The sequence below is a fragment of the Brachybacterium sp. YJGR34 genome, assembly GCF_003347015.1.
Lineage (GTDB): Bacteria > Actinomycetota > Actinomycetes > Actinomycetales > Dermabacteraceae > Brachybacterium.
Window position 1 is genome coordinate 1 of record NZ_PNFB01000026.1, and the last position, 46,792, is coordinate 46,792.

The 46,792-nt window shown below is 72.3% G+C and carries 41 protein-coding genes; 23 read left to right on the plus strand and 18 right to left on the minus strand.

The window, feature by feature from the left end; translation table 11 throughout:
* Nucleotides 1–44: 44 nt before the first annotated feature.
* Nucleotides 45–638: a DUF3043 domain-containing protein gene (locus CXH06_RS16625; RefSeq protein WP_114856318.1), complete on the minus strand. Its 594-nt coding sequence runs from the start codon at nt 636–638 to the stop codon at nt 45–47.
* A gap of 101 nt (nt 639–739) precedes the next feature.
* Between CXH06_RS16625 and CXH06_RS16630 the strand changes: the two genes are divergently transcribed.
* From CXH06_RS16630 to CXH06_RS16655, 6 genes are all read left to right on the plus strand, one after another.
* Complete coding sequence (locus CXH06_RS16630; RefSeq protein ID WP_114856319.1) at nt 740–2,155, plus strand: dipeptidase; 1,416 nt, start codon at nt 740–742, stop codon at nt 2,153–2,155.
* Nucleotides 2,152–2,418, plus strand: coding sequence for a hypothetical protein (locus tag CXH06_RS16635; protein ID WP_114856320.1), 267 nt, complete (start codon nt 2,152–2,154; stop codon nt 2,416–2,418). Before CXH06_RS16630 ends, CXH06_RS16635 begins: the two co-directional genes overlap by 4 nt.
* 100 nt (nt 2,419–2,518) lie before the next feature.
* Nucleotides 2,519–2,875: an iron-sulfur cluster insertion protein ErpA gene (gene erpA / locus CXH06_RS16640; RefSeq protein ID WP_114856321.1), complete on the plus strand. Its 357-nt coding sequence runs from the start codon at nt 2,519–2,521 to the stop codon at nt 2,873–2,875.
* A gap of 378 nt (nt 2,876–3,253) precedes the next feature.
* A complete protein-coding gene (coxB, locus tag CXH06_RS16645; RefSeq protein WP_114856322.1) occupies nt 3,254–4,168 on the plus strand; it encodes a cytochrome c oxidase subunit II in 915 nt (304 codons plus the stop codon).
* A complete protein-coding gene (gene ctaD, locus CXH06_RS16650; protein ID WP_114856323.1) occupies nt 4,165–5,877 on the plus strand; it encodes a cytochrome c oxidase subunit I in 1,713 nt (570 codons plus the stop codon). The genes coxB and ctaD overlap by 4 nt, the downstream gene beginning before the upstream one ends.
* Nucleotide 5,878: 1 nt before the next feature.
* Nucleotides 5,879–6,295 (plus strand): cytochrome c oxidase subunit 4, encoded by a 417-nt coding sequence (locus tag CXH06_RS16655; protein ID WP_114856324.1) that lies wholly within the window; start codon nt 5,879–5,881, stop codon nt 6,293–6,295.
* Nucleotides 6,296–7,245: 950 nt separating this feature from the next.
* On the opposite strand, the gene CXH06_RS16665 is transcribed toward CXH06_RS16655, so the two are convergent.
* The 4 genes from CXH06_RS16665 to CXH06_RS16680 form a co-directional block, all read right to left on the minus strand.
* Entirely contained in the window at nt 7,246–8,925 is a 1,680-nt protein-coding gene (locus CXH06_RS16665) for a cytochrome bc complex cytochrome b subunit (RefSeq protein WP_114856326.1), read from the minus strand.
* A 4-nt stretch (nt 8,926–8,929) separates the two neighbouring features.
* The gene (locus CXH06_RS16670) at nt 8,930–9,994 is read right to left on the minus strand and encodes a ubiquinol-cytochrome c reductase iron-sulfur subunit (RefSeq protein ID WP_114856327.1); all 1,065 of its coding nucleotides are present in this window, start codon (nt 9,992–9,994) and stop codon (nt 8,930–8,932) included.
* A gap of 8 nt (nt 9,995–10,002) precedes the next feature.
* Entirely contained in the window at nt 10,003–10,803 is an 801-nt protein-coding gene (locus tag CXH06_RS16675) for a c-type cytochrome (RefSeq protein ID WP_114856328.1), read from the minus strand.
* 91 nt (nt 10,804–10,894) lie between these two features.
* Entirely contained in the window at nt 10,895–11,629 is a 735-nt protein-coding gene (locus CXH06_RS16680) for a heme-copper oxidase subunit III (RefSeq protein ID WP_114856329.1), read from the minus strand.
* Nucleotides 11,630–11,865: 236 nt separating this feature from the next.
* Between CXH06_RS16680 and trpD the strand changes: the two genes are divergently transcribed.
* Nucleotides 11,866–12,948, plus strand: coding sequence for an anthranilate phosphoribosyltransferase (gene trpD / locus CXH06_RS16685; protein ID WP_114856330.1), 1,083 nt, complete (start codon nt 11,866–11,868; stop codon nt 12,946–12,948).
* 54 nt (nt 12,949–13,002) lie between these two features.
* Here trpD and CXH06_RS16690 read toward each other — a convergent pair whose 3' ends face one another.
* From CXH06_RS16690 to CXH06_RS16700, 3 genes are all read right to left on the minus strand, one after another.
* A complete protein-coding gene (locus CXH06_RS16690) occupies nt 13,003–13,284 on the minus strand; it encodes an Lrp/AsnC family transcriptional regulator (RefSeq protein WP_114856331.1) in 282 nt (93 codons plus the stop codon).
* A 48-nt stretch (nt 13,285–13,332) separates the two neighbouring features.
* Nucleotides 13,333–14,988 (minus strand): DEDD exonuclease domain-containing protein, encoded by a 1,656-nt coding sequence (locus CXH06_RS16695; protein WP_114856332.1) that lies wholly within the window; start codon nt 14,986–14,988, stop codon nt 13,333–13,335.
* Nucleotides 14,989–15,064: 76 nt separating this feature from the next.
* Nucleotides 15,065–16,873 carry a long-chain fatty acid--CoA ligase gene (locus tag CXH06_RS16700; RefSeq protein ID WP_114856333.1) on the minus strand — a complete coding sequence of 603 codons (1,809 nt, stop codon included), beginning with the start codon at nt 16,871–16,873 and terminating at the stop codon, nt 15,065–15,067.
* Nucleotides 16,874–17,081: 208 nt separating this feature from the next.
* Here CXH06_RS16700 and CXH06_RS16705 point away from each other — a divergent pair, with 208 nt between their 5' ends.
* Nucleotides 17,082–18,017, plus strand: a complete 936-nt coding sequence (locus CXH06_RS16705; RefSeq protein ID WP_114856334.1) for an ROK family glucokinase — start codon at nt 17,082–17,084, stop codon at nt 18,015–18,017.
* A gap of 52 nt (nt 18,018–18,069) precedes the next feature.
* On the opposite strand, the gene CXH06_RS16710 is transcribed toward CXH06_RS16705, so the two are convergent.
* Together CXH06_RS16710 and CXH06_RS16715 are read right to left on the minus strand one after the other, a co-directional pair.
* Nucleotides 18,070–18,618 (minus strand): hypothetical protein, encoded by a 549-nt coding sequence (locus CXH06_RS16710; RefSeq protein WP_114856335.1) that lies wholly within the window; start codon nt 18,616–18,618, stop codon nt 18,070–18,072.
* A complete protein-coding gene (locus CXH06_RS16715) occupies nt 18,615–19,397 on the minus strand; it encodes a carboxylesterase (protein ID WP_114856336.1) in 783 nt (260 codons plus the stop codon). Before CXH06_RS16715 ends, CXH06_RS16710 begins: the two co-directional genes overlap by 4 nt.
* A 78-nt stretch (nt 19,398–19,475) precedes the next feature.
* Here CXH06_RS16715 and CXH06_RS16720 point away from each other — a divergent pair, with 78 nt between their 5' ends.
* Entirely contained in the window at nt 19,476–20,195 is a 720-nt protein-coding gene (locus CXH06_RS16720; protein WP_114856337.1) for a 1-acyl-sn-glycerol-3-phosphate acyltransferase, read from the plus strand.
* An 88-nt stretch (nt 20,196–20,283) separates the two neighbouring features.
* Nucleotides 20,284–21,678: a class II 3-deoxy-7-phosphoheptulonate synthase gene (locus CXH06_RS16725; RefSeq protein WP_198684096.1), complete on the plus strand. Its 1,395-nt coding sequence runs from the start codon at nt 20,284–20,286 to the stop codon at nt 21,676–21,678.
* Nucleotides 21,679–21,730: 52 nt separating this feature from the next.
* On the opposite strand, the gene pknB is transcribed toward CXH06_RS16725, so the two are convergent.
* Complete coding sequence (gene pknB / locus CXH06_RS16730) at nt 21,731–23,827, minus strand: Stk1 family PASTA domain-containing Ser/Thr kinase (protein ID WP_114856339.1); 2,097 nt, start codon at nt 23,825–23,827, stop codon at nt 21,731–21,733.
* A 134-nt stretch (nt 23,828–23,961) separates the two neighbouring features.
* Here pknB and CXH06_RS16735 point away from each other — a divergent pair, with 134 nt between their 5' ends.
* The gene (locus CXH06_RS16735; protein WP_114856340.1) at nt 23,962–24,315 is read left to right on the plus strand and encodes an Rv2175c family DNA-binding protein; all 354 of its coding nucleotides are present in this window, start codon (nt 23,962–23,964) and stop codon (nt 24,313–24,315) included.
* A 42-nt stretch (nt 24,316–24,357) separates the two neighbouring features.
* On the opposite strand, the gene CXH06_RS16740 is transcribed toward CXH06_RS16735, so the two are convergent.
* Nucleotides 24,358–25,491 carry a polyprenyl synthetase family protein gene (locus CXH06_RS16740; RefSeq protein WP_114856341.1) on the minus strand — a complete coding sequence of 378 codons (1,134 nt, stop codon included), beginning with the start codon at nt 25,489–25,491 and terminating at the stop codon, nt 24,358–24,360.
* Between the two features lie 150 nt (nt 25,492–25,641).
* Here CXH06_RS16740 and CXH06_RS16745 point away from each other — a divergent pair, with 150 nt between their 5' ends.
* The 5 genes from CXH06_RS16745 to CXH06_RS16765 all read left to right on the plus strand — a co-directional run bounded on the left by CXH06_RS16745 (nt 25,642) and on the right by CXH06_RS16765 (nt 30,608).
* Complete coding sequence (locus tag CXH06_RS16745) at nt 25,642–26,793, plus strand: hypothetical protein (RefSeq protein WP_114856342.1); 1,152 nt, start codon at nt 25,642–25,644, stop codon at nt 26,791–26,793.
* 50 nt (nt 26,794–26,843) lie between these two features.
* Nucleotides 26,844–28,016 carry a homoserine O-acetyltransferase gene (locus tag CXH06_RS16750; RefSeq protein WP_114856343.1) on the plus strand — a complete coding sequence of 391 codons (1,173 nt, stop codon included), beginning with the start codon at nt 26,844–26,846 and terminating at the stop codon, nt 28,014–28,016.
* A gap of 69 nt (nt 28,017–28,085) precedes the next feature.
* Nucleotides 28,086–28,490, plus strand: a complete 405-nt coding sequence (locus CXH06_RS16755) for a universal stress protein (protein ID WP_114856344.1) — start codon at nt 28,086–28,088, stop codon at nt 28,488–28,490.
* A 157-nt stretch (nt 28,491–28,647) separates the two neighbouring features.
* Nucleotides 28,648–30,003 carry an RNA polymerase sigma factor gene (locus tag CXH06_RS16760; RefSeq protein ID WP_114856345.1) on the plus strand — a complete coding sequence of 452 codons (1,356 nt, stop codon included), beginning with the start codon at nt 28,648–28,650 and terminating at the stop codon, nt 30,001–30,003.
* A gap of 20 nt (nt 30,004–30,023) precedes the next feature.
* Complete coding sequence (locus CXH06_RS16765) at nt 30,024–30,608, plus strand: GNAT family N-acetyltransferase (RefSeq protein ID WP_232820405.1); 585 nt, start codon at nt 30,024–30,026, stop codon at nt 30,606–30,608.
* A 201-nt stretch (nt 30,609–30,809) separates the two neighbouring features.
* On the opposite strand, the gene CXH06_RS16770 is transcribed toward CXH06_RS16765, so the two are convergent.
* Nucleotides 30,810–31,028 (minus strand): hypothetical protein, encoded by a 219-nt coding sequence (locus CXH06_RS16770; RefSeq protein ID WP_114856346.1) that lies wholly within the window; start codon nt 31,026–31,028, stop codon nt 30,810–30,812.
* A 129-nt stretch (nt 31,029–31,157) separates the two neighbouring features.
* On the opposite strand from CXH06_RS16770, the gene CXH06_RS16775 reads away from it, so the two are divergent.
* Genes CXH06_RS16775 through CXH06_RS16785 form a run of 3 tightly spaced genes read left to right on the plus strand, consistent with a single transcriptional unit; the run spans nt 31,158 to nt 34,947 of the window.
* Nucleotides 31,158–33,275: a type IIA DNA topoisomerase subunit B gene (locus tag CXH06_RS16775; RefSeq protein WP_114856347.1), complete on the plus strand. Its 2,118-nt coding sequence runs from the start codon at nt 31,158–31,160 to the stop codon at nt 33,273–33,275.
* Nucleotides 33,272–34,057 carry an imidazole glycerol phosphate synthase subunit HisF gene (hisF, locus tag CXH06_RS16780; RefSeq protein ID WP_114856348.1) on the plus strand — a complete coding sequence of 262 codons (786 nt, stop codon included), beginning with the start codon at nt 33,272–33,274 and terminating at the stop codon, nt 34,055–34,057. The genes CXH06_RS16775 and hisF overlap by 4 nt, the downstream gene beginning before the upstream one ends.
* Nucleotides 34,054–34,947, plus strand: a complete 894-nt coding sequence (locus CXH06_RS16785) for a metallophosphoesterase (RefSeq protein ID WP_114856349.1) — start codon at nt 34,054–34,056, stop codon at nt 34,945–34,947. Before hisF ends, CXH06_RS16785 begins: the two co-directional genes overlap by 4 nt.
* 12 nt (nt 34,948–34,959) lie before the next feature.
* On the opposite strand, the gene CXH06_RS18380 is transcribed toward CXH06_RS16785, so the two are convergent.
* The 4 genes from CXH06_RS18380 to CXH06_RS16800 all read right to left on the minus strand — a co-directional run bounded on the left by CXH06_RS18380 (nt 34,960) and on the right by CXH06_RS16800 (nt 40,260).
* Entirely contained in the window at nt 34,960–35,196 is a 237-nt protein-coding gene (locus CXH06_RS18380) for a hypothetical protein (RefSeq protein WP_157975795.1), read from the minus strand.
* Nucleotides 35,197–35,747: 551 nt separating this feature from the next.
* Entirely contained in the window at nt 35,748–36,626 is an 879-nt protein-coding gene (locus tag CXH06_RS16790) for a D-hexose-6-phosphate mutarotase (RefSeq protein ID WP_114856357.1), read from the minus strand.
* 77 nt (nt 36,627–36,703) lie between these two features.
* Entirely contained in the window at nt 36,704–37,807 is a 1,104-nt protein-coding gene (locus CXH06_RS16795) for a DUF998 domain-containing protein (RefSeq protein ID WP_114856350.1), read from the minus strand.
* The gene (locus CXH06_RS16800; protein WP_157975796.1) at nt 37,804–40,260 is read right to left on the minus strand and encodes a DNA topoisomerase (ATP-hydrolyzing) subunit A; all 2,457 of its coding nucleotides are present in this window, start codon (nt 40,258–40,260) and stop codon (nt 37,804–37,806) included. The genes CXH06_RS16795 and CXH06_RS16800 overlap by 4 nt, the downstream gene beginning before the upstream one ends.
* Nucleotides 40,261–40,362: 102 nt before the next feature.
* On the opposite strand from CXH06_RS16800, the gene CXH06_RS16805 reads away from it, so the two are divergent.
* Genes CXH06_RS16805 through CXH06_RS16815 form a run of 3 tightly spaced genes read left to right on the plus strand, consistent with a single transcriptional unit; the run spans nt 40,363 to nt 44,851 of the window.
* A complete protein-coding gene (locus CXH06_RS16805; RefSeq protein ID WP_114856352.1) occupies nt 40,363–43,119 on the plus strand; it encodes a GNAT family N-acetyltransferase in 2,757 nt (918 codons plus the stop codon).
* Nucleotides 43,116–43,691 carry a DUF5998 family protein gene (locus tag CXH06_RS16810; RefSeq protein WP_114856353.1) on the plus strand — a complete coding sequence of 192 codons (576 nt, stop codon included), beginning with the start codon at nt 43,116–43,118 and terminating at the stop codon, nt 43,689–43,691. The genes CXH06_RS16805 and CXH06_RS16810 overlap by 4 nt, the downstream gene beginning before the upstream one ends.
* Nucleotides 43,692–43,696: 5 nt before the next feature.
* Nucleotides 43,697–44,851, plus strand: a complete 1,155-nt coding sequence (locus CXH06_RS16815; RefSeq protein ID WP_232820406.1) for an alkaline phosphatase family protein — start codon at nt 43,697–43,699, stop codon at nt 44,849–44,851.
* A 23-nt stretch (nt 44,852–44,874) separates the two neighbouring features.
* Here the strand turns inward: CXH06_RS16815 and sepH are convergent, their stop codons facing one another.
* Nucleotides 44,875–46,134: a septation protein SepH gene (gene sepH / locus CXH06_RS16820; RefSeq protein ID WP_114856354.1), complete on the minus strand. Its 1,260-nt coding sequence runs from the start codon at nt 46,132–46,134 to the stop codon at nt 44,875–44,877.
* A 285-nt stretch (nt 46,135–46,419) separates the two neighbouring features.
* Between sepH and CXH06_RS16825 the strand changes: the two genes are divergently transcribed.
* Complete coding sequence (locus CXH06_RS16825; RefSeq protein ID WP_114856355.1) at nt 46,420–46,722, plus strand: DUF4193 domain-containing protein; 303 nt, start codon at nt 46,420–46,422, stop codon at nt 46,720–46,722.
* Nucleotides 46,723–46,792: the final 70 nt, after the last annotated feature.

Genomic DNA, 46,792 nt, shown 5'->3' on the forward strand with positions numbered 1-46,792 from the left:
CGCGAGCGATCGCGTCGGCCGTTCCCGTGTGCGGGGTGCGCCCCTCAGCGCGGCTCCTGGCCGTGCTTGATCTGGGCGCGCGGCAGGCGGAAGCGGCGGATCTGGATCGCGCGCATGATGCCGTAGCCCACGAGCCCTCCGCCGACGCTGCCGAACCGCTCCGTGAGCACGCGGCGCAGCCGCCGGCGCAGCAGCAGCGCATCGACGACGCACAGCAGGATGCCGCCCCACAGCACGATGATCATGCCGGTGCTCATGAGCGTGTACAGGTCTGGGCGCACCAGCGGCATCACGAGGGCGACCAGCATGAAGACGAGGGCGACGGGGAAGAAGTACTCGGCGATGTTGTGCCGGGAGTCGACCACGTCGCGCACGAAGCGCCGCTCGGGACCGCGGTGCTGCAGGGGCATCTTCTTCTCGTCGCCGGTCATCAGCGCCTGCTGGGCCTCCGCGCGCTCCACCCGGGAGCGCTCGCGGTCGCGTCGACGCGCCTCCTTGCGGTCGTCGACCACGAGCGGACGTCGCCGGGCCGCCTCGGCCTCCTTGCGGGAGCGGGTGGGCCGCCCCTTGCTGCCGGGGCGCGCGGGCTCGGGCGCCGGTTCGGGGGTCTGGGGGGTCTCTGACTTGCGGAAGATCACCGGGGCATTCTAGGTGCACCGCCCTGTGATTCCCCGGTGCGCCGGGGTGAGATCCCTCCGCAGCAGGCGCGAAGGGGCGTCGCGGCGGTACCGTGACGCGCATGAGCTCTTCCCCCGTTCCCGAGCAGAACCCAGACCTGACCGGCGACGCCGCGGAGATCGAGGCGCTGCGTGCGCGGCTCGAGCCGCTGCTCCCGGAGGCCGTCGAGGACCTCAAGGATCTCGTCCGCATCCCCTCGATCGCCTTCCCCGGCCACGACCGCGATCCCGTGCACCGCAGCGCCGAGGCCGTGGCCGAGCTGCTGCGCGGCGCGGGCATGGACTCCGTCAGCATCGAGTCCGTCGGCGAGGGCGCCCCCGCGGTGATCGGGCGCAGCCCGGCCGCGGACGGTCGGCCCACGGTGCTGCTGTACGCGCATCACGACGTGCAGCCCACGGGCGACCCCGCGGACTGGACCACGCCGCCCTTCGAGCCCGTCGAGCGCGAGGGACGTCTGTACGGTCGCGGTGCCGCCGACGACAAGGCCGGCGTCATGGCGCACGTCACGGCGCTGCGGCTGGTGGGGGAGGAGCTCGCGCGCGACGGCGTCGGGGTCACGGTCTTCGTCGAGGGCGAGGAGGAGGCCGGCTCGCCGACGTTCCGCCCCTTCATCGAGGCGCATCGGGAGGCGCTGGCGGCCGATCTCATCGTCGTCGCCGACTCCGCGAACTGGGCCGTCGGGACCCCGGCCCTGACCACGAGCCTGCGGGGCGTCGTCGACGTCGTCGTCGAGGTGCGGGCGCTGGAGCACGCCGTGCACTCCGGGCTGTTCGGAGGGCCGGTGCTGGATGCGCTGACCCAGCTCTCCCGGCTGCTGGCCACCCTGCACGACGAGCACGGCGAGGTCGCCGTCGAGGGCCTCGTGCGCGCCCCCGATCCCGCCGTCGACATGGACGAGGCCGATTTCCGCCGGGACGCCGGCGTCCCCGACGGCCACGCGCTGTCCGGGAGCGGCCCGCTGACCGCGCGGCTGTGGGCCCGCCCGGCGCTGTCCGTGATCGGGATCGACGCGCCGAGCGTCCGTGACGCCTCGAACACGCTCGTGCCCGTCGCGCGGGCCAAGGTGTCCCTGAGGATCCCGCCGGGGGAGAGCCCCGATGCGGCGATGGAGGCCCTGGTCGGCCACCTCGAGCGGCACGCCCCGGCGACGGCCGCGGTCAGCGTCCGCCGCGGGGAGCGCGGCAAGCCCTACAGCGCCAGCCAGGGCTCGCCGGCCATGGACCTGGCCCGATCCGCCTTCGCCGCCTCGTGGCGCACCCCGGCGGTGGACACCGGTCTGGGCGGCTCGATCCCCTTCATCGCGGACCTGCTCGAGGTCTTCCCCGCGGCCGAGGTCCTGGTCACCGGTGTGGAGGATCCCGAGTCCCGAGCCCATGGCATCGACGAGTCCCTCCACCTGGGCGAGTTCGGCCGGGTCTGCCTCGCCGAGGCCCTGCTCCTGCGGGGCGCCGGCTCGCTGGGAGGGCGGCCGGCGTGAGCGCGCCGGAGCGCAGCGGCGGAGGCAGCCCGAGGGTCTCCGCGCTCATGATCCCGCTGCTGTTCCTCGGCGTCCTCATCGGATTCCTCGCCGGGTACTTCTTCCTGTGGTGGGGTCTGCTCGCGGTCCTCGCCGTCGTCATCGGGGCCGTCTCGGCGGTGCTGCGCGGAGCGAGCCGCGATGCCGCCACGGGCGCGATCCTCGGGGTGGTCCTCGGCTACGGCGGGGTGCTGCTGCTGGCCGTCTTCCGCGGCGTGCTGTGACCTCCGGCCGGGACGGCGAGCGGGATCGCGCGCCGGGCCCGTCCCCGTTCGCGGGGCACGGGGCGTATCCTGGGCGGAATCGAGCTTCGAGGAGGACCTCATGACCACGACCACCGAGCGCCCCACCGCGGCGCATGGCGTCACCCTCACGTCCGGCGCCGCGCAGAAGGTGACCACGCTGCTGGACCAGGAGGGCCGCGACGATCTGCGCCTGCGGATCGCGGTGCAGCCCGGCGGCTGCTCCGGCCTCATCTACCAGCTGTACTTCGACGAGCGCCTGATGGAGGACGATCTGGTCGCCGACTTCGACGGCGTCGAGGTGATCGTCGACAAGATGTCCAGCCCGTACCTCACCGGTGCGGTCATCGACTTCTCGGACACCATCGAGAAGCAGGGCTTCACCATCGACAACCCCAATGCGGGCAGCTCCTGCGCCTGCGGCGACTCCTTCTCCTGACACCGTCGGCCGCGGCGCGAGGCGCCCGGCCCACGAAGCTCTCGGGCCCGACCCGGTGACGATCACGTCACCCGGTCGGGCCCGATCTGCTGTGAGACCGGCAACGCCGGCATCACGGAGAGGTCACGGCGTGCGGGGCGGGCCGGGGTGCGGCGCGCCGAGGTGGTCGCAGGACGCCGCGAACCCCGTATGATGACAGGGTGCCGTCACGTGGCGGGCCCGCGGCCTGCCACGGCCTTCTCCTCAGTGAGGCGGCACGGCACGGTGGGCAGGTCCCGCCCACATCAGTACCAGCTCCGCACCGAGGAGTCGGCCCGAGGCGACGCGCCCTCGGGGAGACGACGAGGGCCGGAGACGACGAGCGGAAGGTCATTCCCTGTGATCCCCCAGGTCCCCCAGCGTGCGCGGCGCGGACGCCGCGCCGCCGCAGCAGGCCTCGCCTTGGCCACCCTGGTCCTCGCCGGCTGTACCCAGGCGCAGCAGCGTGGATTCTTGCCCGGCCCGGACGACGGCCAGGAGGTCACCAACCAGACCGAGCGGATCACGAACCTCTGGGTCGGGTCCTGGGCCGTGCTGGTCCTGGTCGGGCTCATCATCTGGGGCCTGACCATCTGGTGCGCGGTCGCCTACCGCCGCCGTCGCAACGATGCGGGATACCCCATCCAGCTGCGCTACCACGTGCCGCTCGAGCTGATGTTCACGCTCGTCCCCGTCGTCATGGTGCTGACCTTCTTCTACTTCACCCAGCGCGACGCGAACGAGATCGAGATGCACGTGGCGGAGCCGGACTACACGGTCAACGTGGTCGGCAAGCAGTGGAGCTGGGACTTCAACTACGTCGACGACGACGTGCACGAGCCGGCCGGTGTCCAGTCCTTCGCGACCGGAGAGCCGGGCGCGGCGGAGTCCCTGCCCACGCTCTGGCTCCCCGTCGACCAGACCGTCGAGTTCCAGCTCGACTCCCGCGACGTCATCCACTCGTTCTGGGTCGTGGACTTCCTGTACAAGAAGGACATGATGCCCGGGCACACCACGACCTTCCAGGTGACCCCGACGCGTGAGGGCACCTATCAGGGCAAGTGCGCGGAGCTGTGCGGGGAGTACCACTCCGACATGCTCTTCAACGTCCGCGTCGTCTCCCAGGAGGAGTTCGACGCCCACATGCAGGACCTGCGGGATCAGGGCTACGAGGGACAGCTCGGCGTGGACCTGAACCGGAACGAGGAGGAGTGGAGCATGCGAGAGCTGCATGACGAGGCCGGTCCTCGCTACACCGAGGGAGACGACGAGTGAGCACCGAGACCACCGCGGGACCGGGCACGGCGGTGCCGGCCCGCTTCGAGGAGTCCGCGCCCACGAGCAAGGGCAGGCAGTTCTTCAACCTGCTGACCACCACCGATCACAAGCTGATCGGCATGATGTACATGGGCATGGCCTTCGCGTTCTTCGCGTTCGGCGGCCTGCTCGCGCTCGGCATCCGCACCGAGCTCTGGGAGCCCGGCCTGCAGGTCGTGGTCTCCAAGGACCAGTACAACCAGCTGTTCACGATGCACGGCACGATCATGCTGCTGATGTTCGGCACGCCGCTGTTCAACGGCTTCGCGAACTACCTGGTGCCGCTGCAGATCGGCGCCGTGGACATGGCCTTCCCGCGCCTGAACATGTTCGCCTTCTGGCTGACCCTGTTCGGCTCGCTGATCGTGGTGGCCGGCTTCCTCACCCCGCAGGGTGCGGCGTCCTTCGGCTGGTTCGCCTACGCGCCGCTGTCGGACACCACCTTCTCCCCGGGGCTCGGTGGTGACCTGTGGGTCTTCGGCCTGGCCCTGCAGGGCTTCGGGACGATCCTCGGCTCGGTCAACTTCATCACCACCATCCTGTGCCTGCGCATGCCCGGCATGACCATGTTCCGGATGCCGATCTTCACCTGGAACACGCTGATCACGGCCGTGCTGGTGCTGATGGCGTTCCCGCCGCTGGCCTCCGCGCTGCTGGCGCTGGGCGCTGACCGCCGCTTCGAGGCGAACATCTTCGATCCCGCCAACGGCGGCCCGATCCTGTGGCAGCACCTCTTCTGGTTCTTCGGCCATCCCGAGGTGTACGTGCTGGCCCTGCCGTTCTTCGGCATCGCCTCCGAGATCTTCCCGGCCTTCTCGCGCAAGCCGATCTTCGGGTACAAGACCCTGGTCGGCGCGACGATCGCCATCGCCGCCCTCTCGGTGACCGTGTGGGCCCATCACATGTACACCACCGGCGCCGTCATGCTGGACTTCTTCGCCTTCATGACGATGCTGATCGCGGTCCCGACGGGCGTGAAGTTCTTCAACTGGATCGGCACGATGTGGCGGGGGTCGCTGACCTTCGAGACGCCGATGCTCTTCACCCTCGGCTTCCTGACCACCTTCGCCTTCGGCGGCCTGACCGGCGTCATCCTGTCCTCGCCGGTGCTCGACTTCCACCTCTCGGACACGTACTTCGTGGTCGCCCACTTCCACTACGTGATGGCCGGCACCGTGGTCTTCGAGATGTTCGCGGGCTTCTACTTCTGGTGGCCCAAGATGTTCGGCTACAAGCTCAGCGAGAAGATCGGCAAGATCCACTTCTGGCTGCTCATGATCGGCTTCCACATGACCTTCCTCATCCAGCACTGGCTGGGCGTGGCCGGCGCCCCGCGTCGGTACGTGAACTACCTCTACGAGGACGGGTTCGACTGGATGAACCAGATCTCCACCATCGGCGCGATCATCATGGGCGTCTCTACGCTGCCGTTCCTCCTCAACGTGGTGCTCACGCACATGAAGGGGAAGAAGGTCGAGGTCGACGATCCGTGGGGCTACGGAGCGTCGCTCGAGTGGGCCACCTCGTGCCCGCCGCCGCGCCACAACTTCCACTCCCTGCCCCGCGTCCGGTCCGAGCGTCCCGCGTTCGACCTCCACCACCCGGAGGTCGCGCTGCAGGACCACATGCTCGTCGAAGAACCCGCGAAGAACCCGAGGACCAACTGACATGAGAGCTGCTGCAAAGATCTTCTGGATCCTGGCGGTCTTCTTCCTGATCGTCACCGTCGCGTACGCCGTCATCACCGGCATGTACGAACCCCTCGGCATCGAGACCGTCGGCTTCCCGGCGTTCATCGCCGTGACGGGCCTGGCCCTGATGATCGCCATGGTGCTCAGCCTGGTGATCCGCAAGAACGAACTGGGTGCCTCGGAGGATCTGCACGCCGAGGTGGAGGACGACGCCGGCGTGCAGGGCAGCTTCGCTCCCTACAGCTGGGCGCCGCTCTGGGCGGCCATCGGCGCCGCCCTGTGCTTCCTGGGCGTGGCGGCCGGCTGGTGGATCCTCGCCTTCGGCGTCATCTTCGCCGTGTACGGCGTGCTCAGCTGGGTGCTGGAGTTCTCGACCGGCCAGCACGAGCACTGAGACCGCGCCGCCCCTCCGGGAGCGGCCTCGGACAGGGCCCCGCAGCGTGACAGCGCTGCGGGGCCCTTTCTGCATCCCCGGGGCGCGTGTCGCGGTGGAGCCGTCGCGTGCTCCCGGGCATGTCGGGGCGCCGCCGAGCACCCTGGGTGCGCGGGCAGGCCCTGGAGGCGGGGGTATCCGCGAGAACAGCGGAGTTCGGGTGTGCGGTGAGGCATCCCCGCACGGATGTCGCTCACCGGTCCCCGGAGGACGAGGACGCTCGCCGACGAGCCTCCTCGTCCTCCGGGGACCGGTGTCGGCGTCCCTGCGCCGGCGTGGGTGCCGAGCGGCAGAGCTCCCCGGTGCCGGCCCGGCGGGAGCCCGTCGGGTACCCGTGGGCGGGCATCGGCCGGAATCCCTGGTGCTACCGTGAGCGCAGCGGTGCGTCGGCACGCGGCGCGCCCGAGGCGGTGCTCCGGGCCCCGCGCAGCACCGTCCGCAGTCGAGGGGGGATCTGATGATCGGCGGCAGGTCACCGGCAACACGCGCCGAGGCGCGGATCCGCGCCGTGTTCGGAGACCGCGACGGGCTGGAGCGGGGACGGCTCTGGGCCGTGGAGACGCTGTCCCGGGAGGGCCTGGACCCCCGGAAGCGTCCGCTGCGCTCTGTGCGCGCCCTGTGCCGCGCGCAGAGCGGTCTCGGGCCGACGGCTGCCCGCTACCTCGTCGAGGCGGCCGCGGGACGCTTGTCCGCTCGCCCCTCCGGGCCCCCGAGTCCGCACCTCGACTGACCGCGGTCGCCCGCGTGCCGGCCCGATGGTCGCACGGCGATGACAGTGGGCCTGCGATGTGGCCCGAGCGCCGTGGCCCCCACCCGTCGTCCCCGGAAGCCGCAGCCGACAGCGACGGGCCCCGAGGAGATGCTCCTCGGGGCCCGTCGACGGGGTGCGGCGGCTCAGCGCCGTGCCGTCATCAGTGCACGGCCTTCTCCGCGGGGGTGCGGTAGTCGCCACCGGTGAGTTCGTCGAGCTCGTGCTTCTCGTGCTCGGCGTGGGCGATCGCCTCGCGCAGCTCGGCCGGGGTGATCGGCTCGATCCGATCCTTGAAGAAGAAGCTCGTCGCCTTCGCCCGAAGCGAGGAGACGCCCTTGCCCGCGGAGAGCGGACGGTAGTCGTCGTGCTGCACGAGCACCCAGCGCTCGTAATCGCTGAGCGGCGCGTGGACCTCGAGCATGTCACCGGTCTCGGTGCGGACCACGCGGGAGGTCTCCTTGCCGTGCAGGGCGAGGTTGCGCTTCTGCCGCTGGATCGACAGGCACAGCCGCTTCGTGATGTAGAACGACAGGACCGGGACCACGAAGATGCCGATGCGGAAGGCCCAGGTGAGGTCGTTGATCGACAGGTGCAGGGCGATCGCGATGAGGTCGTTCGTCGCGGCCAGGGCGAGGATCAGGTAGGTCATGATCCAGGAGACGCCGAAGGCGGTGCGGACCGGGGCGTTGTACGGCAGGTCCAGCACGTGGTGCTCGCGGTCGTCGCCGGTGACCCAGGCCTCGATGAACGGGTAGAGGGCGAGCACCGCCAGCAACGCGCCGTAGATCGCCATCGGGATCAGCATGTTCAGCGAGATCACGTACCCGAAGATCGTGAACTCCCAGCCGGGGATCAGACGGAGTCCGCCGTCGGTCCACAGCATGTACCAGTCGGGCTGGGATCCTGCGGACACGGGGGAGGGGTCGTAGGGGCCGTACACCCATACCGCGTTGATCGCCGTCGTCGCGGAGATCAGCGTGATGATGCCGAACACCAGGAAGAAGAAGCCGCCGGCCTTCGCGGCGTACACCGGCAGCACCGGGAAGCCCACGACGTTGCGCTCGGTGCGGCCCGGGCCGGGGTACTGGGTGTGCTTGTGCCACACGACCATCACCAGGTGGATGACGATCAGACCGAGAATCATCGCCGGCACCAGCAGGATGTGGATCGTGAACAGGCGCGGGATGATGGCCGTGCCCGGGAACTCGCCGCCGAACAGGAGCATCGACAGGTAGGTGCCGACGATCGGGATGGCCTTCATGAGGCCGTCGATGACGCGCAGACCGTTGCCGGAGAGGACGTCGTCCGGGAGGGAGTAGCCGGAGAACCCGGCCACCATGCCCAGGATCATCAGCGTGAAGCCCACCAGCCAGTTGAGCTCGCGGGGCTTGCGGAACGCGCCGGTGAAGAACACCCGGAACATGTGCACGAAGATCGCGACCATGAAGACCAGGCAGGCCCAGTGGTGCATCTGCCGGAACAGCAGTCCGCCCTTGACCTCGAAGGAGATCTCCAGCGTGGACTCGAAGGCCCGGGACATCGTGGCGCCCTGCAGCGCCTCGTAGGGCCCGCTGTAGACGACCTCCTCCATGGAGGGGTCGAAGAACATCGTCAGGAAGGTGCCCGAGATCAGCAGGATGACGAAGCTGTAGAGCGCCACCTCGCCGAACATGAACGACCAGTGGTCGGGGAAGATCTTGCGGGCGAACTCCTTGACGAGTCCGCCGCCGGAGACGCGCTGGTCGAGCCAGTCGCCGCCGATCGCACCGAGCTTGTACGCGCGCGAGGTGCCCTCGCCGTCGGAAGCCTGCTTCCGGGAGCTGGGAGTCGTGGTCGTCATGTGATCACTTGTCCTTGTGGATGTTCCAGAAGCTGGGCCCGATCGGTTCGGTGAAGTCGCCGGGAGCCACCAGGTAGCCCTCGTCGTCCACCTCGATCGGCAGCTGGGGGAGCGGACGGTGCGCCGGGCCGAAGATCACCTTGGCGCCGTCGGTGACGTCGAAGGTGGACTGATGGCAGGGGCACAGCATGTGGTGGGTCTGCTGCTCGTACAGCGCCACGGGGCAGCCCACGTGGGTGCAGATCTTCGAGAACGCGAGGACGCCGTCGACGCCCATGTTCATGCTGTCCTCGTTCTGGGCGAGCTTCGGGTCGATGCGGACGATGACCGCCGCGGCCTTGGCACGCTCCTCGAGGTGATGCGGGGTCTCGTGGGTGAGGCCCTCGGGCATGACGTGGAAGATCGAGTTCATCGCGACGTCCGACAGCTTGATCGGGGTGCCGTCGTGGTCCCGCGCGAGACGCTGGCCGGGGTTGTGGCCCCAGAAGGTGTGATGGAGCTTGTTGCCGGGCAGCGGACCCAGGGTCGACAGCGGCGCCAGCACGGCGATCGGGAGCGCGGCGAAGGCCGCGACCATGCCGGTGACAATCACGGGGCGGCGGGCGATGCCCGACTCGGCGAGGCCGTCGGTGATCATGGTGGCCGCGGTCTCGCGCGTCTCGTCGGAGCTGCGGATGTCGTGGCGCTCCTCGACCATCTCCTCATCGGGCATGAGGGTCTTGGCCCAGTGCACGGCGGCGGCGCCGATGAAGAACACGGCGGCGGCGAAGCCGAGCCCGGTGACGAGGTTCGACCACCACAGCGCGCGGGGCGTGCCCTCCTCCGCGAAGATGTTCGTCCCGGTGGGGGTGACGAGGAAGTACGCGCCGATGAAGACGACCGTGCCGAGGATGCTCAGCAGGAACATCGCGGCCACGAGGCGCTCGGCCCGCTTCTGCGCCGGCACGGAGTCGTCCGCCTGGCGGTGGGTGTGCGGGGGCAGACCCGGGTTGGGGAAGCCCCCGCCCTCCTTGGGGGCGATCGCGCTGACGCCGCGGGCGGGGGAGGTGCCGTCGAGGTTGGTGTTCATGCTCGCATTCACTTGGCCTTCGCCCCCAGCCACACAGCCGTGCCGAGGAGCAGGGACAGGATGATCGTCCACGCGTACAGGCCCTCGGTCACAGGACCGAGCGAGCCGAGCGAGACGCCGCCCGGGGAGCCGGTCTCCTCCAGGCTCTCCAGGTAGGTGATGACGTCGCGCTTGTCCTCGGGGGACAGGTTCGTCTCGTTGAAGACCGGCATGTTCTGCGGGCCGGTCTCCATGGCCTCGTAGACATGCTTGGGGTCCAGACCGGTGACCTCCGGGGCGTACTTGCCCCGGGTCAGGGCGCCGCCCGCGCCGGCCGCGTTATGGCACATCGCGCAGTTGATGCGGAAGATCTCTCCGCCCTGGGTGGCATCGCCCTGGCTGGTGTCCAGCCACTCCTCGTCCGGCACCGCGGGGCCGGGGCCCAGGGAGGCGACGTAGGCGGCGAGCTGACGGGTCTGCTCCTCCGTCATCTGCGGCGGCTTGCGATCCGCCTGGGCGCCCGCACGCTGCATGGGCATGCGGCCCGTGCCCACCTGGAAGTCGACCGCGGCGGCGCCGACACCGACCAGCGAGGGGCCCAGCGTCGAGCCGTCGGCCTCGGTGAGGCCCTCGGCGTTGCGGCCGTGGCAGGTCGCGCAGTTGGCGAGGAACAGGGCCTCGCCCGCCTCGACGTCGTCCTGCGTGTAGGCCTCGGCCTGAGCCGTCTGCGGCTGCAGGGCCGCGTACAGCCCGCCGGTCGCGACGAGCGCGAGCAGCAGGATCACGAGTAGCGCCATCGGGTGATGACGACGTGCGGCGAGAGCCTTCACGGTTCGGACCTCGATTCGTGGAGGGGACGGACGGGGGAGGGAAGGACAGCTGGGTGGTGGCCGGGCTCGGGGCGCGGCTCGGTCGCGGAGATCAGAAGATGCTCCACTCGAAGTCGACCGGGATGATGTGGTCGGGGCTGATCGAGGTCATCATCGGGTCGAGCAGGTAGACCACGAAGAAGAGCACGATCCAGACGATGTCCACGAAGTGCCAGTAGTACGAGATGCAGATCGCCGAGACCTGCTCATGGGTCGTGAACTTCTCCGCGACGTAGGCGCGCATGAGGACCATCAGGAAGCCGATCAGGCCGCCGATGACGTGCAGGCCGTGGAAGCCGGTGGCGAGGTAGAAGATCGAGCTGAACGGCGAGGACGACATCGTCACGCCGTGGTGGACGAGCTCGGTGTACTCGTACGCCTGGCCGGCCACGAAGATCGCGCCCAGGATGAAGGTGAGGGTGTACCACTCGATCATCCCCCAGCCGGCGACGTTCAGCAGCGAGCCCTCGCGGCGCTTGCGGGGCGGGAACGGCGTGCCGCCGGGGAAGCGGCCCTCGGCGAGGAAGACGCCGATCTGGCAGGTGACGGAGCTCAGCACCAGGATGGTGGTGTTGAGCAGGGCGAAGCCGTGGGTGAAGTTCGACTGTCCGTCCGCGAAGGTCTCCGGCGCCATCGAGCGCAGGGTGAAGTACATCGCGAACAGACCGCCGAAGAACATCAGCTCGCTGGCGAGCCAGACGATCGTGCCGATCTGCGTCGGGTTCGGGCGGCCCACCGCAGGTGCTGCAGCGGGGGCAGGGCGCTCAGGCAGGGTCGCAGTAGTCACGTCACCATTATGTCGCGTGGTCAGATTCGGTGTGCCGGTACACGACGGCCGGCCACATCGCGGGGCCTGCGCCCCGGGCGGACCGGGCCAGCATATCTCTGATGACGGCGTGTCACGAACCGGAACACGGGTCTGATCGGCCCGGGCGCTCGCCCCCGTGCGGCGGCGTGACCTTTCCGTGATCCGATCGGTGACCAGGGCGACGTCGGGCGGGCCGGAAGTGCGATGATCGGAGCATGAGCGAGAACACTCCCACCTGGTCCCGGATCACGGCGCGCCTCGTGCGCGGCGAGGAGCTCGACGCCGCGGAGACCACCTGGGCGATGGACGAGGTGATGTCCGGATCGGCGAGCGCGGTGCAGCTCGCGGGCTTCCTCGTGGCCCTCCAGGCCAAGGGTGTGACCAGCGGCGAGCTCGAGGCCCTGGCCGATGCGATGGTCGCCCACGCCCGGCCGGTGCGCGCCACCGATCACGCGGTCGACATCGTCGGGACCGGCGGGGACCTCGCCCACACCGTGAACATCTCGACGATGGCGTCGATGATCATCGCCTCCACCGGGCGCACCGTCGTCAAGCACGGCAACCGCTCCTCGAGCTCGAGGAGCGGATCGGCCGACGTGCTCGAGGTGCTCGGGATCCGGCTCGACCTGCCCGTGCCGGTGGTCGAGGAGCTCGTGGACCGGATCGGGATGACCTTCCTCTTCGCCCAGGTGTTCCATCCCTCGATGCGGTACTTCGCCGAGGCCCGCAAGGGCCTGGGGATCCCCACCGTGATGAACGTCCTGGGGCCGATCACGAACCCTGCACGACCGCGGGCCGGCGCCGTCGGGGTCGCCGACGCCGCCCTCGCCCCGATCGTGGCGAGGGTGTTCGCCGCGCGCGGCAGCAGCGCGCTGGTCTTCCGCGGTCAGGACGGGCTCGACGAGCTGACCGTGACCGCGCCCGCGGACCTCTGGGAGGTGCGTGGCGGGCAGGTGCGTCGGCACGTGCTGGATCCCGTCGCGCTCCTGGGCATCCCCCGCAGCGAGCACGACGCCCTGCGCGGCGGGAGCGCCGAGGAGAACGCGGAGGTGGTCCGCTCGCTGTTCGCCGGGGACAGGGAGGGACGCATGGGCCCCATCCGGGATGCCGTGCTGCTCAACGCCGCGGCCGGGGTGCTCGCCTTCGACGGCATCGACCAGGCGGCCTCCGACGGCTTCGAAGCGCGCTTCGCGCACTCGTTCGAGGAGGCGCGCGAGGCGCTCGACTCCGGCCGTCCCGCGGTCCTGCTCGAGCTCTGGGCGGAGGCCTCCCAGGAGGCCTCCGTCACCGGGGGCTGAGACACCGGGGCCCGGCCGCAGGGCGCGGCGCGCCCTGCGGCGGACGGCGCGGGATCAGCCGTCGATGCCGAGATCGAAGGCGGCGTCGAGGTCCCGCGAGGAGTAGGTCTTGAAGGCGATGTTCGTCGTCGTGTCCAGCACGCCGTCGACCTTGCTCAGCTGGGCGGCGATGACCGCGGCGAGGTCCTCGTGGGCGCGCACCCGGACGACGGCGATGAGATCGACGTCCCCGGTGACGGAGTAGACCTGCTCGACGCCCTCGATGTCGACGATCTCCTGGGCGACCTCGGGGATGCGGCTGGGCTCGACGACGATCGAGACGATGGCGGTGATCATGTCTGCTCCTTGTTCGGGGCGCCGAGGCGCCGGGACGATGCCCCGAGCCTATGCCCCGGACGTGACCGTGGTCCGTGCGAAGCGCTCTGCGAGATGCTCGACCTCGAAGCGGGCCCGGGCGGGCACCTGCCAGGCGCCCTCGGCGAGCACGGTCCGGACGCCCTCTCCCTCGAGCCAGGACAGCAGGATCTCCGCCTCCTGGTGGTAGCCGTGGCACAACGGGGCGGCGTGCTCCGCCTCGCCGATCCCGGTGATCGCGAGCGACCGGGCGAAGGGCACCGGATCCTTGCCCGAGGGGACCAAGGTGGTGCCGGAGAAGCGGCCGTGACGGACGGCGAGGAGCTCCCAGCCGCGCCCCCCGATCACGGCCTCCGTGCTGGGGCGGGCGGCGATCAGCAGGGGCACCTCGGCGATCGCCCGGAGTCGGGAGGCACGCCGCGCGGCGGCGAGATAGGTCTGGGCGAGACGGCGGAGCGTCTCCGCCTCCTCGTACCGACCGGCCTCGACCTGGGCCCGCAGACGGGCGGCCACGTGGTCGAGGACCTCGCGGGGGTCCTGCACCATGGCACGGCGGATCCGGTCGTGGTGACGGGGCTCGTGAGCGGCCTCCGCGCCCGCGCGCTCGAGCCCGGCCCCGCGCCCCAGCACGGCATCGGTGAGCAGACCACGCAGCGGGGTGATGTCGTGACGGGAGGTCAGCGGTCCGATCTGCGCGGAGCCGTCCGCCTCCGTGCGGGCGATCCGCGCACCGCGCAGTCCCTCCGTGCCGGCGCCGAGCCGCAGCCAGTTGGCGGTCTCGGGGGAGAGGCCGTGGCGGTTCGAGGGGGGCTTCTCGCGGGCGATGATGCGCAGCTCGCGGACCGCCGCCTCGGTGGCGGTGGCGCATTCGATGAGCCTCAGGGACTCCGCCCGCGGCAGCATGTCCAGCACCTTGCGCCGGGTCTCGGCGGCCGTGAAGTAGGTGCGCACCCGGGTGCGCAGGTTCCCCGAGGTGCCCACGTACAGCACGGCGCCGTTCGCGTCGAGGAACTGGTAGACGCCGGGCACCGGGGGGACGTCCGCGGCCAGGTGCTTCTTGCGCAGCTGGACCGGGGTGGCGCGGCGGTGCGCGGAGGTCAGGTCCTCGAGGGTGGCGGCGGAGGGACCGAGGCGCTCGATGATCGCGTGGAGGACGTCGACCGTGGCGCGGGCGTCGGAGAGCGCCCGGTGGTCCGGTGTGATGCTCGCGCCCACGTGCGCGGCGAGGGTGGAGAGCTTGTGATTGCGCACCTCGTCGCGGCGGAAGACGGTCCGCGCGAGGGCCAGGGTGTCCACAACGGTCGGGGAGGGCCAGGTGACCTCGCAGGCGGCGGCCTGCGCGCTGAGGAAGGAGATGTCGAAGCGCGCGTTGTGCGCGACCAGTGCGGCACCGGCCGCGAAGTCCAGGAACATCGGCAGCACCGTGCCGACGGCCGGCGCGCCCGCGACCGTGGCGTCCGTGATGCCGGTGAGGGCGGCGATGTAGGCCGGGATGGGGCGTTCGGGATCCACGAAGGTGCGGAACTCGCCGAGCACCTCCCCGCCGCGCACCTTCACCGCCCCGATCTCCGTGATCACGTCGGCGGTGGGGTCGGTGCCGGTGGTCTCGAGGTCGACGACCACGAGCGTGGCCTCCGCCAGCGGGGTGCCGAGATCGTCGAAGCTCAGCTGACGGCGTGCGGGCATGGAGGCAGACTACGGCGCCGCCCCGACAGTCCGGGACGGCGCCGATCGGCCTCGGCGGGACGGAGGCGCGGCGCCGTCAGCTCGCCGGCTTCGAGCCGGAGTAGATCCGCTCGATCACCGGCGCCATGTCCTGGACGACCACGTTGCGCTTGAGCTTGAGCGACGGGGTGAGATAGCCGTTCTCCTCCGTGAAGTCCGAGTCGATGATCTCGAAGGCGCGGATCGACTCGGCCCGGGAGACGGTCTCATTGGCCGTGTCGACGATCTTCTGCAGCTCGTCGTGGATCCGCTGGTCCTGGGCGGCCTCGGCCACCGTCATCTCCGGCAGGCCGTTGTTCGCCAGCCAGGTCGAGAGCATCTCCGCGTCCAGGGTCAGGATCGCGGCGACGAACGGCTTCTGGTCGCCGATCACCACGCACTGGCTGACCAGCGGGTGCGCACGCAGCTGGTCCTCGAGCTGGGCCGGGGAGACGTTCTTGCCACCGGCGGTGACGATGACCTCCTTGCGGCGCCCGCTGATCGTGATGTTGCCCGCATCGTCCAGGGATCCCAGGTCGCCGGTGCGGAACCAGCCGTCGCGCAGCACCTCCGCGGTGGCCTCGGCGTTGCGGTGATAGCCCTTGAACACCATGACCCCCTTGACGAGGATCTCGCCGTCGTCGTCGATCGCGACGGTGGCGCCGGGCAGGGGAGGCCCGACGGTGCCCGGGCGCACGTCCCACGGGAGGTTCACGCTGACGGGGGCGGTGGTCTCGGTGAGGCCGTAGCCCTCGAGGATCGTCACCCCGATGCCGCGGAAGAAGTGGGACAGCCGAGCCCCGAGCGGCGCCCCGCCCGAGACCGCCCACTGGACGCGCCCGCCCATCGCCCCGCGCAGCTTCCCGTAGACGAGCCTGTCGAACAGGGTGTGCTTGAGCCGCAGGCGGAGCGGGACTCGGCCGGCGGAGAGCGCCGTCGAGTAGGCGACGGCGGTGTCCGCCGCGGCGGTGAAGATCTTCCCGCGCCCGCCGGCGATCGCCTTGGCCTCGGCCCCGTTGTAGACCTTCTCGAAGACGCGGGGGACGGCCAGCAGGAAGGTGGGCCGGAAGGCGGCGAGGTCCGGCAACAGGTTCTTGGTGTCCGGGGTGAACGCGGTGGTCACGGGCCAGGCGGCGGCGAGCACGGTGAGCAGCCGCGCGAAGACGTGCGCCATCGGCAGGAACATCAGCATCCGGGAGCCCGGGGGGAGCACGTGCTGCCCCAGCAGGTTCACGGCGCTGCGCGTGGTGTCCACGAAGTTCGCGTGGGTGAGCTCGGCGCCCTTGGGGCGGCCCGTGGTGCCGGAGGTGAAGATGATGGTGGCCACGTCCTCGAGTCGGCGCGAGACGCGCCGGGACTCGAGCTCCTCGTCGCTGATGTCGGCGCCGCGGCGCCCGAGCTCCTCGAGGATGCCGTCGTCGAGCACGCCGATGTGCTCGAGCGCGGGGAGCTCCCCGCGCACGGACTCCACGTCCTCGCGATGCCGCGTCGACTCCACGAGGATGTACTTCGCGGAGGACTCCGAGGCGATCCACTGGATCTGGCTGGGGGAGGAGGTCTCGTAGATCGGCACGCTGACGGCCCCTACCCACCACACGGCCCAGTCCACCAGGGCCCATTCGTAGCGGGTGCGGGAGAGGATCCCGACCACGTCGCCGGACCCGACCCCGGAGGCGATCAGGCCCTTGGCGAGCCGCTTGACCTCGTCGACGAAGTCGGCGGTGCTCAGGGGGAGGTAGGAGCCGTCGGGCTGGACGCGCTCGAAGATCGGCACCGAGGGGCTCGCGCGCAGACGGCCGAGCAGGAGATCCGTCGTGTTCTCCTCCGGGCGGCTCTCGTGCTGCTGGGGCGTGGTGAACTGCTTCATCGAATCTCCTTCGATCCGGGCCGGTGCACCAGTCCGGCGAGCCGGACGCCTGCCCGGAAGCGCTGGTGGTGTCGTCCCGATCCTACGGCAGGGCCCTCTACGATGGGCTCCGACAGGCAGGCGGGCGGGGGAATCCCCCCGCCGCGCGGCCGCACCCCGTGAGGGGGACGCACCGCCGCGAGGCGACAGAACGAGCAGAAGGAGCGGCATGCTCTCCATCGGGGTGGACATCGGCGGGACGAAGATCGCGGCCGGAGTGGTCGACGACGAGGGCGAGATCATCGCGTCCACGACGCGGAGCACGCCCGCGACGGATCCCGCGCTGATCGAGGCCGCGGTCGCCGATGCCGTCGTCGAGCTGCGGGCCGATCACGAGGTGGTGGGCGTGGGCGTGGGCGCCGCCGGATTCGTGGGCGCCGATCGCCGCACCGTGAACTTCGCGGCCAACCTCGCCTGGCGCCAGCACCCGCTGGCCGATGAGCTCGAACGCCTCACGGGCCTGCCCGTGGTGGTGGAGAACGATGCGAACGCGGCGGGCTGGGCGGAGTACCGCTTCGGCGCGGCGACCGGGGCCGTGCACATGCTCATGGTCACCGTCGGCACCGGTCTGGGGGGAGCCATCGTCATGGATGGCCACCTGGTGCGCGGCGGCGCGGGCTTCGCCGGCGAGATCGCGCACATGACCGCCGTGCCCGACGGCCAGTGGTGCGGCTGCGGTCGCCGCGGCTGCCTCGAGCAGTACACCGCCGGCACGGCGCTCGTGCGCACCGCCGCCCACCGCGCCGCGGCGGGCGATCCCCTGCTGGATCCCCTGATGGCCGCTGCCGGCGGCGTGCGCGAGGAGATCGACGGGCCCCTCATCACCCGCCTCGCGCAGCAGGGCGATCCGGGCTCCGTCGAGCTGATCGGCGGGCTCGGCTCCTGGCTGGGACTGGGCATGGCCTCCATCTCCACGCTGCTGGACCCCGACGTCATCGTGGTCGGCGGCGGCGTCGCGGCGGCCGGTGACCTGCTGCTGGATCCGGCGCGCGAGGCCTACGCCGCGAACCTCACCGCGCGCCGGCATCGTCCGATCGCGCCGTTCGTCCTGGCGAGCATGGGCAACCGGGCCGGCATCGTCGGCGCCGCGGACCTCGCCCGCTGAGGGGGCCGCGCCGCGGAGTCGCGAGCCGCGTCCGGCACGGCGGTCGCGGGCGCTACACCTGAGCTCCGTGGTCGCCCTCGTCGCGCCGCTCCCGAGGAGCTCGCCACAGCAGCGAGACGATGCCGCCCAGGGCCGCCACGGCGCCCACCCAGCCGAGAGCGGTGGGCAGGGCGGTCGAGATCGCGACCACCAGGATCAGGACGAATCCCCCCAGCAGCGCGGTCCACGACCACAGCAGCGCGGAGGTGGGCTGCGGCAGATCGGGGTCCGGAGGCTCGAAGTCGCCGTAGATCACCTCGTCGTCGTCCAGCTCCCGCGGACCCACCGCACCGCGCAGCCCGGCCGTGGGGTCGTGGCCGCCTGCCGAGGGGTGCGCGGCGCGGGAGCGGGCGCGGGACTCGGCGCTCGGCGGCTCCGAGGGGGAGTCCGGGCCCTCGACGAACCCGTCCGGATCCTCGTCCGACGGGCGAGGGTGCTCCCCGGCGGCCGGTTCATGGGGTGCCTCGCCCGGATGCAGCTCGAGGCCCTCGAGCTCGAGCATCCGGGCGAACTCGGCGTCGACGTCCCGCGGGTCGTGGGCATGGGGACGGTCGGAGCTCATCGCGCACCTCCCACCGGTGAGGGGACGGGGACATGGTCCTCGAGGAACCGCGCCGAGGTCTCGAACAGCAGCGCGGCGTCATGGTCCAGCGGTGCCAGATGGTGGCTGCGGCGCAGCGCCAGGCGCTCGACCTCGCCGCTCACCCGGGCAGCCACCAGGTCGCTGTCCGAGGGCGGGACCGTGTGGTCGACGCTCGAGGTGGCCAGCAGCAGGGGAGCCCGGACGGCGCCGAGGTCCCTCCGGGTGGTGCCCAGCAGCCGGCGCAGCTCGACCACCGCCCGGACGGGCAGCGCGTCGTACGCCTCCTCGCGCACGCCCGGGCGCGCGATGTCCGAGCCGATGCCGGCGAGGGTGGGCACGAACGGGGCCAGGAGCCCGGCGAGGTGGGCCGCGCGGGGAACCGTGATCCCGGGATTCACCGCGACGAGCACCGCGATCCGGTCCTCGAGCACCGGATCCTCGGCGAGTGCGAGGGCGAGCGCACCGCCCATCGACAGCCCGCCGACGGCGATCGGACCGAGCTGGTCGGACAGCTCGAGCGCCGCGTCCCGCACGCAGCCGTACCACTCCTGCCAGCGGGCGGCCGCCAGCTCCCGCTCGCTGCGGGCGTGGCCGGGAAGGAGCGGCAGCTCCACCTCCCAGCCACGAGCGGCATGGTCCTCGGCCCAGGGGCGCAGGGACTGGGGCGAGCCGGTGAATCCATGGCACAGGAGCAGCCCGCCGCGCGGGTTAGAGTGACCCCGCGCGCGCCAGGGACGGGACTGTTCGCTGAACGCCATGTGTCCATGGTCGCATCTGCGCCCGCATGCTACGTCGCCCTCGAGCTCGCTCCGCGGAGCCCGACCCCAGGAGTCCCCGTGCTGTACGAGATCGCCAAGCCGTTCGTCATGGGGGTGGTGCGGGTGCTGTGGAACCCGAGCATCACCGGGGTCGAGAACATCCCGGTGACCGGCCCGGTGATCCTGGCCTCGAACCATCTGGCCTACTCCGACACGGTCTTCCTGCCCGGCCAGGTGCGCCGCTCCGTGCACTTCCTGGGGAAGTCGGACATCTTCGCGGGGACCTCGCCGGTCAGCCGTGTGATCGCCGCCGTCATGCGCGGGCTGCACGTGATGCCGGTGGATCGCAGCGGGGGCGGCGCCTCCCGCTCGGCGATCGAGGCCGGGCTCGAGGTGCTGTCCGCCGGCGAGGTGCTGGGCATCTTCCCCGAGGGGACCCGCAGCCCGGACGGACGGCTCTATCGGGGCAAGACGGGCGTGGCGCGCTTCGCGCTGGCCACCGACGCGCCGATCGTCCCGGTCGCGATGAACGGGGCCTTCGAGGCGCAGCGGGGGCGGCGCTGCTTCCCGCACCGTCGGCCGCGGATCCGCGCGGTCGTCGGCGAGCCCGTGGACGTGCCGGCGATCGTGGCGCGCCTCGAGGGCGCCGAGGAGGCGCGGATCCTGCGGGCCGTGACCGACGCGGTGATGACCAGCATCCAGGAGCTCTCCGGACAGGAGCGGGTGGACATGTACGCGGCCGAGCGGAAGCGCGAGCTGCGGGCGGCGGCCGAGCGCTCGGGAGGCGCGGACGGGTGAGCGGCCGTCCGCGGCGCCGGCGCTCCTGTGCAGTACCGCCCACTGGGACCTGCACGCCGCAGCCGGAGGGACTGGATACCCTGTCCGCGTGACTGCATACAGCCCTGACGCCCCCGCTCGCGCCCACGACTTCTACCTGTCCTCGGCCGACGACGGCCTGGCGGCCCTCGGCGCGTGGCGCGAGTATCCGCGGGTGCAGCAGCCGGTGTGGCCCGACGAGGCGGAGCGCGCCGCGGTCTTCGAGGACCTGCGGGCCGCCCCGCCGCTCGTGTTCGCCGGGGAGGTCGACGTCCTGCGGGACCGGATCGCGGCGGCGGCCCGCGGCGAGGCCTTCCTGCTCGCGGGCGGAGACTGCGCGGAGACCTTCGCCGACTCGACCGCCGATCGCATCCGCAACAAGATCCGCACGATCCTGCAGATGGCCGCGGTCCTCACCTACGGCGCCTCGGTGCCGGTGGTCAAGATGGGCCGCATGGCCGGTCAGTTCGCCAAGCCGCGCTCGGCCGACGAGGAGACCCGCGACGGCGTCACCTTGCCGACCTATCGCGGGGACGCCGTCAACGCCCACGCCTTCACCCCCGAGTCCCGGATCCCCGATCCTCATCGCCTGTGGACGACGTACACCACCAGCGCCTCGACCCTGAACCTCCTGCGCGCCTTCACCGGCGGCGGCTTCGCGGACCTGCGCGAGGTGCACTCCTGGAACCGCGGCTTCACCTCCGGTGCGGGGTACGACCGCTACGAGGAGCTGGCGGGCCAGATCGACAAGGCGATCCGGTTCATGGACGCCATCGGCGCCGATTTCGACGCCCTCAAGGTGGTCGAGTTCTACGCCTCGCACGAGGCGCTCCTGCTCGACTACGAGGAGGCCCTGTCCCGGATCGACTCCCGCACCGGGGAGATCTACGGCTGCTCCGGCCATCTGCTGTGGATCGGCGAGCGCACCCGGCAGCTCGACGGTGCGCACGTGGACTTCATGGCGCGGCTGCGCAATCCGATCGGCGTGAAGCTGGGGCCGACGGCGACCGTCGACGACGCGCTGCGCCTCATCGATCGCCTCGACCCCGAGCGGGAGCCCGGACGCCTGACGTTCATCACCCGCATGGGGGCCGCCACCATCCGCGACCGTCTCCCCGCCCTGGTCGAGGGAGTCCGTGACGCCGGAGCCCAGGTGGCGTGGATGACGGACCCGATGCACGGCAACACCATCACCTCCTCCAACGGATACAAGACCCGCCGCTTCGAGGACATCCTCGACGAGGTCGTCGGCTTCTTCGAGGTGCACCAGGCGCTCGGCACCGTCCCGGCCGGGCTGCACATGGAGCTCACCGGCGATGACGTCACCGAGGTCCTCGGCGGCAGCGGCGAGATCGACGAGGAGGGGCTGACGCGCCGCTACGAGACCCTCGTGGATCCGCGTCTGAACCACCAGCAGTCCCTCGAGCTGGCCTTCCTCGTCGCGGAGATGCTCTCCCGCCGCTGAGCCGCCCGGCGCGCCGTCGCGGTCCTGCGGCGGTGCGCTCGCGGGGCCGGGGTCAGAACACCTTGATCGTGACCGTCGAGCCCTTCTCGAGCTCGCCGCCGGCGGCCGCGGACTGCTCGTAGACGAGGCCGAAGACCGGCTCGCCCTTGTCGTGCACCACCTCGACCGTGAAGCCGGCCGCCTCCAGGGCGGCCTTCGCCTCCGCCTCCGGCTGCTGGAAGACGTCCGGGACGCTGACCATCTCAGGGCCCAGGGAGGTGACCAGGTGCACGGTGTCGCCGCGGTGCCCGGTGCCGGAGGCGGGGTCCTGCGAGATGACGGCGCCGCGCGGGACGGAACCGGAGTGCGCCTGCGAGGCGGTCACCGTGAAGCCCGCGCTCTCGAGCGTGGACCGGGCGCTCGAGCCGCTGGAGCCGCGCTGGTCGGGGATCGCGATCGGCTCACGCCCCTGTGAGACGACGACGTGGACCTCCCCGCCCTCCGGCAGCGCCTCGGCGTCCGCCGACTGCGAGAGGATCTCCCCGGCCGGCGCGCTCTCGGAGTACTCCGGATCGTCCTCCACCAGCTCGAGCCCGCGCTCCTCGACCTCGGCGCGGGCCGTGTCGAGATCGGTGCCCACCAGGTCCGGGACCGGGAACGTCTGCTCACCCCGGGAGACCACCACGTGGACGTCGGCGCCCTTCTTGACGGTGGCACCCGTCGACGGCGTCACGTCGATGACGTGCCCGGCCGGGACGGAGGCGTCGAAGCGCTCCTCGGTGCTGACGGCGAGGTCCTCGGCCGTGAGGGCGGCATCCGCGTCCGCCAGCGGCGTGCCGGTGACCAGCGGGACCGTGCGGTCCGCCCCGGGGCCCTCGTTGAGATACCAGTCGGCGCCGGACCAGGCGCCGCCGCCGAGGGCGGCGACGAGGCTCAGCGTGGCCAGCAGGGCGAGGGGGCGCGAGCGCCGGGGCGTGCCCGGGAGCAGGTGGCGTCCGCGGGGACCGCGCGGCGGGCGCATGATCACGATCCGCGGTGTCTCGTCCTCCTCCGCCTCGGGGCTCCGCGGCGCGGGGTCCGTCGCGGTGTCGGTGCCGATGCCCTCGTCGGTGTCGGTGTCGGCGGTGTCGGCCAGGACGTCCTCGTCCGTGTCGCGCGGGACGTCGGGGCCCTCGCCCTCGGCGGCGAGGAGGTCGGCGGGGAAGGCGCGCGGGCCGCGGTCGAGCTCGGTGAGGGCCTCGTCGAGGGGCGCGGTCACGAGCGGCAGGTCCGAGGTGTCGGGGTCCTCGTAGGGGGCGGGACGGACGTCGAGCGCGGTGTCCGGGAGGGTGGCGGACAGCTCCCGCACGGCGCGCAGCATGTCCGCGGCAGTGCCGGGGCGCTGCCCGACGGGACGGGCGGCGGACCAGGTCACCAGGGAGTCGAGCTCTCGAGGGATGCCGCTGACCAGGGTGGACGGGGCAGGGATGTCCTCGTGCACGTGCTGGAAGGCGATGTGGACCGGCTGATCGCCGAGGAAGGGCTGGCGCCCGGTGAGCATCTCGAACAGCACCACGCCCAGGGAGTAGAGATCGCTGCGCTCGTCGGCGTGCCCGCGCGTGACGTGCTCCGGGCTGATGTAGGCCACGGTGCCCAGCAGGGTGGCGCTCGCCGAGGAGCTGTTCGTCCCGATCGCCCGCGCGAGGCCGAAATCGGCGACCTTCACGATCTCCTCGCGGTCGATGAGGATGTTCTCCGGCTTGATGTCACGGTGGACGATCCCCGCCTCGTGCGCGGCGACCAGCGCCTCGAGCACCTGGGCGGTGATCTCGAGGCTCTCGCGGACCGTCAGGCGCTCCTGGGCGACGATGCGGGAGCGCAGCGTCTCGCCCTCGACGAGCTCCATCGCCAGATAGATCCGGTCCTCGTCCGCGCCCTGGTCGAACACCCCGACGACGTTGGGGTGGGCGAGCCGGGCCGCGGAGCGCGCCTCGCGGCCGAAGCGGCGGCGGAAGTCCTCGTCCATCGCCAGGTGGGGATGCATGATCTTCAGGGCGACGACGCGATCCAGGCGCTCGTCGTGCCCGCGGTGCACCGTGGCCATCCCGCCGCGAGCGATCGGCTCCTCGACCCGGTAGCGGTCGTCGAGGAGCAGGCTGATGCCGGGGGAAGTCGACGTCGCCGCGCTCACGGGCTCAATGTATGCGGCCCCGGCGCGGGGAGGCCGCAGCGACACACGGCGGGGGTGGGCGGAAGTGTGAGGTGCGGCCCGTCCCGCACGGGGCACGGCGTGCGCCGGCGCCCCGGGCGTGGCACGCTGGTCCCGTGACCGATCTCGACGCCCTCATCACCGACTGGCTCCCCCTCCCGGACGTCGCGGAGCGACTGGACCTGGAGGTCTCGCGCGTCCGCCGCCTCATCGAGGAGGGGCAGCTGATCGCCGTGCGCCGTGGCGACCCCGTCCTGCGCGTGGTGCCGGAGGCGATGATCACCGACGGCGAGGTGACGCCGCACCTGGCGGGGACGATCACCATCCTGCGCGACGGCGGCTTCGAGGATGAGGAGCTCCTCGCCTGGCTGTTCACCCCGGACGAGTCGCTGCCCGGGCGGCCGATCGATCACCTCCGCCGAGGTCAGCGCGGCGAGGTGCGGCGTCGCGCGCTGGCTCTCGCCCTCTGAGCGCACCGGGGCCTCGAGGCCGCGCCGCCCGGCACGGCCGGATCACCCGGGCAGCGAGTCCACGTCGGTGGCCTGAACGGCGAGAGCGGTGAGGCCCGCCCGGCCGAGGTCCCCGATCCCTGCGCCGCGCTCGAGGATGGCCTGGGCCCGCGCGGCCCGACTCCGCACCTCCTCGGCCACCGAGGCGACGGCGCCGGTGGAGCGCATGAGCGCATGCACGGAGGTGATCTGCTCCGGTGTCGCGTCGCTGCGGCCCACCACCGACTCGAGCAGGGCGCGGCCCGCGGCATCCGCCGCCGCCTCGGTCCTCGCCAGCAGCACGGTGCGCTTGCCCTCGACGATGTCGCCGCCGATCGGCTTGCCGGTCTCGTCCTGGTCGCCCACCACGCTGAGCAGGTCGTCCCGCAGCTGGAAGGCCGTGCCGACCTCGATCGCCCAGTCCCCGAGGGTCTCCAGGACCGGATCCGACGCGCCCATCAGCGCGGCGCCGAGCCGCACCGGGCGCTGCACCGTGTAGGGCACCGTCTTCCAGCGGATCACCGAGAGCGCCGCCTGCTCCCGGTCCGGGGCGGAGTCGAAGCCGCCGGCCTGATGGAGGATGTCGAGATACTGCCCCGCCATCACCTCGGTGCGCAGCGCATCGAACTCCTCCCGCGCGCGGGAGCTGCGCGAGCCTCCGTCGGTCACCGGCGCGGCCAGCTGCTCGGCCCAGCTGAGCGCCAGGTCGCCGAGCACGATCGCGACGCCGATCCCGTAGTCCTCGGGGGAGCCGCGCAGCGCGCCGCCGCGATGCCGTGCGGCGGCCTCGACGTGCAGGGCCGGACGGCCGCGGCGCACCGGGGAGTGGTCGATGACGTCGTCGTGCATCAGGGCTGCGGCCTGCACCAGCTCGATCGCCGCACCGCAGCGCGCCAGGGCGTCGAGCTGGTCCGCGGAGGGTTCCGCGTCCAGCGCCGCGACCGCTCCCCAGAAGCAGAAGCGGGGGCGCAGCAGCTTGCCGCCGTCGAGGTAGCCGCCCAGCGCATCGGCGAGCGTCGCGGCCTCGGGGGAGATGTCCTCCAGGTGCCGGCGCCGCCGTGCGATCTCCTCGTCGGTGACACCTGCGACCCGGGCGATCAGCTGCTCGTCCAGGGCGAGCAGGCGCGCGGGGGCGGGAGGGGACTCGGCAGGGGACATCGGGGGATCCTTTCTCACGGCACCGCGATCATCCCACGTCGGCCTGGGCGCGCTCCCTGCGCGCTGCACCGTTCCTCCCCAGGCGTCCGGCGTCCCCAGCGGCCGCCGACCGGCCCCGGCGAGTCCGCGGATCGGCGAGGGTCTTCGCTCATGACCCGTCACACCCCGCCCACCGATCCCGGACCGCGTCTGCCCTCGACCCATGACCCCTCCGAGCTGCTCGCGGAGACCCGCCTCAGCCTCTGCGAGCCGCCCTCCGACTGCCTGATCCTGGCAGGGGAGGGGCTTCCGGGAGTCCTGCCGCTCCTCACCCGCTCCCCGCTGCGCGACCTGCTGGCCACGGGCGGCGGCGACCGCCTGGAGGAGCATCTGGAGCTCCTGCGTCGGCGCGGCGTCGAGCAGGTCCGGGCACTGGTGGTGGTCGGTGACGGCTACCAGGCGGTCCTCGAGAGCGTGAGCGGGGACGTCCTGCGCCGCGCCGGGGCAGCGGTCCGGGCGGCCGCGGCGGCGGGGGAGTGCCAGCTGCTCACGGTGAGCGCCGCGGCGAACGGCGCGGCCTGGGAGCTCCTCCCCCTTCGGGGCTCCGGTCGGGAGGAGGCGGTGGAGGTCCTCCCGGTGGGGCCCCTGCGGGAGTTCTCGGACACCCGGGCCGCGGCCGCGGCCGTGCTGCGCGGGCGGCCGATCGGGCACGAAGGGCCGCCGGCCGCGATGCTGGAGGGCATCGGGCGATCCCTCCGCCTGCCGGTCCCGGACCTGGGGTCGAGAGCAGATCCCGGGGCACTGTTCAGCGCGGCGCGGGGAGCGCTGGAGCACCTCCGACGAGGCGACGACCCCGCCGCGGAGGCGGAGTGGATGACGGAATGTGAACCGATCGCGGCGCTGCTGTCCGCGCTCGCCGTGGATCGACTGCAATGGGAGCTCCTCGCGCAGTGCGTCGAGCACGGCGGAGCGGGGGCCATCGACCGCGAGTCCCTCCTCCAGGTGCTCGTCAGCGACCCCCGATGGACTCCGCATGCCGACGTCTGCGCAGGTGGGAGCTGGTACAGCGCGCTCGGTGAGCTCCGGCTCGTCGCGGCAGCGGCATCCGATCACACCCCGCGCGCCGAGCGGGCGACGGCGCGCTCGGCCTGGCGCGCCCTCACCTCCCTGCTGGTCCTGCTGGCGTGGTGGAACCACCGCTTCGCCACCGCCGGCGGTCTCATCGACGAGCTCCGGGATCGGGAACCGGACTCGACTCTGGCACCCTTGCTCTCGAGAATGACCGACACCCCGATCCGCCCTGCCTGGTGGCCCAGCCGCTGAGCCGGTGGGCGCGAGCGGCGTCGCGGAGGGAGCAGGAAGGAGCACCGCCGATGACGGTCCTCGGAGAACGGCGCGGCGTGGCTGCGGAGCTCGCGCCCACGGCCCCCGTGCCGGACGGAGGGGCCTGGCGCCCGGAGCACGGTGCCGGCGATCGCCGCTTCGCCCAGGTGGGGCCGCTGACCCTCGAGAGCGGCGCGGTGCTCGAGGAGGTCACCCTGGCGTACGAGACCTGGGGGACCCTCGATGCGGACCGCGGCAACGCCGTCCTGGTCCTGCACGCGCTGACCGGCGACTCCCACGTCCTCGGCCCCGCCGGCCCCGCCCACCCCAGCCCCGGCTGGTGGGAGGAGATGGTGGGTCCCGGCCGTCCGATCGACACCGACCGTCACTTCGTCATCGCCCCGAACGTGCTCGGCGGCTGCCAGGGCAGCACGGGCCCCAGCTCCCCGGCACCCGACGGCCGTCCGTGGGGCTCGCGCTTCCCCGCCGTCACCACCCGCGACCAGGTCGCTGCGGAGCGCCGTCTGCGCGAGGAGCTGAGGATCCCCGGATGGGCCCTGGTGATCGGCGGCTCGATGGGCGGGATGCGCGCCATCGAATGGGGCGTCACGCACCCCGACGAGGTCCGCCGCCTCGGCGTGATCGCGTCCTCCGCCCGCGCCACCGCGGACCAGATCGCCTGGAACAGCGCACAGATCGCCGCCATCGAGGTCGACCCCGGCTTCCACGGCGGGGACTACTACCACCTCCCCGCCGCGGAGGGACCCCATCTGGGCCTCGGCATCGCGCGCCGGATCGCGCACACCACCTACCGCACGGCCGAGGAGCTCGAGACCCGGTTCGGCAACCGGCCCCAGGGCCGGGAGGATCCCCTGGACGGACAGGGCAGGCACCAGATCACCAGCTACCTGGACCATCACGCCGCCAAGCTCGCCCGGCGCTTCGACGCGAACTCCTATCTCACCCTCGCGCGCTCCATGAGCACCCATGACGTGGGGCGGGGCCGCGGCGGCCTCGAGGCCGCCCTGGGGCGGGTGCGCGCCCGCACCCTGGTGGTCGCGATCGATTCGGACCGGCTCTTCCCGCCCGCGCTCGTCGACGAGATGGCCGAGCACATCGAACACGTCGACCGGCACCTGGCACGCTCACCGATCGGGCACGACGCCTTCCTCACCGCCCATCCGGGCCTCGCCGAGTGGATCAGTGAGCTCATGGATGGCTAAGCTGGGCGGACGCGGCGCTTCGGCGCCAACGATGCGCCGCCGTAGTCGCCGTGAAGAGGGAGAGGTCGCATGACCATCGTCGTGGGGTACTCCCCGTCAGGACAGGGGGCCGCCGCCCTGAAGGCGGCCGCACGCTACGCCCGCCGCACCGGCGAGGGACTGATCATCGCCTCGCACCAGTACCGTGACCGGGACAAGGGGTTGTCCGCCGCCTCCGAGGACGAGGTGCTCGCCGCGCTCGCCGAGACCGGCAGCGAGCTCCCCGAGGTGACGGTCCACAGCTGCCCGGACCGCGACATCGGCGAGTTCGTGCTCGCGGTCGCGGAGGAGGCCGCGGCGAGCCTGGTGGTGATCGGCCTGCGCCGCAAGCCGCCGATCGGCAAGCTCAACCTCGGCGCCGGGGCGCGCCGGGTGGTGCTCGGCGCGCAGTGCCCCGTGCTCGCCGTCAAGGATGATCCTCGTCTCCCGGCCTGAGATCGCGAGGATCCGCTCCGGGGTGCCGGGAATAACCCCGCCGCACGGGCGTTATACTCGACAGGCTTGACGGCATCGCGCCTTCGCGCGCCGTGAAACCGGTGGGAACCGGATCGCAGCGCGGGAGCGGAACCCTCGAGCCGCGCCGAGATGACTGATCGCCCGAACGTGGCGGACCGCCCCTGTTCGGGCCGCCGCCGGAAGAAGGAACTCTGTGACCTCCTCCAAGACCGAGACCGCCCCCGCGGCGACGACCTCGACCCGCGCCACCGGCGCGTCCGCGGACGCCGCGGAGAGCTCCGAGGCCGTCCAGGCCGCGACCCCCGTCGAGAAGGACAAGACCACCGCGAAGAAGGCTGCTGCGAAGAAGGCGCCCGCCCGCAAGGCGGCGCCCAAGAAGACCGCTGCGAAGAAGGCCGTCGCCTCCACGGATGCCGAGCCGGAGGAGGTCGAGGAGACCGAGGAGACCGAGACCAAGAAGCCGGCCAGCGCCGACGACGACAAGGTCGAGGCCTCCGGCGGCTTCGTCTTCAACGCCGCCGAGGACGACGCTCCCGCGCAGCAGGTCGTCACCGCCGGCGCGACCGCGGACCCGGTCAAGGACTACCTCAAGCAGATCGGCAAGGTCGCTCTGCTCAACGCCGCCCAGGAGGTCGAGCTCGCCGAGCGGATCGAGGCCGGCCTCTACGCGGAGCAGATCCTCAAGCGCGACGAGGAGAAGTACGTCGACACGGCCCGGGGCCGCCTGAACAAGGCCGGCCGCGAGCTGACGATGATCGCCGAGGACGGCCGCGCCGCCAAGGACCACCTGCTCGAGGCCAACCTGCGCCTGGTGGTCTCCCTCGCCAAGCGCTACACGGGCCGCGGCATGCTGTTCCTGGACCTGATCCAGGAGGGCAACCTCGGGCTGATCCGCGCGGTGGAGAAGTTCGACTACGCCAAGGGCTACAAGTTCTCCACCTACGCCACCTGGTGGATCCGCCAGGCCATCACCCGCGCCATGGCGGACCAGGCCCGCACCATCCGCATCCCCGTGCACATGGTCGAGGTCATCAACAAGCTGGCCCGCGTCCAGCGCCAGATGCTCCAGGACCTGGGCCGCGAGCCCACGCCGGAGGAGCTGGCCAAGGAGCTGGACATGACGCCCGAGAAGGTCGTCGAGGTCCAGAAGTACGGCCGCGAGCCGATCTCCCTGCACACCCCGCTGGGCGAGGACGGCGACAGCGAGTTCGGTGACCTCATCGAGGACTCGGAGGCCGTGGTCCCCGCGGATGCGGTGAGCTTCACCCTGCTGCAGGAGCAGCTGCACTCGGTGCTCGACACCCTCTCCGAGCGCGAGGCCGGTGTGGTCTCGATGCGCTTCGGCCTCGAGGACGGCCAGCCCAAGACCCTCGACGAGATCGGCAAGGTCTACGGCGTGACCCGCGAGCGGATCCGTCAGATCGAGTCCAAGACGATGTCGAAGCTGCGTCACCCCTCGCGCTCGCAGGTTCTGCGCGACTACCTGGACTGAGGCCGGAGGGCGGCATCGAGGTGACGACCCTGCACGACCGCGGCGCCGTACTCCCCACCCGGGAGGGCGGCGCCGCCGCGGTGGACGATGACCTGGCCGTGGTGCGCGTGGGACCCGAGGACTGGGAGCGGCACCGCGACCTGCGCCTGGCGATGCTGCGCGATGCCCCCGAGGCCTTCTGGGCGGACCCGGCGGAGGTCGCGCGGCGCAGCGAGGAGGAGTGGCGCGCGGAGCTCGCCGGGCCGCGCCTGCACCTCCAGGCCCGTCGAGCGCAGGAGGTGCTCGGCGGCATCGGGGTGCTCCCGGAGGGATACGTCCCGCAGGAGCCGATCCCCGAGGACCATGCGCACGTGGTCTCGATGTGGGTGACCCCCGCCGCCCGCGGCGGCGGGCTCTCGGCCCTCCTGATGCGGGCGGCCGCCGCGCTCGCCCTCGAGATCGGCCGGCCCCATCTCACCCTGGACGTGGATTCCGCGAACGCGCGGGCGCAGCGCAGCTACGTGCGCCTCGGGTTCGTCCCGACCGGACGCACCGACCCGCGCGAGGGCCACGTCACCTCGTGGGTGGAGTACCGCGCCGACGCCCGGGACCTGCTCGCCCGCTGAGCTGCACCGGGTGGTCGCCACTCGCGCACCGAGCCTCACCGGTTCGTCGCCATCAGGAGCGCGACGATCGAGAGATCCGCGCCCTCCGACCGCGACGGCCAGGACCGAGAAAAGAGGTGCGGCTCTGAACCGGATCCGGGGGCCGGATGGTTCAGAACCGCACCTTCTTCGCTGGTGAGGGGCCGCGGGGCCGGGGAGGGGTCAGTCCTCGACGGGCTCCGGCTTGGCGTGCAGACGCTCGGTCTCGTCGATGACCTCGGAGGCGACGGTGCTGAGCGCGTCCTGGTGAGCGCGGGCGTGGTGGGCGCAGAACATCAGCTCGCCGCCCGCTTCCAGGAGCACCTGGACGTACGCCTGGGCGCCGCAGCGGTCGCAGCGGTCGTGTGCCGTGAGCCGGGGTGCTTCAAGAGTCAGGTTCATGGAGTCTTTCTAGCATCCGAGCGGACCGCCCCGCAGTGACGAGCGCCCTGGTTCGCTGGGGGCGCAACGGAGATGTGAGCGGCGACCCAATGCCGGGCCGCGGGCCCGCGGACCCGTAGGATCGGCAGGGTGTCCACCACTCCCGCTGCGAAGAAGTCCGCCTACGACGCCCGCAACCTCCAGGTCCTCGAAGGGCTGGAGGCCGTGCGCAAGCGTCCCGGGATGTACATCGGTTCCACCGACTCCCGGGGCCTCATGCACTGCCTCTGGGAGATCCTCGACAATGCGGTCGACGAGGCCCTGGGCGGTCACGGCACGTCGATCTCCGTGATCCTGCACCCCGATCACTCCGTCGAGGTCCGCGACACCGGCCGCGGCGTCCCCGTGGACGTCGAGCCCCGCACCGGCCTCACCGGTGTCGAGGTGGTCTACACCAAGCTCCACGCCGGCGGGAAGTTCGGCGGCGGCTCGTACGCCGCCTCCGGAGGCCTCCACGGGGTCGGCGCGAGCGTCGTCAACGCCCTCTCCGGGCGGCTCGACGTGGAGGTCGACCGCGCCGGGAAGACCTACGCGATGAGCTTCCGCCGCGGCGCCCCCGGTGTCTTCGCGGACACCGACGGGCCGGATCCCGACTCGCCCTTCACCCCGGCCTCCGGCCCGGCGGAGCTGCGCGTGGTGGGCAAGGCCAAGCGCGGCGTGACCGGCACCCGGGTGCGCTACTGGGCGGATCCGCAGATCTTCGTCAGGGGCTCCCACTTCTCGCTGGACGACCTCACGCGGCGCTCCCGCCAGACCGCCTTCCTCGTCCCCGGCCTCGAGCTCTCGGTGACCGACCACCGCCCCGAGGCCTCGCCGGACCAGCCCGCCACCCGCACCTACAAGTACGACGGCGGCATCAGCGAGTTCGTCGAGTACCTGGCCCAGGACCAGCGGATCACAGACATCATCCGCCTTCAGGGCTCCGGCGAGTACACCGAGACCATCCCGGTGCTCGACGAGAAGGGCCACATGGTCTCGACCGATGTCGAGCGCACCTGCGAGGTCGACATCGCTCTGCGCTGGGGCGCGGACTTCGATTCCACGCTGCGCTCCTTCGTGAACATCGTCGCCACGCCCAAGGGCGGCACCCACATGTCCGGCTTCGAGCAGGCCCTGGTCAAGACCCTGCGCAAGCAGGTCGAGAACCAGGCGCGGCGCGTGAAGTTCAACGCCAAGAACGAGAAGGTCGAGAAGGACGACACGCTCGCCGGTCTCACCGCGGTGATCAGCGTCCGGATCGACGAGCCGCAGTTCGAGGGGCAGACCAAGGAGGTGCTGGGCACCCCCGCGATCCGCGCGATCGTCTCGCGCGTGGTCGAGGAGCGGCTCACGGCCTTCCTGACCTCCACGAAGAAGGGGGAGAAGGAGCAGGCCGCCCTGGTCATCGACAAGGTGGTCTCCGAGATGCGCGCTCGCATCGCCGCGCGCATGCACAAGGAGGTCTCCCGCCGGAAGAACGCCCTGGAGTCCTCGACGATGCCCACCAAGCTCGCCGACTGCCGCACCCAGGACGTGGAGCGCTCTGAGCTGTTCCTCGTCGAGGGCGACAGCGCGCTGGGCACGGCCAAGAACGCCCGCTCCTCGGAGTTCCAGGCGCTGCTGCCCCTGCGCGGCAAGATCCTCAACGTGCAGAAGGCCTCGGTCACGGACATGCTGCGCAATGCCGAGTGCGCCGCGATCATCCAGGTGATCGGGGCCGGCTCCGGCCGGACCTTCGATCTCGAGGCGGCGCGCTACGGCAAGATCATCATGATGACCGACGCCGACGTGGACGGCGCCCACATCCGCACGCTGATGCTGACGCTCTTCTACCGCTACATGCGCCCCCTGGTCGAGGCCGGGCGGGTCTATGCCGCCGTGCCCCCGCTGCACCGCGTCGAGATCATCCACGGCGGAGCGAAGAAGAACGAGTTCGTGTACACCTATTCCGAGGCGGAGCTGAACGCGCTGCTGAAGAAGCTCGAGCGGCGGGGCAAGCGGTACAAGGAGCCGATCCAGCGCTACAAGGGCCTGGGGGAGATGGACGCGGACCAGCTCGCGGACACCACCATGGATCCGGGCCACCGCACGCTGCGCCGTGTGCGCATCGAGGATGCGGAGGCCGCGAGCGCCGTGTTCGAGCTCCTGATGGGCTCCGAGGTCGCGCCCCGCAAGCAGTTCATCATCGAAGGAGCCGAGGAGCTCGACCTGGAGAGGATCGACGCATGAGTGTCGCCGTCCGTGTGATCCCGTGCCTGGACGTCGACGCCGGGCGCGTCGTCAAGGGCGTCAACTTCAAGGACCTCCGCGATGCGGGCGACCCCGTGGAGCTCGCGGAGCGCTACGGCCTCGAGGGCGCGGACGAGCTCACCTTCCTCGACGTCACCGCCTCCTCCGGGGGGCGCGAGACCATGGTCGACGTGGTCCGCGCCGCGGCGGAGCAGATCTTCATCCCGCTCACCGTCGGCGGCGGCGTCCGGAGTCCTCAGGATGTGGATCAGCTGCTGCGCGCCGGGGCGGACAAGTGCGGCGTGAACACCGCCGCGATCGCGCGGCCCGAGCTCATCTCCGAGATCGCCCGGCGCTTCGGCAACCAGGTGCTGGTGCTCTCGATCGACGCCCGCCGCGTCACCGGGGACACCCCCGAGGGCACCGCCCGCTCCGGCTCCGGCATCGAGGTCACCACGCACGGCGGCCGGCGCGGCACGGGGATCGACGCGATCGAGTGGATCCGCGAGGTGACCGATCGCGGCGCCGGCGAGATCCTGCTGAACTCGATGGACGCCGACGGCACCGAGCAGGGCTTCGACCTCGAGCTGATCCGTCGGGCGCGGGAGGCGACCACCCTCCCCCTGATCGCCTCCGGCGGCGCCGGTGCGCCCGAGCACTTCGCGCCCGCGGTGCACGCCGGGGCCGACGCGGTGCTCGCCGCGAGCGTCTTCCACTTCGGGCAGATGACGATCGACACGGTCAAGGCGGCGATGGCGGCCGACGGGATCACCGTGCGGTGACCGCGCCCCTGGCGGTCGCCCCGCGTTCTCCCGGCACGGGCGGTGCGGGGCACCGGCGGCTCGCGGTCCTCGCCCTCGCGGCGCTGCTGGTGCTCGCCCCGGCCACCGGATGGCTGCTGTGGGACAACCGTCGGCTGGACGTGACGACCTACGAGGTCACCGTCGCCGATCTGCCGCCGTCGGCCGACGGGCTGCGCATCGCGCAGCTCTCCGATCTGCACTCCGCCTCCTTCGGGACCTTCCCCGAGCGTCTGGTGGACGACGTGCGCAGCGCCCGCCCGGATCTCATCGCCCTCAGCGGTGATCTCATCGACCACCGCACCACCGATCTCGGCGGCGTGCTGGACATCGTGTCCGCCCTGCAGAAGATCGCTCCGTGCTACGTGGTGCTCGGCAACCACGAGGCCGCCTCCCCGCTGCAGGCGGAGCTGATCGACGCACTCGAGGACCGCGGGGCGGTGGTGCTGCGCGACGAGGCCCGCACCGTCCGCGCGGGCGGCACCGAGCTCACGATCGCGGGGCTGGACGATCCGCAGGTCGCCTCGTGGGGTGCCGAGCGCTCTCCTCGCAGCGTGCTGGGCGGGATGGACCTGCCTCCGGGCGTCCCCACGATCCTGCTCGCACATCGCCCGGAGCTGCTGGAGTCCTACAGCGGCAGGGGGATCGACCTGGTGCTGTCGGGCCATGCCCACGGCGGGCAGGTGCGGCTGCCGCTGCTGGGCGGGGTGTTCGCGCCGCACCAGGGGATTTTCCCGGAGCTCACCGAGGGCGTGCACGTGCGGGGGGACACCACGATGGTGATCAGCCGAGGCCTCGGGAACAGCGTGGCGGGGGTGCGGGTGAACAATCCCCGCGAGCTGGTCCTCGTGGACCTGCGCGCCGGTGTCTGAGCGTCGGGGAGCTCACAGCAGGGTCGACAGCCCCGCGCCCCACAGGACGCGCAGCTCGTGGGCACCCTGTTCACGGCGAACACGGGCGGCCTCCTGCTCGCGCCGGGCCTGACGCAGCGCCCGCCGGCGCCCTGGTCCGGGACGCCGCACAGGAGCCGAGGGGACCCGGCCGGCAGGGCGGGGGCTCTCGTCGTGGCGCGTGGAGAGGGTGAGGGGAGGTCGGGGGTCGGGGGCGGTCTCGAGCGACATGGTCGTCTCCTCGTGAGGGGTGTGGGATCAAGGATTCCCGCGAGGGCGGACTGGATCTGTCCGCGAAGAACGGCAGGGCAGCGGGACGCTTGCGCTCAGCGCGCAGCGTCATGGAGCAGGAGGAGCCGGGTGATGTCCCGGCGGGGGAGCGGTCGAGCGGGGGCGGGGCGTCAGCGGGCGGCGCCCGGCCCGGGTGGGGCTCAGCCGCCGATCGGTGGGACGTCCTCGCTGCCGACGGCCCGGGCCGGTGGGGCCGGGGCCTGGAGCGGGATCGTCGTCGTGGTCATGGCCCCAGTCCACCACCCCTGATGTGGAGCGTCCACCGAATAAACCCCGAGGTCGATGAGCCGCGGCCGAGGGACGGGCGGCGCGCTGCGGCGGGCGATCGGATCGCGGGCGCGGCGAACGGGGCCTCGCAGCCGCCCGCACCCGCGACGGGGGAGCGCCGCGTCAGCGACGAGGGAGCTCGGAGGCGCAACGGAGCGCAGAGGGGGAGGGGTGCGCCGTCCCGGGCCGGTCCGCGAGCCGGCCGGGAGCGCGGCCGGACCCGCTCAGCGCTCGACGCGGTAGGTGACCCCGAGAGAGTGCGACTGCCCGGGCTCGAGGGCGACGAAACCGTCCTTCGCGATCGCCGGCTCGATGCACACGAACTCGGGCCAGGCCGCGTCGGGGATGTCGTCCATCCCGGTGACCAGCGCGTCCCATGGGTTCCACACCACGGTCCGGGAGGTGCCGCGAGCCGTGCCGACGATCCGCCGGCCGGCCGGGGCATCGACCAGGGTGACCGGGCCGACGGCGTCGACGATGCGATCGGTGGAGCCGGTCAGGCGCAGCGGCTGCGCAGGGAGGACGTCGGCGGCGAGGTTCCGCGTGTTGTCGAGGAACGCGGCCCCCTCGAGCCCGCGGATCTCGATCTCCCGCACGTCCTCGACCGCGAGATAGCTGTGCAGCGCCGCCTCGAGCTCGAGGCGGCGCTCGCCCGCGGTGACGGTGAGGTCGACGGCGAGCTCGGTGCCGATGCGCACCGTCAGCGTCGCGGAGAGCGCTCTGGCCTCCTCGGGGGTGGTCAGGGCGAGCACGACCTCCTCGCCGACGCGTTCGACGGAGGCCAGGTCCCAGCGGACGTTGCGCAGCCAGCCGTGCTTGACGGGCTGGGCCAGCTCGCGCCCCGGGCCGAACCACGGTCCGACCACCGGGATGCCGCCGCGGGCCGGCTGCCCGTCGCCGAAGGCCGAGGTGGGGCTCATCCACAGCAGATCGGCTTCGCCCGCCGGCGCGTAGCTGATCACGTGGGCGCCGTCGAGCAGGACCACCGCGCTGGCGGCGGGGATGTCCACGTGCACCGCCGGGACGCCGTGGGCCGGGCCCAGGCGAACCCCCTCGGGAAGCGGGAGGGACGGGGAGGCGGCATCGGGGCGCGAGGAGCTCATGGAGCCCATCGTGCCATGACCCACGGCGCCGCCACGGGCTCCTCCGCGACCCGCCCGCGGCGCCGAACGGTCCCCGATCACGACGCCGGTGCGCTCTCCTCCAGCGTCCGGGCGCCCTCCGCCGCGGCGGAGACCTGCCGGATGAACAGCAGCAGCCACGCGTACACCGTCAGCGCCGCCCCGAACTCGAAGGCGGTCATGTTCAGATAGCCCACCGGTTCGAACAGCACGATGACCACCACCAGGACGGCGAAGGCGGCGGCGGTGACCGCGATCAGCGCTCCGGGCAGCCTGCGCAGGATGACCGGGAAGACGATCAGCGCCAGGCCGAACACCACCACCAGCAGCATCGAGACCCGGTTGTGCCACGGCACGCTGACGTTCCGGGAGATCAGGCCGATCAGCGCGAGGTTCAGGCCCAGGGCGACGAGCGTCCACCGCACCACCTGCACCTTCCAGCGCGGCTCTCCCGCGACGCCGGCCCAGCGCCCCAGATCGTGGGCGATGAGATCGCCGACGGTCAGGAACGCGATGCCGGTCAGCAGCAGCGTGAGGTTGAACAGGGCGCTCGATCGGTCGCCCGTCTCGCCCAGCTCCGAGAAGTAGCTCTCCCACCAGTACGGATCCGGGGACTGGATCGCCGAGGCGAGCACTCCGATCGAGAGGAACACGAGGATGAGAGAGGCCAGCGAGCGACTGTTGAGCGCGGCCACGGCGGCGGCGACCACATAGGCCCACACGCCGCTGGTGGCCGCCACCCAGAGCGTGCCGGTGACACGGTCCAGGGTCACGCCCCAGAACGCCTGCTGCAGCACCGTGTACAGCGCGCTGGTGAGCAGGTACGCGAGCGCCGCGCAGACCAGGACCGGGCCGATCATCGCCACCGCCCGTCGCCACCTCGGCATCTCGAGCATCCACGACTGGTGGCGCGGGGCGAGCAGGGCGAGACCGGCCGCGGCGGCCAGGACGGAGGTCGCGGCCGAGGACAGCGCGGCGATCTGCCCGATCGAGCCGGGCCCGGTCAGGCCCGCGGCGCTCGGCAGGGCGACCAGGCCCAGGACGAGTCCCACCAGGACCCCGCCCAGACCCAGGACGAGGGTGAGCGATTCGGTCCGGACGGCGAGGTACGGCCTCGGTGAGGGGACGACGCGGCCGGAGGGGGACTCCCCGGTGGTGCTCATCCGACCGCGGCGATCGGCACGGCCACCGGCGTGCCGGAGCCGTCCCGGCGCCCGGTGGGCTCGGGGAGGTCGATCGGCTGGCCGGCCTCCGAGCAGGCGCGCGCCGGATGCGGCACCACCCAGGCGCCGATCAGGGCGTCCTCGCCGCGGAGGAAGCGATGGCAGCGCATGCCGGCCGTGGCCCGCCCCTTGGCCGGGAAGTCGACGAGGGAGGAGACCTTCAGCGAGCCGTTCTGCAGCAGCGGCAGGGTGCCGGAGGTGCCGGCGACGGTCACGACGTCCGCCGGCGCGGTGACGTCGACGACGCCGAAGGAGAGCACGTGCGCGCCGCCCGCGAGCTTGACGCCCGCCACCCCTCCGGCACCCCGGCCCTGAGGGCGCACCCCCGAGGCGGGGAAGTGGAGCAGCTGGGCGTCGGAGGTGACGAAGACCAGATCCAGGTCCTCGTCCTCCTCGAGGTCGGCCACACCCACCACCGCGTCGCCGTCCTTCAGCGCGATGATCTCGAAGCCGTCGGAGCGCGGGAAGTCCAGCTGGACCCGCTTGACCACGCCCTGACGGGTGCCCAGGGCGATCGCGCCGCCGCGGGCGAGGTCCGCCTCGGCGAGACGGATCAGCCCCAGCGCCCGCTCGTCCTTCGCGAGGTCCACGAGGTCCGCGAGGAGTGTGCCGCCCGCCAGGGAGGGGGCTCCCGCGGTGGGAGCGAGGGAGGGGAGGTCCACCACCGAGAGCTGCAGCACGCGGCCGCGGTCGGTGACCACGCCGACCGTGGAGCGGGTCGAGGTGCGCAGGGAGGCGACCACCACGTCGTGGGCGGCGCGCGGACCCTCCCGCAGCACCGGTCCCTCGCCGGCGATGCGGGCCACCAGTCCGGTGCCCGTCAGCAGCACGCCGCAGGGCTCGTCGGCCACCTCGAGGGAACCGCCCGCCGCGGCCACCGGCGCCTGCGCGGACTCCAGCAGCACGGTGCGGCGCGGGTCGCCGTGCTCGGCGGCGACCTGCGCGAGCTCGTCCGAGACCAGCGTCCGCAGCACCGTCTCCGAGCCCAGGATCTCCTGCAGGCGCTCGATCTCGCGACGCAGCTCGTCCTGCTCCGCCTCGAGCTCGATCCGGGAGAACTTCGTCAGCCGGCGCAGCCGCAGCTCGAGGATGTACTCGGCCTGCACCTGGCTGAGATCGAAGATCTGCATCAGGCGGGTGCGGGCGGTCTCGGAGTCGTCGCTCGAACGGACGATCTGGATGACCTCGTCGATGTCGAGGATCGCCAGCAGCAGCCCCTCGACCAGGTGCAGCCGCGCCGTCCGCTTCGCCAGGCGGTGCTCCGTGCGCCGGCGCACGACCGACAGACGGTGGTCGACGAACACCTCGAGCAGCTGCTTGAGGCCCATGGTGCGGGGCTGCCCCTCGACCAGCGCGACGTTGTTCATCCCGAAGGACTCCTCGAGCGGCGTGTACCGGTACAGCTGCTCGAGCACCGCGTCGGGATCGAAGCCGGACTTCACGCTCAGCACCAGGCGCAGGCCGTGATGGCGGTCGGTGAGATCCTGGTAGTCGGTGATGCCCTGGACGCGCTTGGACTGCACGGCATCGCGCAGCTTCTCGGCGAAGCGCTCGGGACCCACCTGGTAGGGCAGCTCGGTGACGACGATGCCGCGGCGGCGCGAGGTGATGTTCTCCACCTTGGTCGTGGCACGGATCTTGAACGAGCCGCGACCGGTGCGATAGGCGTCGCGGATGCCGTCCAGGCCGATGATCCGCCCACCGGTGGGCAGATCGGGACCGGGCACGAAGCGCATCAGCTCCTCGAGCTCCGCGTCCGGGTTCTCGATGAGATGGCGCGCGGCGGCGACGGTCTCGACCAGGTTGTGCGGCGCCATGTTCGTGGCCATCCCGACCGCGATCCCGGACGCCCCGTTGACCAGCAGGTTCGGGTACTGGGCCGGGAGCACCTCGGGCTGGGTGAGCTGATTGTCGTAGTTCGGGACCGTGTCCACGACGTCCTCGTCGAGCGAGTCGGTCATCAGCAGCGCGGCCCGCGACGGCCGCGCCTCGGTGTACCGCGCCGCCGCCGGGCCGTTGTCCAGCGAGCCGAAGTTGCCGTGCCCGTCCACCAGCGGCAGGCGCATGTTGAAGGGCTGCGCCATGCGCACCAGGGCGTCGTAGATCGCGGTGTCGCCGTGCGGGTGCAGCTTGCCCATCACCTCGCCGACCACGCGCTGGCTCTTGACGTGCCCGCGGTCGGGGCGCAGCCCCATGTCGGCCATCATGTAGAGGATGCGGCGCTGGACCGGCTTGAGCCCGTCGCGCGCATCGGGCAGCGCCCGCGAGTAGATCACGGAGTACGCGTACTCGAGGAACGAGGCCTCCATCTCGCTGGTGACGTCGATGTCGACGATGGTCTCGTCGCTCGGCGCGTCGCCGGCGGGCGGGGCGGTGCTGCGTGATCGTGCCATGGGGACCATCATGGCGCATGACCGGGCACGATCTCGGGACCCGGGGCGCTCCGGCGGGAGTGAATCCCGTCTATCCCCGCCGCCCGGCGCTAGGATCTCGTCATGGTGGACAGACGCGACGGACCCGGCTCCCGGCGTCGCCGCGGGCCGGGCGCCGAGCCCCCGTCGGCCGCCTATCCGGCCCACTGGGAGGCGGACATCGCCCTGCGCGACGGCTCGGCCGCGCACCTGCGCCCGATCCTCCCGTCGGACGCCGAGGCGCTGCAGGCCTTCCACCAGCGCCAGTCCGAGCACTCGCGGTACCTGCGCTTCTTCGCACCGATGCCGCGACTGTCGCTGCGGGACCTCCAGCGCTTCACCCACGTCGACCACGACGACCGCGTCGCCCTCGTGGTGCTGGCGGGCGAGGACATCATCGCCGTGGGCCGCTATGACCGGATCGAGCCCCGGGTCGCCGAGGTCGCCTTCAACGTCTCCGACTCCCGGCAGGGCACCGGGGTGGCCTCGATGCTGCTCGAGCACCTGGTGGCGGCCGCCCGGGAGCGCGGCATCGACGAGTTCACCGCCGAGGTGCTGCCGCAGAACGCGAAGATGATCAACGTCTTCACCGAGACCGGCTTCGACGTGGACCGCGTGCTCGACGACGGCGTCATCCTGGTCTCCTTCCGCATCGACCCCACCGCGCGCTCCCTCGCCGTGATGGCCGAGCGCGAGCACCGCGCGGAGGCGCGGGCCATGGACCGGCTCCTGCACCCGCGCTCCGTGCTGCTGATCGGCGTCTCCTCCCGGGCGGACTCCCCCGGGGGCCGCGTCCTCGCCGCGCTCGAGGCCTCCGGCTACACGGGGGAGGTGCACGTCGTCGCCCGCGAGGTCCTCGAGCTGCGAGGGCACCGGACCCACGGGCGGATCTCCGACGTGCCCGGCACCGTCGACCTGGCCGTCATCGCCCTGCGTCCCGAGGACTGCCGGGACGCCATCGAGGAGTGCGCCCGGATCGGGGTGCGCAGCGTGCTGATCCCCACCGAGGGCTTCTGGGACAGCGACTCCGGCCGCGCGCAGCAGCGCGAGCTCGTGGCCCGTGCCCGGCTCCACGGCATGCGCCTGCTGGGACCCGGGTCGCTCGGGTTCCTGCGCACCGGCGAGGACCCGATCAGCCTCTCGCTCGCCCCGCGGATGCCGCGTCCGGGGCCCGTCGCGCTCGCCGGGCAGTCCAGCGCGCTCTCGGCCATGCTCCTGGCGGGCACCGATCGCCGCGGTCTCGGGCTGCACGAGTTCGTCGGCGTGGGCAATCGTGCCGACGTCTCCCTCAACGACACCCTCCAGCACTGGGAGGAGGACGAGCAGGTCGGCGTGATCGGCCTCGCGCTGGAGTCGATGGGCAACCCCCGCAAGTTCACCCGGATCGCGCGGCGCCTGACCCGCTCCACCCCGCTGATCGTGCTGCGACCCCCCGGGAGCGAGTCGCATCTCCCGCCGGGCCACGACGTGCGCACCTCCGCCCTGCCGCGGCGGGCCCTGGACCAGGTGCTCGACTCCGCCGGTGTGGTGCAGACCCGCGGCGTGGACCATCTGCTGGACGTCGTGGACGCGATCGGTCGCCAGGGGCTCCCGCTGGGGCATCGGGTGGGCCTGCTGTCGAACACAGGTGCGCTCGGCGCCTCGCTGCGCGGCGCCGCCGACGACGCCGGTCTCACCGTGGTCGCCGACAACCGCAGCGTCCCGCTCACGGCCGATCCGCGGCTGATCCAGCGCGCCTTCACCTCGATGGCCGCCCTGGGGGCCGTGGACCTGGTGGTCGCCGGGGTGGTGGACCCCCAGGTGGGCGACGGCGCCGAGATGCTGCGCCAGATGGCGACCGTGGCCCGCCGCGCGGAGGTGGTGCTGCTGGTGTGCCTGGTGACCACCGAGGAGCGCTTCGGCGCCGTGCAGCAGGCGGTGCGCGAGGACTCCTCCCTGCCCCCGGTCCACGCCACGCCCTACGTCGTCATGCGCGCGGGGGCCGGCATGCTCGCCGCCGCCCGGCGCTCCGACATCGACGACGAGGAGCCCGCCCAGCGCGAGGACCTCGAGCGCCACCGGGCCCGCGAGCTCGTGGACGCCCTGAGCGAGGACGCGGGCCCGGCCGAGCGCGAGCTGTCCGCGCAGGACGCCGCCGCCCTGCTGGCCGCCTACGGCATCGAGCTGCTGGCCTCCCGTCCGATCACCGACGTGGACGACGCGATCGAGCAGGCCGCGGCGATCGGCTACCCGGTGGCGCTCAAGAGCACCGACCCGGAGCTGCGCCACCGCGCCGATCTGGGCGGGGTGCGCCTCGGAGTCCCGGACGCGGTCCAGCTGCGGCACGCCGTCACGGCGATGCGCCGCGACCTCGCCTTCTCCTCCGCCCCGCTCGAGGTGCAGGCCATGGCGCCCACCGGGGTGCCGATGGTGGTGCGCAGCGTCGAGGATCCCTCGCTGGGGCCGGTGGTCTCGCTGTCCGTGGCCGGGGACGCCACCGACCTGCTCGACGACATCGCCTATGCGATCCCGCCCTTCAGCGAGAAGGGCGCGCGGGCCCTGGTCGACGCCCCGGCCACCGCGGTGAAGCTGCGCGGCACCCGCGGCCTGCCCCCGGCGGATCGCGAGGCGCTCGCCGACCTGGTGGTGCGCGTGGGCCTGCTCGCCGAGGACCTCCCCGAGGTCTGCCGGCTCGAGCTGTACCCGGTGCTCGTCGCGCAGCACGGGGTCACGGTCGTCGGTGCGACCGTGTGCCTGGCACCGGCGCCCAATCGCACCGACGGCGCCCGGCGTGTGCTCTCGGGCGCCCCGGGCTCCGCGCCGCGCCCCGCCCGGGGCGGCCGTGGGACAATGGCCCGATGACCACTGCTCTTCCCGCTGACCTCGTGAGGGACCTCGAGACCGCCGGGTACTTCCCGCAGACGGCCGTGCAGAGCCTCGAGCGCTCGCTGCGCGGCGCCCGCCCCCTGGCCCATCTGGTGCGGCCCGAGACGACGTTCGACGGGCCCGAGGTGCGCCGGCACCTGACCGTCATGGTGCTCACCGCCTCGCACCTGCTGATCACCCATCTGGACGATGATCCCGCCGATGCGCTGAACCCCAGTCAGGTGGTCTCCACGACCGAGCGGATCCGGCTGCGGCGGATCACGGTCACCGGCCTCTCCCAGGTCTTCGACACCGACGGGCAGGAGGCCCCCGGCCGGGAGGCGGAGGTCACCCTCGGCGTCAGCTGGGACGGGAGCCGCCGGGTGGATCTGGAACGGGCGGTCTGCGAGGACCCGAACTGCCAGGTCGACCACGGGTACACCGGCACCATCGCCCCCTCGGACCTCGCGCTGCGCGTCAGCTCCCTGGCCGACGGCGCGGGGGCCGTGGAGGCCGCCCTCGCCTTCCACGCCACGCTGGTGGACGCCGTCGACGCGCTCGACGCCTGAGCGGCGTGGCCCCGCACCCCGTGCCCCGTCCCGGAGCCTCCGTCCCGGAGTGGCCCGCGGATCTGCTGCCCGCCCCCTTCGCGGAGGGCGGGCGCCCGGCGCTGCTCGACGTCCTGCGGCCCCTGGTGGAGGCCCCGCAGGAGGGGCGGGACCTGGTCGTGCTGCTCGACGGGGTCGGGGCGGACCTGCTGGCCGAGCACCGCGCCCTGACCCCCACCCTGCGACGGCTGGCCGCGCAGACGGACCGGATCCGCACCGTCGCCCCGGCGACCACCGCGAGCGCGATGGTCTCCCTCCACACCGGTCTGCCGCCGCTGCAGCACGGCGTCCTCGGCTATCTCACCCACGATCCCGCGAGCGGCCGAGCGGTGAACCAGATCAGCGGTGACCGGGGAGTCGATCCCCGGCAGTGGATGCCCGAGCCGACGCTGGTCGAGTCCGGCGTGCGCCGGGCGGTGCAGGTCGCCCCCGCGAAGCACGCCGGCTCCCATCTGAGCGGCGTCGCCTACCGCGGCTGGGAGTTCCTCGGCCACGGCCGCGGGGACCGGATCGAGGCGGTCCGCACGGCGCTGCACCGCGCAGGGCCCGACGGCCTGGTCCACCTCCACGTCGACGACGTCGATCATGCGGGCCACCACCACGGGGTCGACTCCGAGGCATGGCGCACGGCGCTGGCCGACGTCGATGCGCTGGTGGGCAGCCTGCTGCGGCGGGTGCCGCGCGGCACCAGGGTGCACATCACCGCCGATCACGGCATGGTGGACACCGCGGCCGAGCTCACGGTCGACCTCGCCGATCATCCTGCGCTCCAGGTCCTCCTCGCGGACGTGACCGGCGAGGCCCGGGCGCTCAGTCTGCACGCGATCCCCGGTCAGGACGCAGCCGCGGAGCTCGCGGAGCGGATGCGCGCGCTGCTGGGGGAGCGGGCGCTGGTCCTGGACCGTCCTCAGCTGCTGGCCGCCGGCGTGTACGGCCCGGCGGGGAGCCCGGTGCCCCCGCGGGTCGAGGGGCGGCTCCCGGACGTGCTGGCCCTCGCGCGCGGGCGGTGGGGCGTGGACGACTTCTCGCGCCGCCCGGAGACCGCCTCGCGCCTGGTCGGCGTGCACGGCTCGCTGACGCCCGCCGAGTCCTGGGTCCCGCTGCTGCGCGTGACCACCTGAGACCCGCGCGGCGCGGGCCGGGATCAGTCCTGCTTCGAGCCGAAGACGATCTCGTCCCAGCTGGGCATGGAGGCCCGCCGGCTCTTGGTCCGCGAGCGCTTCCGCGCGGGCTTCTCGTCCTCCTCGGCGGTCTCCTCGGAGCCCGTCTCCGGCTCCGGCTCCAGCTCGGTCTCCGCCGACGGGCTGTCGGTGAGGCCCGGCAGCGGGGTGAGGTCGACGGTGTCCTGCACGGCGGCGGGGGAGTCCGCGGCCTCCGGCGACTCGTCGTCCTCCGCCTCGGAGGGCGCTGTGGGATCGCTCTGCTCGAGCTCGTCCGGCTCGGTCCCGTCCTCGCCCGGCGCCAGGTCCGGGACCTCGCTCGAGTGCTCGCGCAGCGCCTGCCGGTCGGCGTCCGCGGTCGCCGCGGGGTCCCCGGAGGCGCCCTGAGAGCCGGTGGCGGAGTCCTCGTCGCCGGCGCGGTCCGCGAGGTCCTCGTCGAGGCTGGACCAGACGGTCGCGGAGTCGTCGGGCCGTGGGACCGAGCGCAGGCCGCGGCGCGCGTTGAGGGCGTCGAGCTCGCCGTCGTCGATCGCCGAGGGGTGGTCCTCGGAGACGGGGGTCGGCCCCGGCCAGGGCCGGCTGCGGCGCGGAGCGGCGGTGTTCCCCTCGAGGGAGCCGTCGGCCTCGAGGTCGTAGACCGAGCTCTTCACGGCCTGGAGGCGTCCGCGGCTGCGCGAGACCTCCGGCGACGGGTCCTCGTCATGGATCCAGCGCGCCTCGTCGTCGACCGGGGAGACCGAGCGGTTGTCGAGATCGGCGACCCAGTGGGCTTCGCGGGGGCGTCCACCGGCGGAGAAGCGCAGCTGGAGCGTCCAGGTGCCGTCCTGGCGGCGCCACGCGTCCCAGGCGGTCTCCCCGCCGGCCTCGCGGGCCGCGAGGCGCTCCGTGACGACCGCGAGCAGGGCGGGGCCGCCGCGGCTGATGGGGAAGGTGCGCGCGCGCTGGGCGGTCCACTCGCGCTCGGCGAGCACGGGACCCTCGTAGCGGCGGACGTGCTCGAGCGGGATCTCCGAGGCCTCCGCGATCTCCTCCGCGGTGCGCCCGGCACGGAGCATCGCCTGCATCTCGCGCGGACGCAGCGGGGCGGCATCGGTCGCCTGGATCATGTTCAGCGCCGGACGGTCCGCGCGCACCGCGGCGCGCAGGGCACGGTCGATGCGCAGCGTGTACCGCGCGCCGTCGGAGTCGGCCAGGATCACATGCTCCCCGTCGTCATGGATCCCGTCGAGTTCGAGCTCGCGCATCGTCGTCCTCTCCGTCGGAGCCTGGTGGGTAGCGTGCAGACGTCTAGGCCGCGACCCTATCGTGCGAGCCTGCGCAGGGGCGGCTCCTGGGCGTCCGGGATCCGGCGTGTTGCCGGTTCCTGGGAACCACCTGTTGTGGGCCGCAGACCCCTCTGCAATAATGCCGCCGCATTCCGCGTTGGGACCCGGACCGACCAGACGTGGCTCGCGAGGTCTCGCTCAGGCTCACGCATCCCAGAACCCCCGGTCGGACGACCCTCGAGACAACCCAGGAACGGACCGTAGATGGCCACTGATTACGACGCCCCGCGCAAGAACGACGAAGAGACGAACGACGACTCCATCGAGGAGCTGAAGGGTCGCCGGAACGAGGCGGCGACGCCGACGGTCGACGAGGACGAGGCCGAGGCCGCGGACTCGTACGAGCTGCCCGGCGCCGACCTCTCCGGCGAGGAGCTCTCGGTGCGGGTGCTGCCCCGCCAGGCCGACGAGTTCACCTGCGCCAGCTGCTTCCTCGTCAAGCACCGCAGCCAGATCGATCACGTCGAGGGCACCCTCATCATCTGCAAGGAGTGCGCCGCCGCCTGATCGGCCGGACGGAGGGTCCGTCCGTTCGTCGGATGCCAGAGCGAAGGGCGCCGCACCCCGATCGGGGTGC

Bases quoted from the DNA above. Each gene is read 5' to 3' on its own strand.
- CXH06_RS16670 (WP_114856327.1), bottom strand. From the start codon at position 9,994: ATGAACACCAACCTCGACGGCACCTCCCCCGCCCGCGGCGTCAGCGCG.
- CXH06_RS16800 (WP_157975796.1), bottom strand. From the start codon at position 40,260: ATGGCACGATCACGCAGCACCGCCCCGCCCGCCGGCGACGCGCCGAGC.
- CXH06_RS16795 (WP_114856350.1), bottom strand. From the start codon at position 37,807: ATGAGCACCACCGGGGAGTCCCCCTCCGGCCGCGTCGTCCCCTCACCG.
- CXH06_RS16715 (WP_114856336.1), bottom strand. From the start codon at position 19,397: ATGGCGTTCAGCGAACAGTCCCGTCCCTGGCGCGCGCGGGGTCACTCT.
- CXH06_RS16810 (WP_114856353.1), top strand. From the start codon at position 43,116: ATGACCACTGCTCTTCCCGCTGACCTCGTGAGGGACCTCGAGACCGCC.
- CXH06_RS16695 (WP_114856332.1), bottom strand. From the start codon at position 14,988: ATGCCCGCACGCCGTCAGCTGAGCTTCGACGATCTCGGCACCCCGCTG.
- CXH06_RS16805 (WP_114856352.1), top strand. From the start codon at position 40,363: ATGGTGGACAGACGCGACGGACCCGGCTCCCGGCGTCGCCGCGGGCCG.
- CXH06_RS16705 (WP_114856334.1), top strand. From the start codon at position 17,082: ATGCTCTCCATCGGGGTGGACATCGGCGGGACGAAGATCGCGGCCGGA.
- CXH06_RS16700 (WP_114856333.1), bottom strand. From the start codon at position 16,873: ATGAAGCAGTTCACCACGCCCCAGCAGCACGAGAGCCGCCCGGAGGAG.
- sepH (WP_114856354.1), bottom strand. From the start codon at position 46,134: ATGCGCGAGCTCGAACTCGACGGGATCCATGACGACGGGGAGCATGTG.
- CXH06_RS16690 (WP_114856331.1), bottom strand. From the start codon at position 13,284: ATGATCACCGCCATCGTCTCGATCGTCGTCGAGCCCAGCCGCATCCCC.
- CXH06_RS16825 (WP_114856355.1), top strand. From the start codon at position 46,420: ATGGCCACTGATTACGACGCCCCGCGCAAGAACGACGAAGAGACGAAC.
- CXH06_RS16665 (WP_114856326.1), bottom strand. From the start codon at position 8,925: ATGACGACCACGACTCCCAGCTCCCGGAAGCAGGCTTCCGACGGCGAG.
- CXH06_RS16750 (WP_114856343.1), top strand. From the start codon at position 26,844: ATGACGGTCCTCGGAGAACGGCGCGGCGTGGCTGCGGAGCTCGCGCCC.
- CXH06_RS16630 (WP_114856319.1), top strand. From the start codon at position 740: ATGAGCTCTTCCCCCGTTCCCGAGCAGAACCCAGACCTGACCGGCGAC.
- CXH06_RS16790 (WP_114856357.1), bottom strand. From the start codon at position 36,626: ATGAGCTCCTCGCGCCCCGATGCCGCCTCCCCGTCCCTCCCGCTTCCC.
- CXH06_RS16770 (WP_114856346.1), bottom strand. From the start codon at position 31,028: ATGAACCTGACTCTTGAAGCACCCCGGCTCACGGCACACGACCGCTGC.
- hisF (WP_114856348.1), top strand. From the start codon at position 33,272: ATGAGTGTCGCCGTCCGTGTGATCCCGTGCCTGGACGTCGACGCCGGG.
- erpA (WP_114856321.1), top strand. From the start codon at position 2,519: ATGACCACGACCACCGAGCGCCCCACCGCGGCGCATGGCGTCACCCTC.
- trpD (WP_114856330.1), top strand. From the start codon at position 11,866: ATGAGCGAGAACACTCCCACCTGGTCCCGGATCACGGCGCGCCTCGTG.
- CXH06_RS16755 (WP_114856344.1), top strand. From the start codon at position 28,086: ATGACCATCGTCGTGGGGTACTCCCCGTCAGGACAGGGGGCCGCCGCC.
- CXH06_RS16745 (WP_114856342.1), top strand. From the start codon at position 25,642: ATGACCCGTCACACCCCGCCCACCGATCCCGGACCGCGTCTGCCCTCG.
- CXH06_RS16655 (WP_114856324.1), top strand. From the start codon at position 5,879: ATGAGAGCTGCTGCAAAGATCTTCTGGATCCTGGCGGTCTTCTTCCTG.
- CXH06_RS18380 (WP_157975795.1), bottom strand. From the start codon at position 35,196: ATGTCGCTCGAGACCGCCCCCGACCCCCGACCTCCCCTCACCCTCTCC.
- CXH06_RS16740 (WP_114856341.1), bottom strand. From the start codon at position 25,491: ATGTCCCCTGCCGAGTCCCCTCCCGCCCCCGCGCGCCTGCTCGCCCTG.
- CXH06_RS16710 (WP_114856335.1), bottom strand. From the start codon at position 18,618: ATGAGCTCCGACCGTCCCCATGCCCACGACCCGCGGGACGTCGACGCC.